Here is a 53,732-nt window from a genome sequence, read left to right as displayed (position 1 = left end):
GCGCGCCGCCTGACCCTGGCACAGCAGTACCGGGAAGCGGCCAGGTGGGGGCCGGGCGGCGACTACCGGCGGGTGGTCACGGCACTGACGGCCGCAGCCGGGGGCAACGTCAGCGGGGGGGCCGCGCAGATGCTGCAGGGGGCGACGGTCAACTACCTGCAGGGACTGGCGGCGGAGAAGGTCAAGGAGATCGCCGACAAGCTGGACAGCGAAACGGCCCGTGCCGCGTTGCAGGGACTGGTGGCCTGCGCAGGAGCCGCCGCTCAGGGTGGCAGTTGTGGCGCAGGAGCCAGCGGCGCCGCGGCCAGCGTGGTGTTGAACAATTTACTGGATGGCCTGAACGGCAAGGCGGTTGGCAGCCTGACGGCGGAAGAAAAAGAAGCCCGATCCAAGCTCATCAGCAGCATTGTGGCCGGCACGGCGGCTGCCACGGGAGGCGAGACGGCTGCCGCCACCATCGCGGCAAAGCTGGAGACGGAAAACAATGCGCTGGCGCCACCGTTTCTCTTGCCGGGGATCCCGGGCAAGCCTCAGGTCACACCGCTACCGGGCTTGCCCGGGTACGACAAAACCGAGCAGGACCTCGGGCTGGAACCAAGAGGGTTTGCTGAGCAGCTTGCCGAGCTGATGGGCAAGGGGCTTGAGGGAATTCCGCTGACGCAAGCAGGATGGGCGCAGTACCTTATTGAAAACCTCGGCGGCGCTGTCAGGGTCTATGATCCGAACAGCTATTCTAATGAAGGGGGAAAAACGGGGTTAGGATCAGTAATAGATCCTAAAAAATTCGATTACTTGTTTGGTAATTCATCCAGTAATGATCACAATGCGAATCGCTCTAAGCAGCTTGCCGCTGAAATGGAGCGGCTAGGCCTCAGCAATAATGCACGCGGGCAGGAGATTCTTGCTGATCATTTCAAAATGGTATCTCAGGGGAAAGGCAATATTATAAATTCATTTACTAATAAGTATGGCAGTTTTGAAGTTAGGGATTCATTGCTTATTGGCTCTTCTGGCAAGGCCGTAAAATTAGAGACAACTTTTCAGAAAATGCCAGATGGGTCGAGGCGTTTTATTACAACGATTCCGCGTAGGTGAGAGAGCAGATAATGTTTATTGAAAATTATCCAGATGAAATTGACATGTTGTCATTTTTTGAGGGGGAAGCTATTATCTTCGATAAAGACGATCAAAATTACGTATATGAATTTACCGGAGAAAATGGAGTTGGTTTGATGTTTTCATTTAGTGTCTCTGAAGGGTGGATCCAAACTAAATTAAAATTAAATGGAATTGAAGTTTCTAGAAGCATAAGCGAGGGGTTTAAAGAATTTAAAATTAAGCATGATAAATTGAGTGAATATTTGTATGCTGAGGCAGTTTTCTCTGATTTGGTAACGACAGTTGAGATTTATTTAAAGCCATCTATAGTCGTAACATGGGGCTCGTTAATTAGATGATTTTATTGGCTAAGTAAGCTGCCGGTATAGGTGAACTGATTTTCACTCGAATTTTTACCCCACGGTAAACTGGAATTTCTAACCTGTCGCGAGCACTTACCCACAGAAGCGGCAGCATGAAGAAGTCACGGTTCACGGAAGAGCAGATCGCGTTTGCCTTGCGCCAGGCAGAGACTGGCACGAGGGTTGAAGAGATCTGCCGGAAGATGGGGATTTCTGATGCCACGTACTATACGTGGCGCAAGAAGTTCGGCGGATTTGGGGTCTCCGAACTCCGCCGGCTGCGGCAGTTGCGAGCGGCGGGCCTGCTCATTGATTCAATTGAATCGAAAGACCTATCGTTATCGACCTGGTAGCGACCGCAATGGGCCGTTGAGGCAACGCATTCGGGAGATTGCGGAGGTCCGTGTACGGTACGGCTACCGGCGCATTCAGGTGCGACTGCGACTGGAAGGTTGGCAGGTCAATCACAAACGTACCCACCGACTGTACGGAACTGAACCTGCGCAACTGGCGACCTCGGCGTAGCAAAAGTGCACGACATCGAGAGCACAGCCCTGTGCCCACAGCGCCGAACCAAGTCTGGTGCATGGATTTCGTAGCAGATCAGTTGTTCAACGGGAGCCGGTTGCGCTTTCTGACGATAGTTGATGTGTACACACGCGAGTGCCTGGCAATCCGCGCTGGTAGCTGAATTGAAGGCGGTCATCGTTGATCTGCCCAGTTACGGCTATCGCCGCACCTGGAGTGTGCTGCGGCGCCAGCGCGATCAGCAAGCCTTGCCAAGGGTGAACCGGAAGCGGGTCTACCGGGTCATGCGCGAGCATGGCCTGTTGCTGGTGCGGCGGATCAAGCAGCCCGGGCAGACACGCCGGCACGAAGGCCGTGTGGCCGTGACAGCCAGCGACACGCGCTGGTGTTCGGAGGGCTTCGAGTTCAATGCCGACAACGGCGAGAAACTGCGGGTCACGTTTGCACTGGACTGCTGTGATCGGGAAGCACTGAGCTGGGTCGCCAGTCGGCGTGGATATAGTGGTGACGACGTACGCGACGTGATGCTGGCAGCCGTCGAGCACCGTTTCAGCCTGGAACGACCTCCGTATGCCGTGCAATGGCTGAGTGACAACGGCAGTGCCTACACGGCGGAAGAGACCCGCCGCTTTGCCCGGGAGATCGGACTGGAGCCGGTGACGACCCCGGTATGCAGTCCGCAGAGCAACGGGATGGCGGAGAGCTTCGTCCGGACGATGAAGCGTGATTACATCGCCTTCATGCCAAAGCCGGACTGGAAAACCGCACTGGCGAACCTGGCACAGGCCTTCGAGCACTACAACGAGTACCACCCGCACAGTGCGCTGGGCTACCGGTCCCCCCGGGAGTTCCGACGGCTGGCGATTCCTTCAACCTGAGGCGGGAACGGGTGTCCTGAGGTACGGGGGCAAGTCCATGAAATATGATTTCAGAAGAACGGTATAAATTTATTGTCACCCATGCACGCGGTATGGCACTGGATGTGATCTGGTTGTATTTAGAGGACGATAGTTGCTCTTATTCTGATAGGCAAAATAAATTTTTGTGGATTTTGAAAAGAATGCTTGACGCCAGAATAATTTCTTTGGCTAAGAATGGATCTATCTTAGATAAGCCTGCAGATGCAATCATTAATGATTTTAAAAAATCTTTTCCAGAACAAGATGAAGATGTAAATAATGGCATGTGGTTTTTTCTAGATAGTTGCCCAACCGGCATTGGCTGGAACATGCCAGATGGTTCGATAGATTGGGCTTAATTGAGCATCTTTCGAGCAAAAACCAGCATTTAATTAATGGAAGAATGCGCTGGCGTTACGGTCTCTCTTGTCGGGATACGACAAGACCGAGCGGGAGTTCGGGCTGGGGCCAAGGGGGCTGAGCAGCTTGTCGAGCTGGGCAAGGGGCTTGAGGGGATTCCGCTGACGCCTGCAGGATGGGTGCAGTACCTTATTGAAAACCTCGGCGGCGCTGTCAGGGCCTATGACCCGAATAGCTATTCCAAATAACCTATTTCAGGTGAATCAACAAGCATTTCTCAGCAGCAGCTAGACAGAAAATTCAAACATGCTGCTGATTTTGGTGTGGTAACTACAAAGAAAAATCCTAGCACACTTGGTCAATTTGGAGCAGCTATCGAATCTCATTTAAATTCTAAACACACGGAGCCTCATGGGATTTATGGATTTTTAAAATACTCAAAGGTATTTTTTAATCCAAAAACAAATAATGTTGTAGTGCTGGACAGTACAGGTAAATTTGTTACAGGATTCAAATTGGATCCTAATGCGCCACAATTTGAAAATTATATGAAAAATGGAATTCTACGATGAGTGCTACCCTTTTAGATTTAGCTAAGTCTTTTGTTGATGGGGAAATATCTGCCTCTGACTTCTCTGATATATATATTAATTTATGGAGGATTGAGAGAGATAGTGGAATCATTCTGAATGATGAACCTCACCTAAGTGAGTGCTTATCTAGCATATTTTGCGCTGCTGATATGTACTGCGCAGATGATGAAACCCGTGAGGTATACGAATTTAACGATGGCCAACTAAAAAATGAAATTTTGTCAATCATTGACAGATGCTTGTGACTCTTTGTCCCCTTCCTGACCTGATCTTCATCCGGATTATTATCCCACGGTAGACTGGAATTTCTAACCTGTCGCGAGCACTTATCCACAGGAGCGATTTCATAAAGCAGTTGAGTATGGGGAATCGCAAAGTGTAAAAATTGTCTTTACAATGGTGAGGTAATATGGAAAAGAAAAAATGGGCCAATGCACTTTGGAACGGTGATTTTTTTTGTATTGAGACATATTCGGGGCTGGGCTTGCTAGGAAGAGATTATGCAGGCGCGCAATGTTTGCTTTCGGCAGAGGCTACTGATAAAGAATTGGGCATTGCGCTACTTGTGGCACTTTCAAAAAGCCGTGAATTGACGCTAGAGGAATATGGAATTTTTTTGATTATAAAAAACGGAAAATTGAACACGAAAAGTGGGTAATGTTGTTAAAAGAAAAATATAAATATAAAACGAAAAAAACCTTATTCAGAATTATGCGAACTTGTGTGGTTGAGAATGATGAAATGACCATAAAAATAAATCCTACATGGCATGCACAGCTAGAGGCGTGGAGCGGAACCGGAATAAAAGAAAGCGACAAAGTCATTATCCCGTCAAACAGCTCTGAGGCAGAAATTGGCGCTGCACTCCGGCTGGCATTCAGTCGCTGTAGATAAGGGGGACAGCCATAAGCTACATGCCCTCTGTGAAAAAGGACTTCGCACGTGCTTCCCTGAACGACTGCTCAAGCCCCGGCAGGCTGGTCGCGACGTGTGCCTGTCGGTGGATGAGCCAATCTGGATTGGCCGGGTCCGGCCCGATTGCCATCGGCCAGTGCGCCGGGACTGCCACCGGCCTGGCACTACCAGCAGGCCAGTAACCTGAGTCAGTCGCTACCGATGGTGGTGGTCGCAGCAGGTCCGGAAGTACTGGCCGGCATGCCCGGTAATCGCCCGCCGTACCACCGTCGCAGGGATGAGTCAGCCTCCTTTGCGCGGCTTTTGACCCCGATCAAGCCTTTCTGTCTTACCCGTGTCATGGACAAAAAATCAACATATAGTGCAAACCTGACTTAAAACACTAGATGTTGTGATGACTGACACGACGCTTATCAATCCGTTGAGTACGCTCGACGAATACCTCAGCCGCGCCGACTGGCGCGTCTCCGCCAACGCGAACCAGGGCTACAGCCTCGGCGGCATGATCCTGAACGCGGCCGGCAAGCTGACTGCCAACTACTGGCTGGATGGCATCTACACGGCGGAGATTGCCCGGGCGCACCGCGACGCGGACTTCCACCTGCACGATCTTGACGTGCTGGCCGGCTATTGCGCCGGGTGGTCGTTGCGCCAGTTGCTGCATGAAGGGTTCAACGGCGTACCGGGACGGATCGAGGCAGGGGCGCCGAAGCACCTGTCGTCGGCGCTCGGTCAGATGGTGAACTTCCTTGGCACGCTGCAGAACGAATGGGCCGGTGCGCAGGCGTTCTCCAGTGTCGACACCTATCTGGCGCCGTTCGTTCGCCGCGACGGGCTCGACGACCGTGCCATCGAGCAGGCGATGCAGGAGTTCGTCTACAACCTCAATGTGCCGTCGCGCTGGGGCACGCAGACGCCGTTTACCAACCTGACCTTCGACTGGACCTGCCCAGTGGACCTGCGCGAGCAGATTCCGGTCATCGCCGGCGAGGAAATGCCTTTCAGCTATGGCGACTGTCAGCCGGAAATGGACCGCATCAATCGCGTGTTCCTCGATGTGATGTCGCAGGGTGACGTGCATGGCCGCGCGTTCACTTTTCCGATTCCGACCTACAACATCACTCCGGACTTCGACTGGGATAGCGACAACGCCGACCGCTTGTTCGCGATGACCGCCAAGTATGGCCTGCCGTACTTCCAGAACTTCCTGAACTCGGATCTGGAACCGCAGATGGTGCGTTCGATGTGCTGCCGGCTGCAGCTCGACCTGCGCGAACTGCTGAAGCGCGGCAATGGTCTGTTCGGCAGCGCCGAGCAGACCGGTTCGCTCGGCGTGGTGACGCTGAACTGCGCCCGGCTCGGTTATCGCTTCGCCGGTGATCGCGATGCCCTGTTCGCTGCCACCGACCGGCTGCTGGAACTGGCGCGCGACAGCCTGGAGATCAAGCGCGAGAAAGTTCAGGGCTGGATGGATGCCGGGCTGTACCCGTATTCGCGTCGCTACCTCGGCACGCTGCGCAATCACTTCTCGACGGTGGGGGTGAACGGCATCAACGAGATGGTGCGCAACTTCAGCGGCGGCGCCTGGGATATCGCCAGCGAGGACGGACTGCAGCTGGCAGTGGATCTGCTCGACCATATTCGTGCTGCCATGGTCCGCTTCCAGGAAGAAACCGGCCATCTGTACAACCTCGAAGCCACGCCGGCGGAAGGCACGACCTACCGCTTTGCCCGCGAGGACCGCAAGCGCTTCCCGGACATCCTGCAGGCCGGCACGGCCGACAAGCCGTACTACACCAATTCCAGCCAGTTGCCGGCCGGTTATACCGACGATCCGTTCGCGGCACTGGCGCATCAGGAGCCGCTGCAGCGCCGCTATACCGGCGGCACGGTCCTGCACCTGTACATGACCGAGGCGATCAGCTCGGCTGATGCATGCAAGCGGCTGGTGCGGCGTTCGCTGGAGCGCTTCCGCCTGCCGTACCTGACGGTCACGCCGACCTTCTCGGTCTGCCCGGTGCACGGCTACCTCAGCGGCCATCACGAATACTGCCCCAAGTGCGACGCCGAGAAGCTGGCCAGCCGCGCGGCGGGCCAATGCGGGTGTGCGGCCTGAACGCCGCCATTCCGTCCACTTCCATCCGAGGAGAGAAATCCATGACTCAGCACGACCAACAATCGACCCGTTCCACGCTGGCGCCGGAAGAGCGCACCCGCTGCGAAGTGTGGACCCGGGTAATGGGCTATTTCCGCCCGGTGTCGGCGTTCAATGTCGGCAAGCAGGGCGAGTTCGAAGAACGTGTCCACTTCGATGAATCCCGTACCCGTCATTGAGCGGCAGGCGACAGCGGTGACCGGCGGCCTGCCGGTCGCCGGTGTCGAACCGTTTTCCACTTGCGACTGGCCCGGGCGGCTGGTCGCGACCGTATTCGTCGCCGGTTGCCCGTGGCGCTGCGGCTATTGCCACAATGCCGGCATCCAGTCGCGCGATGCCGGTACGCTGGACTGGGACACGGTGCGCCGGCGGCTGGCGCCACGCGCCGGTTTTCTTGATGGTGTGGTGTTCTCCGGTGGCGAACCGACGCTGGCGCCGCAGCTGCCGGACTGGATGGACGAGATGCGGGCGCTGGGTTTCGGCATTGGCCTGCATACGGCCGGCATTTATCCGGACCGGCTGGCGCAGGTGGCGAAACGGGCCGACTGGATCGGTCTGGACGTCAAGGCGGCGCCGGGTGGCATCGACGCCGTGACCCGGGTGCCAGGCAGTGAAGCGCGGGTGTGGCGTGCGCTGGACATTGTCCAGGCCAGCGGCACCCCGTTCGAGTGCCGGACCACGCTCGACCCGGGCTGCATGAATGCCGAAGATCTGTACCGGCTGGCCGACACGCTGGCGGCACGCGGCATCCGGCAAGTAGCCCTGCAACTGGGCCGGCAGGCCGACGGACTGCCGCTGTCCGATCCTGCGCGCTGGCCCGGTGCCGCAGTGCTCGACTACTGGCGCGAGCGCTTTGTGTCTTTCAGTTGGCGCGAGGCATGAGCGGCAGGCCGAGTGCTGCCCGCGCATTGGCGCTGGTGGCCTCGGCCACCTGTTCGCTGTCGAGCTGGCGCAGGCTGGCGAGTTCGCTGGCGTAGCGGGCGACATCGGCTGGTTCGCTGCGGGCGGCCCAGGCTGGCGGGATGTCCGGTGCATCGGTTTCCAGTACCAGCGCGTCGAGTGGCAGCGTGGCCGCCAGCCGGCGGATGCGCAGGGAACCGGAATAGGTCATCGCGCCGCCAAAGCCGAGTTTCAGTCCCTGACGCAGATAGGCGCGTGCCTGCTCCTCACTGCCATTGAAAGCGTGGGCGATGCCGCGCTCGATGCCAAAGCGGCGCAGATACTTCAATACCCGGTCGGCGGAGCGTCGCACATGCAGCAGCACCGGCAGGTCGTGTTTTTTCGCCAGCCGCAATTGCTCGGCAAACAGGCGTTCCTGTCGCGTCGGGTCGATCTGCTCCAGATAGAAATCCAGGCCGATTTCGCCGACCGCTACCGGTTTCTCGCGCGTCAGCCACTCGTCCAGCTGTTCCAGGTCGCTGTCCAGATGCTGATCGGTGTAGATCGGATGCAGACCGAACGCCGGCAGACAGCCGTAGCGGTCGCGCATGTCGCGGGTGGTGGCGAAGTTGGCAACCGTGACGGCCGGCACCACGATATCGGTCACGCCGGTCCTGCGCGCGGCGTCGACCAGTGCGTCCCGCTCGCGGTCGAATTCGGGCGCGTCGAGATGGCAGTGGGTATCGATCAGCATCATGGGCACAGTGTAGGGCTGCAGGGCGGCTGCCGCGATGATTTCCGCTGCCGGATCAGGGGCGGGACGCGATTTGCAGCAGGGTGACGGCGGTATTGTCGGCGCTGGCGCGGCGGTCCGCCGTCGGTGCAGCGCTCTGCACGGCGATCAGGCGCGGGCCGTCGGCAGTCTCGAGCCAGATGGGCGAGCCGCTGTCGCCGGACAGGGTGTCGCAGCGATGGGACAGGGTATTGTCGTCGTTCAGTGCAGTGACCCGGCAGTCGCGGTGGGTGTACAGCTGTTCGCGGTGGTCGTAGGCATAGCCGGCCTGCTCGACGCGGTTGTCACGGCGGGTCAGCGCATCGCGCAGTGCGTCACGATCGCCGTCGAAAGCCGGCATGGGGGCGATGTCGGCGCGGCCCCGCAATCTGGTGACGCGGACCAGCGCAATATCGAAGGGTGCTGCCCGGGTGCGGATGAACAGGCGTTCGCCGACCTGATGCACGCCGTGGCGAAAGCCCGGTGGCACCTGCATGCCGGTGGCGCGGTAGATGGCCTGGCCACGGCCGTCGCGGTAGCCGGCCATAAAGCTGACCGGCCGGTCGACGCGGCCGGGCTCGGTCGCAAAGCAGTGGGCGGCCGTGGCGACCAGGTCCGGCGCGATCAGCGTGGCCGAGCAGCGGGCGCCGCTCTGCATCTCCAGTTTGCCGATGGCCGCGTACGGCGCGACGCTGTTGTCGTCGACGGCCACGCGGTCGTCGTGGCCGAACAGCAACTGGCGCCGCTGTGCCGCGCTGTCCGCACCGGCGACCATGGGCAGCAGGGCCAGGCAGAGCGCGAGTACGCGCAACAGCACGGACATCAGTGCAGGATCTTGGGGCTGGAGTGGGCGACCGGGCCGGCCACGCGGTTCTGCGCGCTGTGGTCGGCCTTGATGTCGGGACGCTTGCTCATGTACGGAATGGCGGAGGACGACGGGACCGGCTTGCGCGAGCCGGGCTTCTTCAGGGTTTTCTTTTCCACCTTGACGTCGGCGACCTGGACGAACGGGTCCGGCGCAGACGCGGCGGCCAGCGCGACGGCACCGGCGCTACAGCAGGCCGCCAGCAGGAGGACACACAGTTTGTTCATGAACGTCTCCCGTCAAAGGCCGCCGGCCGGCGACATGCCGGCAGGATCAGAGCGTTCATTATTTTTTTTATGTCATCCGCTGTACAGAAGGTGATTTTTTTGGTTTGTAACGCGGTGTAGATAAACGCTTTTTACATCATTGGGTTAGCGGTGTCGGCCAGACCAGCGTCAGCCGGGCGCCGCCCAGCGGCGCATCGCCGACCCGGACTTCGCCGCGATGCCAGCGCATGATCCGCTGCACGATGGCCAGGCCCAGCCCGTAGCCGCCGGTCTTGCGACTGCGCGACACGTCGAGGCGGGTAAACGGCTGCAGTACCTGGTCGCGGCTTTCGGCCGGGATGCCGGGGCCGTCGTCATCGACGTGGATGGTCATCTGCTGGTCGCGCCACAGTGCGCTGATGGCGACCTGGCCGCCGCCATGCCGGCGGGCGTTGACGATCAGGTTGGCGACGGCGCGGCCAAGGTAGTACGGGTCGCCGAGCACCGCCTGGTCGTCCTGCAGGTTGCAGCTCAGCGTCGGCGGCGTGTCGCCCCAGTCGAAGCCGGCCAGCATCTCGTCCAGCCACGGGCGGATGACGATCGGCTGGGTGTTCAGCTCCAGCTCCGGCCGTTCCAGATTGCCGAGCAGCAGCAGTTCTTCGGTCATGTCGGTCAGATTGTCGAGGTCGCGACCGATCTGCTCGATGACCTTCTCGGCGCCGGTGGCCTCGGCGGTGACGCCCCGCAGCATTTCCAGCCGGTAGCGCAGACGGGCGATCGGCGTGCGCAGGTCGTGCGATACGGCATTGATCATCACCTTGCGGCCGGCGATCAGCTCCTCGATATTGCTTGCCATGCCGTTGACGGTATTGCCGAGATCGGCCAGCGCCGAGGTGTCCGGCAGCACCGCGCGCGCGGCGAAGTCGCCGCTGCCGAGACGGCGCGACACCTGGGTCAGCTCACGCGCATGCCGCCACAGCGGCCTGATCCACAGGAAGGTCGGCACGCCGAGTGTCAGGCACAGGCTGAGAATGGCGAACACGTCGATCCACTGCAGGGTGCCGACATAGTGCAGGTAGCTGACCGGTCCCATCGCCACCAGGTATTCGCTGTGCGGGATGCGCTGCAGGAACAGATTGCTGTCCTCGAGCCGGATGATGCTGCCTTCACGCAGCGCCTTCTGGTTTTCCGGCGACAGCACGTAGGCATCCAGCGCCTCGATCTCGACCGGTAGCGGGATGCGGTTGCGGATATTGTTCAGCGCATCCTCCCACTCCGATTCCGGGTAGTCGGACAGCTCGCGCTCGATCAGGTACAGCGAGGTCTCGAAGATGTCGATCAGGTAGCGCTGGGTCGTGCCGCGCACCTCGTTCTTGTAGATCGCGCCGATGACCAGCACCGAAATCAGGAAACTGACGACAACCGTAATGTAGAAGCGGAAGAACAGCTTGCGCATGGCGGGGGCTTCAGCGCCAGACGTCGTTGGCGAACAGATAGCCCTTGTGGCGGATGGTCTTGATCTTGCGCGGATCGGCCGTGTCGTCGCCAAGCTTCTTGCGCAGCCGCGAAATGGCCACGTCGATCGAACGGTCCAGACCGTCGTAGCGCACGCCGCGCAGCGTCATCAGCAGGTCGTCGCGGGTCAGCACCTCGCCGGCATGGCTGGCCAGCTCCCACAGCAGGTCGAAGTCGCCGGTCGACAGCGGGATCGGTTCGTTCAGGAAACGCACGCTGCGGTTCATGTGGTCGATCTGCAGCGTGCCGAAGTCGAGAATCTTGTCGGCCTTCTTGCCGGCCGGGCCCGGTTCCGGCGCCGCGTGCGACTGGCGCAGGTGGGCACGGATGCGGGCCAGCAGCACCGAAGGCGGCGTGGTCTTCAGCACATAGTCGTTGGCACCGAGCTCGAAGCCGAGAATCTGGTTCATGTCGCTGTTCAGCGAAGTCAGCATCACGATCGGACCCTGATAGTCGACCCGCAGCTCGCGACACAACGTCAGCCCGTCCTTGCCCGGCAGCATGATGTCGAGCAGCACCAGGTCCGGCGGGTCGGCCAGAATGGCCTCCAGCGCAGTGTCGCCACGGTCGATGACCGCGATGTCGAATCCGTAACTTCTGAGGTAGTCGCCGATCAGTTCGGCGAGTTCGGCGTCGTCTTCAACAAAAGTGATGCGAGGGTTCACGGCGAGGTCCCTGATTTTGTCTGTCAGCATGGGGGGAATTGTAACGGGTTGGCCCGTCCGGCGCGCAGACGGCGACAAACTCCGTGGAGATTCCGTCGCCGCCGGCAGCGGACGCCGCCGAGGTGGCCGCCGTTACAGCAGGGTAATGGCCATCGCCGTGGCCTCGCCGCCGCCGATGCACAGGCTGGCGATGCCGCGCTTCAGTCCGCGCTGGCGCAGCGCATGGATCAGGGTGACGACAATACGGGCACCGGAGGCGCCGACCGGGTGGCCGAGTGCGCAGGCGCCGCCATTGACGTTGACCTTGTCGGCCGGCAGGTCCAGCTCGGTGATGGCCGCCAGTGTGACCACGGCAAAGGCTTCATTGATCTCGTACAGATCGACATCGGCCTGACGCCAGCCGGTGCGTTCGAACAGCGCGCGCATCGCACCGACCGGGGCGGTGGTGAACCACGACGGTGCGTGGGCGAAACTGGTGTGGCCGTCGATGCGGGCGATCGGCTTCAGCCCGCGACGGGCGGCTTCGCTTTCACGCATCAGCACCAGCGCGGCGGCGCCATCGGAAATCGAGCTGGCATTGGCGGCCGTGACCGTACCGTCCGCGGCAAAGGCCGGTTTCAGCGTCGGAATGCGGTCGAGGCGGGCGGCCAGCGGCTGCTCGTCGGTGTCGATTACCTGGTTGCCGCCGCGCTGCGGCACGTCGACCGGCACGATCTCGTCGCGGAAGGCACCTTCGCGGATGGCTTCCTGCGCCCGCAGCAGCGAGCGGATGGCAAAGGTGTCCTGCTGCTCGCGGGTAAAGCCGTAATGCGCGGCGCAGCGTTCGGCGAACACTCCCATCAGCGTGCCTTTCTCGTACACGTCTTCCAGCCCGTCCAGGAACATGTGGTCCTTGACCTCGCCATGCCCCATGCGCAGGCCGGTGCGTGCTTTCGGCAGCAGATACGGCGCATTGGACATGCTTTCCATGCCGCCGGCGGCCACGACCCGGGCACTGCCGGCGAGCAGGGCATCGTGCGCCTGCATCAGGGTTTTCATGCCGGAGCCGCACATCTTGTTCACCGTGGTGCACGGCGTGTGCTCGGACAGCCCGGCGCCGAGCGCGGCCTGGCGGGCCGGTGCCTGGCCGAGCCCGGCCGGCAGCACGCAGCCCATCAGCAACTCGTCGACGTCATCGGCACCGATGCCGGCACGGGTGATGGCCGCGCGCAGGGCGGCGGCACCGAGGGTCGGGGCAGCGACCGGGGCCAGGTGGCCCTGAAAGCCGCCGATCGGGGTACGGACGGCGGAAACGATGACGACAGGATCCTGTTGCTGCATTTTGCTGCTCCTTTGCATTGTTGTCTTTTACGTTAACGTAATATAACGGCGGGAAAAAAGGCGCGCCAGCGCCGCGCGCGGGCACCCGTATCCGTCACGGCTGTGGCGAATCGGCATCAGCGGATTTTTTTTCCAGCAGGCGTTCGCACTGCGCCTTCAGTCCCTGGACTTCGCGCATGACGACGTTGATATCCTCGATCTGCTGCATCAGGCGCTGCTCGCGCAGGTCGAGAATGCGCATGAATTCGAGCAGTTGCGGTGCATCGTCACGTGCGGCGTCATACAGCTCGAACAGCTCGCGGACTTCGTTCAGGGTCAGCCCGATGCGCTTTCCGCGCAGGGTCAGCAGCAAACGGATGCGGTCGCGACGCGAGTAGATCCGGTGCTGGCCGCGTCGTTCCGGCGCAATCAGTCCCTGTTCTTCGTAATGGCGAATGGTGCGGGTGGTGACGTCGAATTCCCGTGCCAGTTCGCTGATGGTGTAAGTTTTATCGTTGCCGCTCATTCAGGCGCTCCTGGCTATCGGGGCATTTTATCGCGATGACGCCATCCATGCTGTGCTGCAACGTAAGCGTCGGCTGGTGGCGGGCTCGTCAGTCCATGGCAGGACGGAAACCGGGTCAACGTTTCTGCTGCCATGTTGACGTTAACGTAAACTGGATATTAGTGTGTGCGCTCGAGCGGAGGGAAGCAAACAATGGAAATTCGACAGGTTGGCGTGATTGGTGCCGGGCAGATGGGCGGCGGCATCGCCCAGGTGTGTGCGCAGGCCGGACTGGCGGTACGGCTGTGCGATATCGATCCTGCGCAGCAGGCGCGTGCGATGGCGCAGATGCGCCGTTCGCTGGACAAGCTGGCGGCCGGTCAGGCCGGTCTGGAGCCGGACGCGGTGCTGGCGCGGGTGGCGACGGTGTCCGGTCCCGGGGCGCTGGCCGGCTGCGAGCTGGTCGTGGAGGCGGCCAGCGAACAACTGGCGCTGAAACTGCGGCTGCTGGGCGAGGCGGCCGCGGCGGTCGGGCCCGATGCCATCATCGCCTCCAATACCTCGTCGATTTCGCTGACCCGGCTGGCGGCGGCGGTGCCCTCACCGCAGCGGGTGATCGGCATGCATTTCATGAACCCGGTGCCGCTGATGCCACTGGTGGAAATCATCCGCGCCGAGCAGACCGATGACGCGACCCATCGGGCGATCGAGGCGCTGACGACCCGGCTCGGCAAGACGCCGGTGACGGTCGGCGATGCACCGGGGTTCGTCTCCAACCGGGTGCTGATGCCGATGATCAACGAGGCGGCGTTCTGCGTGCATGACGGCGTGGCCGACCCGGCGGCGGTCGATGCGGTGATGACGCTGGGCATGCGTCATCCGCTGGGACCGCTGGCGCTGGCCGACCTGATCGGCCTGGATACCTGCGTGGCGATTCTCGATGTGCTGTACAGCGAATTCCGCGACAGCAAATACCGGGTCTGCCCGCTGCTGGCGCGCTATGTCGCCGCCGGCCGCCTCGGCCGCAAGAGCGGTCGCGGTTTCTACGACTACACCGACCGGTCCTGAGCCGGTCCTGACCGCAAGGGCGCGCCAAAGACGCCCGCACCAAGGAGAGACAGATGGATTTTGCCCTGAGCGATGAGCAGCGCGCGTTCCAGGCTGCAGCCCGTGACTTTGCCCGTGCCGAACTGGCCCCGCATGCCGCACGCTGGGATGCCGACGCACATTTCCCGCTCGACGTGATCCGCAAGGCCGGCGAACTCGGCTTCTGCGGTCTGTACACGCCGGTCGAATACGGTGGCCTCGGCGCCGGCCGGCTGGACGCGGCGATCGTGTTCGAGGAACTGGCATGGGGCTGCACGTCGACGGCCGCCTACCTGACCATCCACAACATGGTGAGCTGGATGATCGCCAGTTTTGCCCGCCCCGAAGTCGCCGCGCGCTGGGCGCCGCGCATGACCAGTGGCGAGCTGCTCGGCAGCTACTGCCTGACCGAGCCGAATGCGGGTTCCGATGCGGCCTCGCTGACGACCCGTGCCGAACGCACGGCGGACGGCTATCGGCTCAGCGGCAGCAAGATGTTCATTTCCGGCGCCGGCAGCACCGATGTGCTGGTGGTGATGGCCCGCACCGGCGGCGCCGGCGCGCGCGGCGTTTCGGCGTTCCTGGTGCCGGCCGACAGCCCGGGCATCGGCTACGGCAAGCTGGAGCACAAGATGGGCTGGAACAGCCAGCCGACCCGTGCCGTGACCTTCGACGCGGTCGACATCCCGCTTGAGTACCGGCTCGGCGACGAAGGCGAGGGCTTCCGCTTTGCCATGAAGGGGCTGGATGGCGGCCGGGTCAATATCGCCACCTGCTCGGTCGGCACTGCCCAGGCCGCGCTGGACCGGGCGCGCGAGTATGTGCAGGCGCGGCGGCAGTTCGGCCAGCCGCTGGCCACCTTCCAGGCGCTGCAGTTCAAACTGGCCGACATGCAGACCGGACTGGTGGCCGCGCGGCAGATGGTGCGGCTGGCGGCGTGGAAACTGGACAGCGCGGCGGCGGATGCCGGCGTGTATTGCGCCATGGCCAAACGCTACGCGACAGATGCCTGCTTCCAGGTGGCCGACGAGGCGCTGCAGCTGCATGGCGGCTATGGTTATCTGCGCGAGTTCCCGCTGGAGCGCCATGTGCGTGACCTGCGTGTGCACCGCATTCTCGAAGGCAGCAACGAAGTCATGCGCGTGATCGTGTCGCGCGCGCTGCTCAATGATCCGACCGGGGAGATCCGTTGATGAATTACACCCATCTGCAGCTGGAAAAACGCGGCCATGTCGCCATCGTCCGCATGAGCAATCCGCCGGCCAATACCTGGACCCGTGACAGTCTGGCGGCGCTGGAAACGCTGGTGGCCGACCTGAATGCCGATCCCGACGTCCGCGCGCTGGTGCTGACCGGCGACGGAGAGCGGTTCTTTTCCGCCGGTGCCGACCTGAAGCTGTTCGCCGACGGCGACCTTGGCACCGCCGCCGACATGGCGCTGCGCTTTGGCCGCGCCTTCACCGCCCTCGCGCATTTCCGTGGTGTCAGCATCGCCGCCATCAACGGCTACGCCATGGGCGGCGGGCTGGAGGTCGCGCTGGCCTGTGACCTGCGCGTGGCCGAAAGCCAGGCGGTCATGGCACTGCCGGAAGCCAGCGTCGGCCTGCTGCCGTGCGCTGGCGGCACCCAGTTGCTGCCGCATCTGGTCGGCGAGGGCTGGGCCAAGCGCATGGTGCTGCTCGGCGAGCGGGTCGATGCGGCACAGGCCGAGCGCATCGGTCTGGTCGAGGCGGTGGTGCCGACCGGGCAGGCGCTGGGCACGGCGCTGGAGATGGCCGGGCGGGTCGAACGCCAGAGCCCGTCCAGCGTCGCCGCCTGCAAGACCCTGCTGCAGGCGGCGCGAACCGCGCCGCCGGAAACCAATCTGCCGCTGGAGCGCGAGCTGTTCATCCATCTGTTCTCGACCGAGGATCAGCGCGAAGGCGTTCGCGCGTTTCTGGACAAACGCGATCCGGTATGGAAAAACCGCTGACTGAAGGAGAAACCATGACCACAAAAACCGATCCTGATTCCTGCGTGATTTTCCATGAACACCGCGCGGCCAACGGCCGGGTGATCGCCCAGGCGACGCTGAACAGCGAACGCACGCTGAATGCGCTGACGCTGGACATGATCCGGCTGCTGCACGCGCAGCTGACGCGCTGGCGCGACGATCCTGCGGTGGTGCTGGTGCTGCTGACCGGCAGCGGCGAGCGCGCGTTCTGCGCTGGCGGTGACGTGCGTGCGCTGGCGCAGGCCCTGTCCCGCGACCCGGCGTCGGCCGGTCCGTTTGCGACGACCTATTTTCATGACGAGTACGCACTCGACTATGCAATACACGGCTATCCAAAACCGATTCTGGTCTGGGGCAGCGGCATCGTCATGGGCGGCGGTCTGGGGCTGATGGCCGGCGCCAGCCATCGCGTCGTAACGGAAACCTCGCGCATCGCCATGCCGGAAATCAGTATCGGCCTGTTCCCGGATGTCGGCGGCAGCTGGTTCCTGAACCGCATGCCTGGCCGCATCGGGCTGTTCCTCGGCCTGACCGGGGCGCCGCTGAATGCCGCCGACGCGCAGTTCGTCGGCCTGGCCGATTTTGCCCTGCGTTCGACCGAGCTGCCGGCGCTGAGCGATGCCCTGCTGTCGACGGACTGGAGCGGCGAGACCGGGCAGGATGGCGCCCGGCTGTCGGCCTTGCTGCGCGAGCGGGCTGCCCTCGCCGCCGAGGCCATGCCGGCCGGTCGGGTCCACGCCCATTATGACCGCATCCAGGAACTGACCGATGCCGACAGCCTGAGTGATGTGGCGGCCCGCTTCCGGACGGCTTCCGATGACATCGACCCGTGGATCCGGGATGCGGTGCGTACCTTTGCCGCCGGCTGCCCGACCACGGCCGGGCTGGTGTGGGAGATCCGCCGGCGCGCCCGGCATCTGGGCCTGGCCGATGTGTTCCGGCTGGAACTGATCCTTGCGGTGCAGTGCTGCCTGCGCGGCGAGTTCGTCGAAGGAGTGCGGGCGCGGCTGATCGACAAGGACAATGCACCGCGCTGGAAACCGGCCGATCTCGCCGGCCTGGATGCGGACTGGATCGACGGCTTCTTTGTGCCGCCGTGGCAGGTGCATCCGCTGGCGTCGCTCTAGCACCTGCTGCTGTCCCGGGCCGGTCAGGCCCGGACCGGCGGCCGGTACCAGGCCGAGGCGGTTTCGAGCAGCGCGGCATTGATGCGCTCGACCTGGCGCAGCAGCTTGATGTTCAGCCACACATAGCCGACCGCCTCGAAACCGGCGTCGCTGGCGCCGGCCGGCAGCGCGGTGACCTCGGCCTGCGGCGCGTAGCCGATGCGCGTCAGCCGGTCGAGCCGGTCGAATTTCAGTGCATGGGCCGTGGTGCGCATCAGCGCCTGGGCCCGGCGCTGGTTATGTTCCACCTGCTTGCGCATCGACGCGAACTCGGCATGGCGGCTCGGGTTGCGGCAGACCTCGACCATCAGTTCCAGCAGGCCGAGCATATTGCGCTGGGTGCGCTGGATGCGGTCCAGCTCGGCAACCGTCAGTGACACTTCGCCGGCCACGGCACTCATCAGCCCGCGCTGGGCGATCAGCCGCTTGTTGAGCCGGTCGAAGGTTTCCTGCACCGTGGCCTCGTCCGGCAGGTCCAGCACGGCGACCCGGCCGTAGAGTGCCGCGCAGTCGCGCAGATTGTCGGCCAGCAGGTATTTCCAGTGATTGACCGCCCGCTGCGGCAGCAGACGGGCGAACATCAGCGCAATCATGCCGCCAAGCTGCACGTTCAGCGCGCGCCACAGCGCGGTCTCGAACGAGTTGTCGCCATGCCCGGCGACGATGGTCAGCGTGACCCCCGCAATCAGCGCGATATAGCCGAGCTTGCCGATGGCCAGGTAGCCGCTGGCGGCCGCGCAGGCACCCATCCACAGATAGCAGGCCAGCGGCGAACGGCCGTACAGATAAATGGCAACGATGCCGGCCAGGGCGCCGCCAACGGTACCGATGCCGCGCTGGCGCGCCTTCTGGTACACGCTGCCTAGATGTGGCAGCGAGCCCATGACAATCAGCAGGGTGACCGACATCCAGGCGCCGTCCGGCACCTTGAACACGACCGACAGGGCGACGGTGACCAGATAGCCGAGCGCGACCCGCAAAGCGTGCAGGGCCGGATAGTGCTGGTGGATCGAATAGGGCGACAGCAGGCGCTGGACGCGGCGGAAGACGGAATGCACGGGATATATATCAGTAAATACTTATGCGTATGGTAGACGGGGTGACGGGGAAAAGGAAAGGCAAGAATCAGACCTGTCCCCGCCCCGGTGTGCCGATATCGGCTATCAAGAAAGCATGGCGGGTGTACATGACGGCCATGCGTGTACTCAATGGGTAAATCATGTTCAGAAATACTGAATCAATGGCGCGGATTATTTCGCTATTTCCGTGACGGCCAGATGGCTACCATTCAATGGTCAACCTTCCGTTGTTATGGGTTTTCACCGGAACGGGGCCGGTAAATATTGCCTCGGTCGATCAAAGGAGCCGAATCATGAATGCTGTCGTCAACCGCAGCCGCGAAGTGGAACGCCTGCAGGCCGGCATGCCGACCTCCGACGGTGCCGGGGTGCGGCTGCTGCGGGTGCTGACCCAGGAACTGCAGCGCCGGCTCGACCCGTTCCTGATGCTGGACGAATTCCGCTCCGACAACCCGGACGACTATATCGCCGGCTTTCCCGACCACCCGCACCGCGGTTTTCAGACCGTGACCTATATGCTCGATGGCCGCATGCGCCATCGCGACAGCCACGGCAACGAAGGCCTGCTCGGCCCGGGCGGCGTGCAGTGGATGAATGCCGGCCGCGGACTGGTGCACTCGGAACTGCCGGAGCAGGCGGACGGGCTGATGCACGGCTTCCAGCTGTGGATCAACCTGCCGGCGGCCCGCAAGATGAGCGAGCCGGGCTACCGTGATATCCCGGCGTCGGCGATCCCGCAGACGACAACGGCCGGCGGCGTGACGATCAAGGTCATTGCCGGCGAGGCCGATGGCCTGCGTGGCGCGGTGCAGGAGGCCGATACCGAGCCGCTGTATCTCGACCTCGAACTGCCGGCCGGCGCGACCCATTCGCTGCCGCTGCCGCCGTCGCACAATGCCTTCGTGTATGTGTACGCCGGTGAAGCGACGATTGGCGGGCGAACCGTCGGCGAACAGCGGCTGGCCGTGCTCGGCAATGACCCCGCCGCCGATGGCGTGACGCTGTCGACGGTCAGTGGCGCCCGCGTGCTGGTGCTGGCCGGCCGGCCACTGGGCGAACCGATCGCGCAGTGGGGCCCGTTCGTGATGAACAGCCGTGGCGAGGTCGAACAGGCCATCGACGATTTCCGCAACGGCCGTTTCTGATCCTTTCAACGCGTTATCCCGCAGGAGTCCAGCATGACCCAGATCCGCTCGCGCATTGCTTCCAGGATCCGCGACATCGGTTTTCCGGTGCGCCGCCTGTTGCCGGCCTTCGAGGCCCGTTCGGTCGGCCCGTTCGTGTTTCTCGACCATATGGGCCCGGCCGGGTTCGCCCGCACCGGCACTGAGGGCGATGTGCGGCCGCACCCGCATATCGGTCTGGCCACGGTCACCTATCTGTTCTCCGGCGCCTTCATGCATCGCGACAGTCTTGGCACGCTGCAGCGCATCGAACCGGGCGCGATCAACTGGATGACCGCCGGTCGCGGCGTGGTGCATTCGGAGCGCATCCCGGCCGATGTCCGCGCCCGGGGCGAAGCGGTAGAAGGCATTCAGATGTGGGTCGCCCTGCCGCAGGCGCATGAGGACGATGCGCCGGGCTTCTGGCATCACCCGGCCGGGACGTTGCCGACGCTGACTTTGCCCGGCGTGGCACTGCGGGTGCTGGTCGGCGATGCGTTCGGGCTGACATCGCCGGTCAGGACCTATGACCGCACGCTGTTCGTGGCGGCCGAGCTTGAGGCCGACGCGACGTTCACGCTGCCGGCCGGGCACCCGGAACGTGCCGTCTACGTGGTCTCCGGCTGTGCGACGGTCGGCGGCGAACGGGTCGAGGCCGGCACGCTGGTGGTGCTGGAACCCGGCACCGACGTGCCGGTCCGGGCCGACACGGCCGCGCGGCTGATGCTGGTCGGCGGCGATCCGCTCGACGGGCCGCGCTATATGTGGTGGAACTTCGTGTCCAGCTCCAGGGCGCGCATCGAACAGGCGAAGGCCGACTGGAAGGCGGACCGCTTCGAACCGGTGCCGGGCGAGAGCGAATGGATACCGCTGCCGGAAAAATAAGCAGCCATCATGCGCGTTTTAAAACCAATAGAATCAGCGATGTAACGCAGAATGACGGCATAGTCTGTCCACATCGGAAAAGTAGAAACATTAAATTGGATTAATCGCCGGTGGCGGTCGACACTGCAGATCTCCGTCGCCCGACCGTCCTTCCCGCAGCCCCGGACGACGTGCACGGCTTTCGCCGGACAGGCTGCTGTTCCGCCAGCGGTCTGCCCATGTTGCAATCTGAGGCCGTTGCCAAGACGGCCAGGAGATCCTCTGATGGCACGACTACCCCTGACAACCGGTGCCGGCGCACCGGTGGCTGACAACAACAATGTGATGACTGCCGGTCCGCGAGGACCGATGTTGCTGCAGGATGTCTGGTTCCTGGAAAAACTGGCCCATTTCGATCGTGAAGTCATCCCCGAGCGACGCATGCACGCCAAGGGGTCGGCTGCCTACGGCACCTTTACCGTCACCCATGACATCAGCCGCTATACCCGGGCCAGGCTGTTCTCGCAGGTCGGCAAGCAGACCGACCTGTTCGTGCGTTTCTCGACCGTGGCCGGCGAGCGCGGTGCGGCGGATGCCGAGCGCGACATTCGCGGTTTCGCGATGAAGTTCTACACCGAGGAAGGCAACTGGGACCTGGTCGGCAACAACACCCCGGTGTTCTACCTGCGCGATCCGCTGAAGTTCCCCGACCTCAATCATGTGGTCAAGCGCGACCCGCGCACCAATCTGCGCAATGCGACTTTCAAGTGGGATTTCTTCTCGCTGCTGCCGGAATCGCTGCACCAGCTGACGATCGACTTCAGCGACCGCGGCCTGCCGCGTTCGTACCGGCACATGCATGGCTTCGGCAGCCATACCTTCAGCTTCATCAACGCGCAGAACGAGCGCTTCTGGGTCAAGTTCCACTTCAAGACCCAGCAGGGTATCGCCTGTCTGGGCAGCGCCGAGGCCGAGGCGATCATTGCCCGCGACCGTGAAAGCTCGCAGCGCGACCTGTACGACGCGATCGAACGCGGCGACTTTCCGCGCTGGAAACTGTTCGTGCAGATCATGCCGGAGCAGGAAGCGGGCTCGTACCGGATCAATCCGTTCGACCTGACCAAGGTCTGGCCGCATGGCGACTACCCGCTGATCGAGGTCGGCGAGTTCGAACTGAACCGCAACCCGGACAACTACTTCGCCGAAGTCGAGCAGTCGGCATTCAACCCGGGCCATGTCGTGCCGGGCATCGGCTTCTCGCCGGACAAGATGCTGCAGGGCCGGCTGTTCTCGTATGGCGATGCCCACCGCTACCGGCTCGGCGTCAATCACCAGCAGATCCCGGTCAACGCGCCGCGCTGTCCGTTCCATACCTACCACCGCGACGGCGCGATGCGCGTCGATGGCAACAATGGCGACAGGCGCGTCAGCTATGAGCCGAACAGCTTCGACCAATGGCAGGAACAGCCGGACTTCGCCGAACCGCCGTTGACGCTGGAAGGCGCGGCCGACCACTGGAACCATCGCGTCGACGAGGACTACTACTCGCAGCCGGGCGCGCTGTTCCGGCTGCTCGATGCGGCCCAGCAGCAACGGCTGTTCGACAATATCGCTGACGACATGCGCGAGGTGCCGGAAGCGATCCAGCGCCGCCAGATCGCCCATTTCTCCAAAGCCGACCCGGCCTATGGCGCCGGCGTGGCGAAGGCGCTGGGGCTGACGCTGTAACGCTATCCGCCATGCCGGGACCAGAAACCGCCGCGCCTTGCGCGGCGGTTTCTGTCGTCCGGCTGGCCGGACTGATAGGCTGGCGTCTTTAGATCTCGGGGATGGCCGGGTGGAAAGCCTGTACGTTGCGCTGGTGCTGTTCTCGGCCCTGCTGCATGCCAGCTGGAATGCGCTGCTGCACCAGAGTCGGGACAAGCTGTGGCAGACCGGCATGATGGCGGTGCCGTGCGGGCTGGCCGGGCTGGCCGGCGTGCTGCTGCTGCCGGCGCCGGCAGCGGCCAGCTGGCCGTATATCGGTGCGTCGGCGCTGCTGGAGCTCGGTTATTCGCTGGCGCTGATCCGTGCCTACCGCAGCGGCGACTTCGGCCGGGTGTATCCGGTAGCGCGCGGCATGTCGCCGCTGCTGGTCACGCTCGGCGCCTGGGCCTTTGGCGGCGAGCGGCCGGGGCTGGTCGTGGCTGGCGGCATCCTGATGGTGTCGGCCGGCATCGTGTCGCTGGCCTATCGCCGCCGTGGGCTGGCCGCCAGCGGCGGGATGGGCGCGGCGGTGCTGACCGGCTGCTTTATCGCCTCCTATACCGTGGTTGACGGCATCGGCGTGCGGCTGGCCGGCGATCCGTTCGCGTATATCGCCTGGGTCTACCTGCTGTTCAACCTGCCGCTGCTGGCGCTGGTGCTTCGCGCCGGCGGCGATCCGCGCCCGCGTCTGGCCGACCGTCGCGCCGTGCTGACCGGCATGCTCGGCGGCGTGGTGTCGCTGTGTGCGTACGGGCTGGTGATTTCGGCGCTGCGCGTGCTGCCGATGGGCCAGGTGTCGGCGCTGCGCGAACTGAGCAGCCTGTTCGGCGTGCTGCTTGGCTGGCTGTGGCTGGGCGAGAAGCCGACGCCGCTGCGTGTCGCCGCCTGCGTGCTGATGGTGGGCGGGGTGCTGATGTTGCGGATGTAGTTGCCCGCCGGCCCCGGCTCGCGGCACAGTGGGCGATCTTTTCCCGGAGTGATTCACCGATGACATCGAGCCTGGTCAGTGACTACCTGCGGCGCAATGCGCTGGATCTGTCCGTCGACGCGATCGTCGCCAGTATCGGCACCCTGCGCGCCGCGCTGGCGGTACCGGTGGTGGTCGACGACGAAGACGCGCTGTACCGTTACCGGGTACCGGAAGTGTCGGCCGATGGTGCCTGTTCGCTGTTCGACCAGCTGGCGGCACAGCCGTACGACCTGGCTGGCGTGCTCGGCGGCCGTGATGCGGCCAGAACCCGCTTGCTGCAACGCCTGAACCGGCTGGTGCAGACCGTCAACGCGCAGGTGGGTGCCGACTGGCTTGGCATCTATCGCCGGCTGCCGGTCGCCGCTGGCGAGGCGCTGGTCAAACTGGCCTGTGTCGGGCTGCCGAGCCGGGCCGAGTTCCCGCTCGACGCGGCATTTGCCGCCCACAGCAACAACAGCACGGTCGGCCTGTCCGGACGGGGCATGGTCATCGATGACGTGGCCATCCACGCGGCCGGCGGCGGCAGCTACTACGTGTGCGATCCGAAGGTGCGCGCCGAAGCCTGCCTGCCGGTGTATGCCGCTGACGGTACGGTGGCCGGCATTATCGACGCCGAGGCGGCGCCGGCCGGTTTCTTTACCCCGGCGCGGCAGGTCGTGCTGGTGGCACTGTGCGTGCTGCTGTCGGCCGAGTTCGCCTGAACCGCCTCAGCAACAGGCCAGCGAGTCGCCGGTGGCGTGCGCCAGCGGCAGCGCGAACGCGGCCGGTTGCGGGTGGCGGGCGTGGGCGAGCACGCCGCCGACCAGGATGATGGCCGGGCTGGCCAGCCCGGCGTCGAGCGCATCGGTCAGCGTCGCCAGCGAGCCACACCATTGCCGCTCGTCGACGCGGCTGGCGTTCATCACTACGGCGGCCGGCGTGTCGGCCGGCTTGCCGGCGCGGCACAGGGCATCGCGGATGTCGGCCAGCCGGCTCATGCCCATGTAGATCACCAGCGTGGTGCCGCTGGCACACAGCGCCGGCCAGTCCGGGCCACCGTCGTCGGCGGTGTGCGCGGTGACAAATGTCACGCCATGACCGAAATCGCGGTGGGTCAGACCGACGCCGAGCGATTGTGCCGCCGCCATGCCGCTGGTCAGCCCGTTGACGATCTCGACCTCGATGCCGTGCGCGGCCAGATAGGCGAGCTCCTCGCCGCCACGGCCGAACAGGGTCGGGTCGCCGCCCTTGACCCGGGCGACCGAGCGGCCGGCCAGCGCATGGGCCAGCGCGCGTTCGTTGATGTCGGCCTGGCGCATCGAACAGCGCCCGCCGCGCTTGCCGACGTATTCGAGCACGGCGTCGGGACGCGCATGCTGGTGGATCTCCTCGCCGACCAGATCATCGATCAGCCAGACATCGACCTGGCCCAGCACGCGGGCGGCGCGCAGGGTCAGCAGATCGGCGCTGCCGGGGCCGGCGCCGACCAGCCAGACCTTGCCCGGTTGGGTTGCTCTTTCCATGTGCGGACTCCTCAGTGACTGGTTCCCGACGAACGGGTGGTCTTGTTGAATACATTGTATTTGCCGATCGGCTTGTCCATCGGCAAGCGCTTGATCTCTCGGAAAGTCGCCGCATCGTAAACCACCAGCGCGCCATCGCGCTCCATCACGCTGACCAGCGCGTATTTGCCGTCACGGGTGAACTCCACATGCGCGGCCGTACGGCCGGGGCTCGGTGTCACGCTGCCGACCACGGCCAGGCTCTGCTTGTCGATGATCTGCAGGGTATCGCGGCGCGGACTCATCATCGCGTCGGTCCACGCATACGGCGTGCGTTCGTGGCTGCGGATAAAGAACCCCGGACCATTGGTGGCGATTTCGCCGACCGTCTGCCAGTTCTGCATGTCGATCACGCTGATGCGGCCGTCCTTCAGGTTTGGCGACGCCATCACGTCATGGCCGTCGCGCTGCCAGGTAATGCCGCTGCCGAGGTGCGGCATGCCGCTCAGCGCGAGATCGGCGACCTTGCGGCCGGCGTCGAGGTCGATGACCTGGCCGCGTCCGCTGCGCGAGGCGCCGAGGATGTGGCGGTAGGACTGGTCGAAGAAAAAGTCGTCGAGCACGTCGTCGAAGGCGATCCGGCGCGGCGCAAGCTGCGGGGCGGTGCCGGCCCGTCCGTTGCGGTACGGTATTTCCCAGACCTCGGCCAGATCCTTCAGCGCCACGATGAAGCTGCCGCGCGGCGCGGCGTCATAGACCGCCGATACCCGCGACGGCGCACCGTCAGTGCCGCGCACCGTCAGGCTGCGGCGCAGTTCCAGCGTTCTGGCGTCGAGCAGGACCAGCGTGTTCGGCAGATAGTTGCCGACCAGCACCCAGCGTCCGTCGTCACTGACCGCCAGATTGCGGGTGTTGAGACCGGCGCGGATCTCGGCCACGGTCTTCAGGTTCCACAGGTCGTACTTGCTGATCCAGCCGTCGCGGCTGGCAAAGTACACATAGCGGCCGTCGCGGCTGTACTTGGGACCGCCATGCAGGGCGAAGCGGCTCTGGAAGCGATGGATCGGCTCCAGCGTGTCGCCGTCGAGCACGGTGACGTGATGGCTGCCGGCCTCGACCACCAGGAACAGATTGGCTGGATCGGCGCGGAATTGCGGCCGGTCCGGCAGGCTGCCGGGCCGGACATGGACGATACGCGACGCGCGGATGTCGCTGTCGCGCCAGTGCGGCGGCGACGGCGGATCGCTGCGCAGGAAGGTGGCCAGCGCATCGATATCGGCCGCCGACAGCGTGGCGGCGAAGCCGGCCATCTGCGTGGCCGGGCGGCCGTCACGGATGGTGGCCAGCAGCTCGGCCGGTTTCAGCCGTTCCAGGCTTTGCGGCAACAGCGCCGGCCCCATGGCGCCGAGGCGATCGGTGCCGTGGCAGCTTGCGCACTGCTGCCGGTACAGGGCCGGCGCATCGGGCGGGGCGGCCGTCGCCAGGGTGGCGACGGCCAGCGAACAGCAGGCGAGCAGCAGGCGCAGTGTCATGCCGTCACCTCGCATCGCAGCGGCCGGGTTTCGGCATCGCTCAGATAGCAGCCGGGATCCTCCGCCCACGGGTTGCCACTGACGGCGAAGGCGCGCACCCGGGTATTGCCATTGCAGATCTCGCGGTGCGCACAGCCCGCGCAGCGGCCCTCCAGCGGTCGCGGCCGCGATTTCAGCCCGTCCATCAGCGGATGGCTGCGGTCGGCCCAGATCTCGCCGAACGGCCGTTCGCGCACATTGCCCAGCCCGACCTGCCACCACATGGTGTCCGGATGGACGTTGCCGAGATTGTCGATATTGGCGACGCCGATGCCGGTGGCGTTGCCGCCCCACTGCAGCAGCCGGGCGCGCAGGTCGTCGACGCGGTGCGGGAAGCGCCGGGCGACCCAGTGCAGCAGGTAGACGCCGTCGGCATCGTTGTTGCCGGTCACGAAATCGCCGGCGCGTTCCTGCCGCGCGCGCGACCAGACATGGGCGAACAGCCAGTCCATCGCCTGACGGGTGGCGACGTGGCGGGCATCCTGGCGCTGGTGCTTGCGACCGCGTCCGGCGTAGTTGAAGTGGGACAGGTAGAACTTGTCCAGCCCCTCGTCCTCGGTCAGGGCGACCAGCGCCGGCAGATCGGCGGCATTGGATTCGGTCAGGGTCATGCGCACGCCGACGCGCAGGCCGGCGTCGCGGGCGATGCGGATACCGGCCAGGGCGTCGTCGAAGGCACCGGCACGCTGGCGGAACACGTCGTGCACCGGCTTCAGTCCGTCGAGGCTGACGCCGTAGTAGTCGACGCCGCAATCGGCCAGTTCGCGGGCGATGGCAGGGTCGAGCAGGGTACCGTTGCTGGACACCGACACATGCAGGCCGAGCGCCTTGGCCCGGCGGGCGATAGCGAACAGGTCCGGCCGCAGCAGCGGCTCGCCGCCGGACAGGATCACCGCCGGCACGCCGGCGGCATGCAACTGGTCGAGGACGGTGAATACCTCGGCCGTGGACAGCTCACCGGCAAAGTCGGTGTCGGCCGAGGTCGAATAGCAGTGCTTGCAGGTCAGGTTGCAGCGGCGGATCAGGTTCCAGATCACCACCGGGCCGCGCGGCCGCCGCGGGGTGGCAATGGGACCGTTGTCGCGCAGTGCTTCCATGAATCGGGACAGACGGAACATGACATTACTCCCCGGTCAGGCGCAGGCCGGTTTTTTTCAGGATTCGGGTCGAATAGAGCACATCGCGTCCATGGCAGGCGGCGCCGAGTACGGCGGCGATGCGATCGCCGAGGGCCGCCGCTTCGACGCGGTCGTGGGCATGGACCATGGCGAACAGGTTGTACGGCCAGTCCGGCAGACGGCGCGGGCGCAGGTAGCAGTGGCTGACGAAGGGCAGCCGGGCCACTTCCGCGCCGAGTGCATCGGCCTCTGCGTCGTCGACGTTCCAGACCGTCATGCCATTGGCGAGATAGCCGAGCGCATAGTGGTTCGGTACCGCGGCGATGCGCCGCAGCAGGCCGTCTTCGCGCATGGCTGCCAGCCGGGCGATGATATCGGCCTCGGTGGTGCCGAGCGCGCTGGCGAGGGCAAGGTAGGGTTCCGGCACCAGCGGCAACCCCGACTGCGTGGCGCGTATCAGCGCCCGGTCCAGCGGGTCGAGCATGTCGTTTCCCTTGCGTGGCATTGTGCTGACAGCATAAAAATGACCGGGGGGCCGGCGCCTTAACGCAGATCAATGGCGGCGGTCGGGCCCGGTCCGGATCTCAGGCTTCCAGCCGCAGATGGACGATGAATTCGCGCTGTTTCGGGAACGGCAGCACCGGCACGCCGGCCGCGGCAGCGATCCGGGCCAGGGTATCGTCCAGTGTGCCGGCGAACTCGATGGCAACCACGAACCACAGGTTCAGGTGGTGTTCGCGCGCGTAATTGTGCGCAACTTCCGGGAACGCGTTGATGGCGTCGACAATGGCGTCGAACCGTTCTGCCGGTGCATGACACGCGCACAGCACGAAACGGCCGCCGGCGCGCTCGATCTGGAACAGCGGGCCGAAGCGGGTCAGCACGCCGCGCGCCAGCAGCGCATCGAGCCGCGCCAGCAGCGTGTCTTCGTCCAGCCCCAGTGCGGCTGCCGCTGCCGCATACGGGCGTGAAACCAGCGGAAAACCGTCCTGCAGCCGGTTGATGATCAGGCGGTCGGTGTCGTCGAGCGGCATCAGGCTGGCGTCGTTGTGTCGCATGGGGACTCCTCGCAGGCATAGCGTGCGCCGCGCTGGCGGTAGCAGGTGGTGCTGGGCAGCACCAACCGGGGATGGGGGGCCAGACCGGCATGGCGGACCACGCCGGCGATATCGTCCGCCATTGCCTGGCTGGAACGGGCGTGGATCATGGCGAACAGGTTGTACGGCCAGCCGGGCCGGCGCGGTCGCCGGTAGCACAGGTTTACCGCCGGGTGGGCGGCGAGGCGCTTGCCGATGGCGTCGACGTCGGTGTCCGGTACGTCCCAGACGCACATGGCATTGCTGCGGTAGCCGAATTCGCGGTGGCGCAGCACCACGCCGAAGCGACGGATCACGCCGCTGTCGCACCAGGTGCGCAGCCGTTCGCCAACCTGCCCGGGACTCAGGCCGGCCATGGCCGCCAGTGCCTCGTATGGCTGCGCCACCAGTGGCAGGCCGCGCTCCAGCGCGGCGATCAGCCGCCAGTCCGCTGCATCGAGTACCGGTCGCGCCACCGGTGTCCGGGGCGTTCGCTGCCGTTGCGGGCCGTCGAGGGCGAAACCGAGATCGATGTGGTACTCGCGCTCCAGCGGCAGGTCGAGCGGCGGGAGACCGGTCGCGATGGCAATATCGTCCAGCGCGGCATCGAGCTGCCCCCGGTCGCGGCCGGTCAGCACGAACCACAGGTTGCAGGCATGACCATGGCGGGCATAGTTGTGGTTGACCAGCGGACAGGCATTGACCCGCGCGGCCATCTCGTCCAGTGCATCGGGCGGCACGGCCAGCGCGGCCAGTGTGCTGGCGCCGATCACGTTCGGCGCGAATACCGCGCCGATGCGGCTGATGCGGCCGGACTGCAGCCCGGCCGCCAGCCGGGCCAGCAGGTCCGCCTCGTCGAGACCACAGGCCGCGGCGGCGACATGATACGGGCGGGACTGCAGCGGAAAATCGCGCTGCAGCGTGTCGAACAGGGCGCGATCATCGGACATGGGCGCTACATGCCGAAGCGGTAGGCGCGCGGGGTGAAGAACACGCCGCTCGGGTTGTCGGCCGGCAGCGAGGCGACCGGGGTCAGCGTGTCGGTACGGTAGACCTCGACCCGATTGTCGTCGCGGCACGAGAACCAGATTTCCTCGCCCTTCGGCGTGAACTCCATGTGCAGCACGCCCCGGCACGGTTTCAGCGTGCGGACCACACGCCGGCTCCGGGTATCGATGACCTGCAGGGTGTCATTGTCGGGGAAGGCGAAATTGACCCAGACCTGGCGGCCGTCCGGACGCGCCATGACGAAGACCGGCTGGCCGGCGACCGCGACGCGGGCGTTTTCCTTCCAGCCGTCGCGGGTGTCGGCGACCAGCACTTCATGGCGGCCGATGGCCGGCAGCCAGGCTTCGCCCTGGGCGATGGCCCAGCCGCGCAGGTGCGGCATCTTGTACACCGGCAGCGGCGTTTCTCCCCGGCCATAGCCGGACATGACCTTGCGTACCGCCGGCGGGTCCTGCCACAGATCGACCCGGGCCAGCCCGTCCTCGCCGTACAGGCCGGCCAGATAATGGCGCCCGTCCGGCGTGACCAGTGCATCGTACGGCTGCTTGCCGGCGGCGAGTTTGTCCACTTTCGGGTGCGCGGGGTCGCTGGCGTCGATCAGCCAGATCTCTCCCGACTCGAACAGGCTGGCGGCGAAGCGCTGGCCGGGCAGGTCGACCAGACCGACCACCTTCGAGCGGCGGCCGTCCGCGCCGATGGCCGGGATGTCCGCCAGCGGCTTCAGCGTGGCGGCATCGAACAGGCGGATGCCGCCCGGTTCGTAGTTCTGCGCGGCCACGATGCGGCCATCCTGGCTGATGGCGCCGCCAATGGAATTGCCGGCCTGCACCACGCGATGGGTGATGCGGGCCGACAGCAGATCGATGCGCGTCAGACCGCCATCACGGCCGAACACATACGCATAGCGGGTGTCGCGCGAGAACACTACCGACGCGTGCGACAGGTCGCCCAGCCCGCTGACGGTGGCCAGGCGCTGATGCTGCGTGGTATCGACAATCTGGGCGCGGCCGGTCGCCCGTTCGATGATCAGGCCCAGGTCGCCGGTACCGCGTGCGGCCGGGGCGGTGCTGCAACCGGCCAGTGCGCTCAGGCAGGCCAGCGCAAGCGCGGGAATCAGGGCACGGCGAGAGGATCGCCGCGCTGCAATCGTTCGATCAGCCATACGGCCTCGTCTTCAGTCAGAAACGGTCGCCACGGCGGCATTGCCGTGCCGGGACGCCCGTCAAGCAGCGTGGCCACCAGACCCGACGCCGGCTTGTCCGCCAGGGCGGCGGCGGTCAGCGGCGAGCCGAGCCCGCCCTGGCGCGTCATGCCGTGGCAGGCGCCGCAGTCGTCGCGCAGCCAGTGCGCGAGCTGGCGCTGGCGCTGTGGCGAGGGCGGGTCGGTGGCGAAGGCCGGTGCCGAGACCAGCATGGCGAACAGCGCCATGCCGGCGAGCCGGCACCGGTTTACAGCGACAGGATCCATTTGGCCAGCGTCCTGGCATCGCCTTCGGACACATTGTTGGCCGGCATCGGGATCGGACCCCACTTGCCGCTGCTGCCCTTGATGATCGACTGCACCATCTGGGCTTCCATGTTCTTGCCCTTGTATTTTGTGGCGATGTCCTTGTACGCCGGACCGACCAGTTTCTTGTCGACGGTGTGGCAAGACATGCAGTTCTTGCTCTTGGCCAGGGCTTCGTTGGCCTGGGCGGCGCCGCTGACGAGCAGGGCGCCGAAGGCGAAAGCGGTCACGATAAGGTTGTGCATGGTGGAACTCCGGTTGGCGGACAAAAACAGGCGGGCAGGGAAGGGCTCCCTGCCCGCCATCGGATCAATACACGTCGTGCTGGGTATTGTGGACGTTGAACTTGCCGGTCGGCGTGATCAGCTTCGGATCCTTGATCACGGCCTTCAGCTTGCGGGTCTTGTCATCGACCACGACCAGTGCGGACTCCTGGTCCTTGGTGCCCCAGACCGAGAACCACACTTCGTCGCCGGCCTGGTTGTACTCGGCCTGCACCACGCGCTTGGCACCGGCGCCCTTCAACTGGGCCCACTCGACGATCGGCAGTACTTCATAGCCGCTCTGCAGCTTGCTGATATCGAACACGGCCACCGACTGGTTCAGCTTCGCGTCCGGGTTCAGCGGGGTGTCGACCCACAGGTTCTTCGACTTCGGATTGGTCTTGATGAACAGCGAACCGCCACCCTGGCCCTTCAGCGTCTCGACCACCTTCCAGGCACTGGCCTTGTGCTTGACCGGATCGGTACCGATCAGGCTGATCGTGTCGTCGCCGAGATGGCTGGTGGCCCAGACCGGACCGAATTTCGGATGGACGAAGTTCGCGCCGCGACCCGGGTGCGGCGTCTTGCCGACGTCGACCAGTGCGGCCAGCTTGTCTTCCTTGGTATCGACCACGGCGACCTTGTTCGACGCGTTGGCGGCAACCAGGAAGTAGCGGCCGGTGGAGTCGAAACCGCCGTCATGCAGGAACTTGGCCGAGTCGATGGTGGTGGTTTTCAGGTTCTTCAGGTCGGTGTAGTCGACCATCATGATCTTGCCGGTTTCCTTGGCATTGACCACGAACTCGGGGCGGTAGTGGCTGGCGGCGATGGAGGCCACGCGCGGCTCGGGGTGATATTCGCCATCGACCGTCATCCCGCGGGTCGACACGATTTTCAGCGGCTTCAGCGTGCTGCCTTCCATGATGACGTACTGCGGCGGCCAGTAGGTGCCGGCGATCGCGTACTTGTCTTCGTAGCCCTTGAACTTGGAGGTTTCGACCGAACGCGCTTCCAGGCCGACCTTGACTTCCGCAACCCGGTCAGGCACCGGCATCCACAGGTCGATCAGGTCGATCTTGGCGTCGCGGCCGATCACGAACAGGTAGCGTCCCGAGGCCGACATGCGCGAAATGTGGACGGCGTAGCCGGTCTTGATGATGTTGATGATCTTCTTGCTGTCGCCGTCGATCAGCGCAACCTCACCCGCGTCGCGCAGGGTGACCGAGAACAGGTTGTCGAGGTTCAGCTTGTTCATCTTCCGGGTCGGACGCTTGCTGACCGGAACGAGTTCCTTGTAGCTCTTCTCCATGTCCGCCAGCGAGTACTCCGGCGGTGTCGGCGGTTCCTGCTGGACGTAGCGCGCCATCAGGTCGACTTCCTCGTCGGTGAAGTCGCCGGACGTGCCCCAGTTCGGCATGCCGGCCGGGCTGCCGTACTTGATGAAGGTCTTCAGATACTCGCTGCCGCGCTCCAGGGTGATGTCCGGTGTCAGCGGCTTGCCGGTAGCGCCCTTGCGCAGCACGCCGTGACAGCCGGCGCAGCGTTCGAAATAGATCTGCCTGGCCTTGGTGAATTCGGCCTCGGTCATCTTCGGTGCTTTGGGATTGGCATTCTTGTGCAGGCCGTCGTCGGCGGCGTAAGCCTGCCCGACCACCAGTGGCAGCAGCGCCAGCGCCGGGAGAATCCAGCGGGGGAACCGTCTCGCTTTCATGGTTCTTCTTTCTGTTGCAGGTTGGAGAAAGAGGGGAAAACCGTGACCTGGAATGGCGCCGGCCGGGCTGGCGTCATGTCCATGGGGTGCGAGGGCATGACAGTCATTCCATTGACGATGACATGCTGATGGACAAGCGGAAAATGCTCATTGATTCGCGTCAAGGTGCCGGCATGACGCCGGGCGGGCAGTGACGGAAGGCGGGAAGGCGGATTGCCGCCGGCCGGGTGGCCGGCGGCAGGAGGAATCAGGCGTCCGGGGCGGCCTTGTGGGTGACCACCGTGCACTGGTACACGCCGCCGAAGAAGGTGCGCTTGTTCCAGTCGAAACGGTCGGCATGGGTCGCGTAATGGCTGAGTTCGTGCTTCCACACCGCGTTGGCGAACGGTTCCAGCCAGGCGTTGACCACCTTCAGGATCCAGCGGATCGGCTGCCACATCGACGGCCGGTGGTAGTCGACGAACACCGCCTTGCCACCGACCGGCACCCGCGCCAGCATGTGGTCGACGATTTCGCGCTTCTTGTCTTCCGGCACTTCATGCAGCAAAAAGAAGCTGCAGATCAGGTCATATTCACCATGTCCGTCGAAATGGGCGGCGTCGGCACGATACACTTGCGCCCATGGCCGGCCGGCCAGCTTGCGTTCGGCGTGCTCGACCTGTGCCGGCGTGATGTCGGTCAGGTGGAAGCTGCCCTGCGGACCGACCTTGTCGGCGACGCGGGTCACCAGATCGCCGTAGACATGGGCGACCTGCCAGACGCGCATGCCGGGGCGGATCTCGTTCAGATAGGCCCGCATCAGGCGCTGGTCGTTGCCGAACAGCAGGACGCGAACCACAAGGTTGTGGTCGAGCCGATCGACCTGGACCGGATTGACATAGGCCCAGTCATAGACGTCGACCATGTAATCGGGCACACCTTCGTAATAGGGGTCGACCACGTCATTGGTCAGTGGGGCGGCGCTAGTCTGAGTGTCCATCCTGATGTAATGCCTCGTGGAAAATCTTAGGCTAGTTGAGGCGATCCGGAATTTTATTGAGATGGATCATGTAAATCAGCAATCACTTATGCAGTATATCGACGAAAGATATTCGATTTCCCGATGCGCGCTGGCCAGCGATGCGGCACAGTGACGCGTTTTCAACATTGACGAGTGGTGAGCGAACGAATTATGGACATCCGCTGGATCGAGGATTTCCTGAGTGTGGCGTCTTCCCGCAGCTTTTCACGCGCGGCGGAGGAACGGCACATCTCGCAGCCGTCGCTCAGTCGTCACATTCAGGCGCTGGAACACTGGGTCGGCGTACCGCTGATCGAGCGTCGCGGCCTGCCACTGACGCTGACGCCGGAAGGCGTGCTGTTCCGTGACAATGCCGAGCACTTCCTGCGCCGGCTGCTGGAGACGCGCAGCATGCTGCGCGGCGAGGTCAATCCGGACGCACATTCATTGAGGGTCATTGCCGGGCATTCACTGTCGGTGAATTTCGTGCCGTCGTGGCTGCAGACGGTACGGCAGGACTACAGCGACATCAGCGTGCGGGCGGTGACCGCCAGCATCAACAAGGCGATCAAGGCCCTGTCGGACGGCTCGGCCGACCTGCTGCTGTGCTATCACCATACCGAGCTGCCGGTGCTGCTGGACGAGACGCGCTACGCGTTCCTGCCGCTGGGCGACACCGTACTGTTGCCGGTGTCGGCGCCGGGCCTCGACGGTCGGCCGCGTTACGCGCTGCCGGGGACCCGTCAGGTGCCGGTACCGCTGATCTCGTTTGCGACCGGCGCCTACCTGCGTCGCGCCGTGCAGTACCTGCTGGACCACGCCGGCCAGCCGTATGCCCTGCTGCGACGCTATGAGTCGGACATGTCCGACCAGGCCAAGGAGCTGGTGCTGCAGGGGCTGGGCATGGCCTGGCTGCCGGAAATGGTGGTCAGCCAGGAACTGGCCGAGGGCCGGCTGGTCCGCGCTGGCGGCCAGCGCTGGCAATTGCCGCTCGGCATCCGCCTGTATTGCGACCTGAACAATCGCAAGCCGGCGCTGGTGCGGCTGTGGCAGCACCTGAGCGGTCGCGACCTGCCGGACTGAGTCCGCGCCCCCCGTGTGGCCCGACCGGACGCAGGATTCGGGGGCTGCATGGGCACTTATTCATTCCACGCATACCCGGCATCTGAATACGCATCGCCGGACGCGTTTCCGTCTGCATCATGACGCATGACGCCGGATGGGCCGGCGCGCAGCGAGTGAGGGTGGAATGAATTCGGTTGACAAGAGGGTCGGGCAGCGCCGCTTCGGCATCGTCGGCGGGGTCGGTGCGCTGGCAGGCGCCGACGTGCTGTTCAAGCTGGTCCAGCGCGCGGCGCGCCAGGGCGAGGCCCAGCCTGACGTGCTGCTGGAGCAGCAGCCATTGAGCGAAGGCGACGCCGTGGCCCGGGGCGAGGCCGATCCGCGCGAGAGCAAGTTCTACGTATTCAACATCGTCCGGCACTTCGAGAGCCAGGGTGTCGACCGGGTGCTGTTGCCGTCGTTCATCTGCCATACCTTCCTCGACGACATCCAGGCCGAAACCGCGCTGCCGATCGTCAACCTGATGACGGCAGTCACCGACCATCTCGAACGCGAGCTGCCGGCCGGCACGCCGCTTGGCGTGCTGACCTGCGACTACGTGCGCCGTGCCGGCCTGCTCGAAAGCCATCTCGGCGCGCGCCATCCGCTGCATTACCCGTCCGCCGACGCCCAGGCCGGGCTGATGGAGGCGATCTACGGCCCGCGCGGGCTCAAGGCCGGCTACCTCGACGATGCCGCGCTGGAAGCCGTGATGCAGGCCTGCCGCAGTCTGCAGGCTGACGGGGTCGGGGTCATCCTCGCCGCCTCGACCGAAGTGGCGCTGCTGGCCGAACGACTGGCCGCCCGCGGCATCCGGCTGATCGACAGCAACCGGGTCTATGCTGACCATGCGCTGGAGCGCGATGCCGTGCCGGCCGGTGAGCCGGTCAAGGTCGGTATCGTCGGCGGCGTCGGACCGGCGGCGACGGTGGATTTCATGGACAAGCTGGTCAGGCTGACACGGGCGCAGCGCGACCAGGAACACGTGCGGCTGCTGGTCGAACACAATCCGCAGATTCCGGACCGGACCGCGCACATCCTCGGCCGCGGGCCGGACCCGTCGATCGCGCTGTATGCCGCCTGCAAGCGGCTGGAGGCCGGCGGTGCGGCGATGATCGCCATTCCGTGCAATACCGCGCATGCCTACCTTGGCGACCTGCAGCCGCATCTGTCGATCCCGGTCATCAGCATGCCGGACGTGACCATGGCACGGATTGCCGAACGCTACCCGCACTGTCCGCCGGTCGGGCTGCTGGCCACCAGCGGCACGATGAGCAGCGGCGTCTACCGCCGGGCGGCCGAGCGCGCCGGCCTGACGCTGATCGTGCCGGACGACGCCCATCAGGCGCAGGTGATGAATGCCATCTACGGCGACAAGGGGGTCAAGGCCGGCTTTGTCGACGGCGAGTGCCGCGCCGACCTGCTGGCCGCTGCCCGCCATCTGGCCGATCGCGGCGCCGAAGTGCTGATCCTCGGCTGCACCGAACTGCCACTGATCGTGCCGGGCGAGGACGTCCTGAACCTTGGCGGTCGCGAGGTCGGTCTGGTCGACCCGACCCGGGAACTGGCGCGTCGTTGCGTCGAACTGGCGCAGGGGGCGTGACCGGGGAAGACCGACTGTCGCCTTGCCGCAACCGCAAGCCGTCCCCTTTTTGACGGCTTGCCGGGCCGGCTGGTGCCATTGTCGTCGGGCATGACCCGGTTCGGGCAACGCCTGAAGCCATGCCGGCCCGCTATGGACTCAGGAGAAAATGATCATGATGCGCAATGACATGCCCGCCGGGACCGACAAGGTATTGATGGATCCGGGATTCACGGATGCTGAAAAACGGTCCGCAAAAGCCCTGCTGGCGGCCAGGTTCAACAATCTGGTCAATCAGCGTGGTCTGACACAGGCCGTTGTTCACAAGGCGTTGACCGCCGCCGGCATCGGGAAGCGATCCCCCGTTTTCATTTGAAAATGATTCAAATGGCGGCCTGATTATCGGCATGCGGCTCGCCGGGCAGAATGGCACGGCCTCTTCCACCGAGTCCGGAGCCCTGCCGCCATGCCTACCGCTTCCCCGTTGTTCACCCCGACCGTCATTGCCGGTCACGCCGTGCCGCACCGCGTGGTCATGGCACCGATGACCCGCTGCCGCAGCACCCAGCCCGGCGATGTGCCCAATGCGCTGAATGCGCGCTACTACGCCCAGCGCGCATCGGCTGCGCTGATCGTGACCGAGGCGACGCAGATCTCGCCGCAAGGCAAGGGTTACTCGTTCACGCCCGGTATCCACAGTGACGCGCAGGTGGCCGGCTGGCGTCTGGTGACCGATGCCGTCCATGCCGCCGGCGGGCGGATCTTCCTGCAGCTCTGGCATGTGGGACGCATGTCCCACCCGGATTTCCACCATGGTGAATTGCCGGTTGCGCCGTCGGCCGTGCCGTTCGACGGCCAGGTGTGGAGGGCTGATCCGCAGACCGGGATCGGCGCCATGGTCGCCTGCCCGACGCCGCGCGCGCTGGAGCGGGATGAAATCCGCGGCATCGTCGACGACTTTCGCCGCGCGGCGCGACGGGCGCTGGACGCCGGCTTCGACGGTGTCGAGATCCATGGCGCCAACGGCTATCTGCTCGACCAGTTCCTGCGCACGACCTCGAACACCCGCACCGATGAATACGGCGGCTCGCGTGACAAGCGGTTGCGCTTTCTGCGGGAAGTGGTCGATGCCGTGGCCGGGGAAATCGGTGCCGCACGCACTGCCATCCGCCTGGCGCCGTTCCTGACCGCGCGCGGGATGGCCTGCCCGGACATTCTGCCGACCCTGCTGGAGGCGGCCACTTATCTGCAGGCGCGCGGCATTGCCTATCTGCACCTGGTCGAAGCCGACTGGGACGATGCGCCGCCGTTTACCGAGACGTTCCGCCAGGACATTCGTGCCCGCTTCAGCCGGCCGATCATCGTGGCCGGCAAATACGACCGTGCCCGCGCCGAGTGGGTGATCGGCAACGGTTATGCCGACCTGGTCGCCTTCGGCCGCGCCTTTATTGCCAACCCGGACCTGCCGCGCCGGCTGGCCGACGGCCTGCCGCTGGCTTCATTCGACGGCAACACGCTGTTTGGCGGCGATGCCCGTGGCTACAGCGACTACCCGGCCGCCGCCTGACTTTCCCCTTACCCTGCAAAGGACACTGCCATGACCCTGTTCCCTTCCTCTTCCGCACGCTGGCTGCTGCCGCTGCTGTTGTCCGCCGCGACCCTGACTGCCAGCGCACAGGACCTCCCGCTGCTGCTGCCACGCGTCGTCGTTGCCGCCAGCGGGCAGGCGACGGCTGACTCGCCGCAGGCGCTGGCCGCCCGCCGCTACGGCAGCTTCTGGAATACTGGCGATGAAGCGCTGGCCCGCGCCGCGCTGGCGCCTGACTTTACCGACCGCACCCTGCCACCGGGCCGGGCGCAAGGGCTGGCTGGGCCGCTGGCCGCCTCCCGCTTCATGCGCACGGCCATACCGGACATGCGCTGCGAGATCGAACAGATGGTGGTCGCCGGCGACCGGGTGGTGGTCCATCTGCGCTTCCGTGGCCATTTCAGCGGCCAGTTCGGCCAGTTGCAGGGGCGGGGCCAGGCGGTCGACTTCATCGCCACCGACATCTACCGGGTGGCGGACGGACGTATCGCCGAAAACTGGCATATCGAGGACAATCTGACCCTGATGAAACAGCTTGGCGTCGTTGGCGCCTGACCTGACCCCTACCTGGAGAATCCGGCATGAACCTTTCTGATATCGCCAAGACCCGCTACACCACCAAGGCCTTCGATCCGGCACGCCGCATTCCGCAGCCGAAGATCGACGAACTGCTGACCCTGCTGCGTCACAGCCCGTCGTCGGTCAACTCGCAACCGTGGCACTTTGTCGTGGCTGACAGTGCCGAAGGCAAGGCGCGCATCGCCCGCGGCGTGCATGACGATTTCGTCTACAACGAGCCCAAGGTGCTGAACGCGTCGCATGTGATCGTGCTGTGCGCGCGCACGGCCATGACCGACGACCATCTGGCACGCGTGCTGGAACAGGAGGCCGCCGACGGCCGCTTCCCGAGCCCGGAGGCCCGGGAAGGCCAGCGCAACGGTCGCCTCGGCTACGTGAACCTGCACCGCTACGACCAGAAAGACCTGCAGCACTGGATGGAAAAGCAGACCTATCTGGCACTCGGCACCCTGCTGCTCGGTGCCGCCGCGCTCGGCATCGATGCCACGCCGATGGAAGGCTGCGATTTCCGCAAGCTGGACCAGGAACTGGGCCTGCGCGAACACGGTTTTACCAGCGTGGTGCTGGTCAGCCTCGGCTATCACAGCGACAGCGACTTCAATGCCGGACTGCCGAAGTCGCGTCTGCCGCAGGAAGACGTGTTCACCTTCCTGTAAGCGGTTCGCGCCGGTCCCCCCGGCGCGTCCGCCTGCCGGCTGCGTTCAGACCGTGAAGCGCGACACCTGCTGCTGCAGGCCGAGCGACAGCGACTCGAGCTGTCGGGCGGCATCGCGGGTGAAATGCACCGTCGACTGGGTTTCCTCGACCACGCCGACCACCCGTTCGACATCGCCGGCCAGATTGGTGCCGGCCTGGCTCTGCTCGGCCAGGGCTTCGGCCACATTGCGGAAGCGGACCAGCGTCGTTTCCATCCGGTCGTCGATGTCGCCGAGCGACACCGCCAGCTGATTGACTTGCGTGACGCCGGCATCGACCAGCGGATTGATATGGTCCATGACGGCGGACACGCTGACCGTTTCCTTGACCACGGTCTGGATGATGCTGGTGATCTCGCTGGTGGCCTGGGCGGTGCGCTCGGCCAGTTTGCGTACTTCATCGGCGACCACGGCGAAGCCCCGGCCCTGCTCGCCGGCGCGTGCCGCCTCGATGGCGGCATTCAGCGCCAGCAGGTTGGTCTGGTCGGCGATGTCGCGGATGGTGTCGGCAATGCCGCTGATATTGCGCGTGCGCTCGGCCAGCGACACGACCTGGGTCGACGCCGTGCCGATCTCGCCGGAAATGGAACGGATGCCTGCCGAGACTTCCCGGGCGACCGTGCGGCCCTGCCGGGCCAGTTCGGCGACGCCGCGCGAATCGACCTCGGTATCGCGGGCATTGGCCGTCACATGGTCGATGCTGACCGACAACTGCTCGATCGCCGCCGCGGCCGATGAGGTCGACTCGTTGGCGGAGGTGGAGGCCTGGTCCAGCCGCTCCATCTGCCCGGTCAGGCTGTGGGCGGTTTGCGCCAGCTGGCCGGCCGAACGGGAGATCTGTTCGATCATGCCGCGCAGGCTGCCCTGCATGTCACGCATGACGGCCAGCAGACTGCCCGGCTTGCCCCTGGTGTGAATCTCGTCGCCCAGCCTGCCGGCGGCGATGGCCTCGACGACCTGCACCGCATAGGCCGGTTCGCCGCCGAGCGCGCCGATGATCTGCCGCGACATGGCCATGGCCAGCCCGGCCACGACCAGCAGCACGGCCAGGCCGATGCCCAGCAGTACCCGGGCGCTGCTCCAGAACGTATTCTCGATATCGTCCGTGAAAATCCCGGTGCCCACGACCCAGCCCCATGGCTCGAAGCGATAGACCCCGTTGAGCTTCGGCAGTTCTTCCGTGCTGCCCTTGCGCGAGGTCAGAATCACTGTCAGCCCGTAGGTTGTGCCGCCTTTCAGGGCATCGTTGTAAGCATCGACCGTGGTACGGCCATCGGGAAGTTTGCTGCCGGTGTCGACCTTGCCGACCCTTTCGGCCTTGGTATGCACGACAAGAACATTGTCCCGGGTGCGGGCAAAGTAATAGAAGTCCCCGTGTTTCATCATCGCCAGCGCCTGGGCCGCTCTGGCCTGTGCGTCGGCGGTGCTGAGCTTGCCCTGCTTTTCCTGGCCTTCGTAGTATTTGAGGATGCTTTCCGCCGCTTTCAGCTGGCTGATGATGAAGGTTTCTTTTTCTTTTTTCAGTGACGTGTGGATGCTGTACAGCGAGAAGCCCGCCAGTAGCAACAACCCCAGGAAACTCGCGAGAATGATGACGGCAAGCCGAGTGGAGACGCGCATGATGTGCCCTGCCTGGAGTGAAGGGATGGGTAAATTGAACCCACTTACTGTTATCGGAAGGGCAGTTGAAGATATAAGTTGTTTTCCGGACCTATGTGCACAATGAATTCCCGCACCGGGCAAATGGAAAACTGAATGCCGGAATCATGGTTTCAGCAGCCTGCCGGCATCCCGCAGCATGAGGGCCTGCCGGACAAAAGCCAGCGTGGCCGGTGACGACTGGCGTTGATCGAGGACCGCCAGGCCGATCCGGCGGGCGACCTGCGGCGCCAGCGGACGGGACACATAAGCGGTCTGGTCGTGCGCCGGCAGCGCCAGCTCGGCCAGCAGGGTGACCCCGTCGCCGCGGGCCACGGTGTCCAGTGTGCTGAGCAACTGGGAACAGCGGTAACGGATCTGCGGCGTCAGCCCGGCGGCAGTGAACAGGCGCATGACCAGTTCGGCCGACCCGGCGCCGGTCAGGATGAACGGATCGTCGCACAGCTCGCGCAGGCTGAGGGCATCGCGCGCCGCCAGCGGGTGCCGGCGGGGCACGACCGCAACCATCCGGTCTTCCAGCAGCGGCCAGCTATCGAAGCTCTCGTCCGGCAGCACCACAAAGCCGATGTCGATGCGGCGCTCGCGCAGCCACTGGACGACCTGCTGGTCTGGCCCTTCCTCGACATGGATCTCGATGCCCGGATAGCGCTGGCGATAGTCGGCCAGCAGGGCCGGCAACAGCCGCATCGACGCGGTCGGGCCGAAGGAGCCGATGCGCAGCGTGCCCTGTTTCATCCCTTTTGCATCGGCGGCTTCCTGGCGCATGGTCTCGGCCAGTCCGAGCAGGCTGCGCGCGCGCAGCAACAGCCGCTGGCCGATATCAGTCAGCTCGACCCGCGCCTGATGGCGCTGTACCAGCTCGACCCCCAGTTCCTGTTCCAGCGACTTGATCGCATGCGATACCGCCGACTGGGAAATGCCGAGTCGGGCGGCTGCCAGGGTGAAGCCGCGCAAGGCCGCGACCTGCGAGAAAATTTCCAATTGGGTCAATGTCATCGCATCCGGCATCTGTCATGAGTTTTTGCTCATTTTACCATTAGCTGTCATGAGCATAAGAATGGTGCCCCGCTCATGAGCCCCCTGCCGGAAAGCGATGAAACCTGCCGCCGATGCCATCACCTGCCTGAAGCTGTGCCTGGTCTCCATGATCTGGGGCGGTACCTTTGTCGCCGGGCGTTTTCTGTCCGATGAAATGCCGCCCCTGCTGTCGGCCAGCCTGCGCTTCGTCATGGCCAGCCTGGCCCTGCTCGGTTTCCTGCTGCTGAGCCGGATACCGCTGGTCCGGCTGAGCACCCGGCAATTCCTGCAACTGCTGCTGCTCGGCTTCTTCGGGATCTTTCTGTACAACCTGTGCTTTTTTTACGGGCTGCGCGAGATCGGTGCGTCGCGTGCCGCGCTGATCGTTGCGCTGAACCCGGCTGTGATGGCGCTGGTGGCCCGGGTGTTTCTCCGCGACACCCTGTCGATCGGACAGCTGTCCGGCATCGCACTGTGCCTGGCAGGGGCCGGGATGGTGATACTGGGACATGCCGCACCGGCGCTGGCCGGCAATGCGGGCAGCGGGTGGGGGGATGCGCTGATCCTTGGCTGCGTGGCGAGCTGGGTCATCTACAGCGTGTGCGCCAGAGAGCTGTCGGCCACCATCGGCCCGCTGCAGACCGTGACCCTTTCCATCCTGCTGGGCACCGCGATGCTGTGCGCAGCCACACTTGCGCTGGGGCAGATGCAGCTGGTGTCGCTGGCCCGGGTTTCGGGGCCCGGGTGGCTGAGTCTGCTGTATCTGGGCGTGGTCGGTTCGGCGCTGGCCTATATCTGGTACTACGACGGCATTGCCCGGATCGGCGTGACCCGGGCCGGCAGCTTTATCGCGCTGAATCCGCTGACTGCCGTCCTGTCCGGCGCGCTGTTGCTGGGCGAGACGCTGACGTGGCGGAGCTGTGCCGGCGGCGGGCTGATCATTGCCGGCATTCTGCTGTGCAATGCCGGCGCCCGGCTCAGACTGGCCTGGCGTGCTCGGCTGCAAGCATCGCCAGGTAGCCGTTGAGGTCTTCGCCGCCAAGGCCCAGGGTATGCAGGATTTCGGCCATGAAGCTGACCGGGGCGGTGCCGGGTGCAGTGACGACGCGCTGATCGGCAACTGCACAAGGCACGTCCTGATAGCTGGCGGCGCCGCCGTAATCCAGTTCCGACAGGTTCGCTGCCGAATTGGAGGTATGGCGGAGGTGATCGAGCACGCCCGCCTGTGCCAGCACCCGGGTGCCGTCGCAAATGCCGGCGACAACGAGATTTCTGTCATGTGCCGCAGCCAGCAGGGCCGAGAGGTCCGGGGCCTGGTCCGTTTTCCAAATGGTGCCGCCACAGACGATCAGCAGCTCCAGTTCATCGAGGTCAATGGCTTCAACGGCCAGTTGCGGGGTGACGAGCATGCCGCCGGACGAGGTGACCGGGGTACCGCCCGGGGTCGCGAAGCGGGTGTCGAAGCCGTAATAGGCCCGACCCACCGCATTGATCAGCGCGGTTTCCCAATCGGAAAAATTCTCGGTGAGGATGGTGATGGCACGGATCACTGTCGTGTCCTTTCTCTCTGGAGGGTGAGCGATGCCCGAGGACGCGTTGGTCCTGCGGGAACCCCGAGCGTAATGGAGACGACTGCCAGTTTCTGTCAGCAGCGTTGGCCCGCGATGCGTTCGCGCACAACAAAAAACCCGCCAGTCCATCATGGATGCGGGTTTTTGCCGTGCAGATCTGGTGCCAGGGCCGGACCGGATTGTTGTTGTAAGTCTTTTTAAAACAAAGAATTGAAGTTCTGTATTTTAAAATGTACCCCCTCATGTACCCCTTGTAATTTGCTTAAAATATAGACAAGTCGCGGGCGTGATTGGGACTCAAACCTGCGCAGAACGCTTTACTCGGGTACTGCGAGCGACACCCATGTGTTGCTAATTTACCGCATTTCATCGTCCAGATCGGGCACTATGCAGTAAAAAAATCAGTCTGTTTCTTCATGGAAATCCCAATCTGATGAACGGGCCTCACCAGTCTGGTAGAACTGCTTCACCAGCTTAACGTACTCCAGAAAGTCCTTGTTTTCCGTTGCTAGTCGGTTTGCCATATCCCAATCGATTTCGTCTCTTTCACGGGCAGGAATTAAGACCTGGCTGTCGGCGGGATTCTCAGCGTCCAACTTGATGAAACCAATGCCGTGTGCTGCAAACAGCATTCTCAGCTCTTTGAGCGTGTCCTGGCCTTCGATTTCTGCTGCGACCAGATAGCCGAAGTTTGCCCACGAAGAGTTGGATACTGCTTGGAAAAAGCATTCGCGCACGTTCGAACGGTTGATCAGCAGCTTGGCCTCGAACGACCAGAGCTTGGTACTCTTGTCAGAGTACTGCATCACGCAGTCGCGCACTTCGCGGTGCCATTCCGCGCCTAGGTCCTCCATTCCAACCACGTCAGGGTGAAGCCAGCGGTTACCGTTGGGTCCGCGCTTGTTGGATGAGCGCTTCTCGTCGATTCGCTTGGAATAGACCTTGAATTCCTTCCATAGATACTGCGACAGCAGCGGATAGAGCGCTTGTTCGTCAAGTTTTGACTGGCTTGCATAGTCCGTAGAGATGACTCCATCACTTTCCGCCTCAGCTACTTCGGCGCTGTCCGAAAGCAAAGAGAAGTAGAACCTGCGAGGGCGCCCCTCGGTCATCTTCAGTTCGGGCTGCTTACGTTGCAGACGCGGCATCTGCGAACTGATCTCTCGGACGATCTGCTGCACCAGGTCGGCATCCGTATCCAGAGTCTGACTGTTGTCTTTTTTTGCCTGACATTCCTCCGGGTAAGTGGCGAACACCCAGTCGGCAATTTGTCGTGCGGTGAACCTATCGCCTGGCCGTGATTTCAGGTAGTCAACAACTACCTTCACTAAATTCAGCTTCATCTCCTACTCCCTTCCGTTACAGGCCAACGCCAGTCTGTGGCGGAGTCTTCGGCGGAATCGCCCCCGGCTGATAGGTCGCATCGAACACCGTATCCGTCAGCCAGCGCTTGAAGTTGGGGTTGTCGCTGAACTGCTTGAATAGCTCGGTGTGGTCGGACAGCAGCTCCAGAACCACGCGGTTGAGTGCCTTGTCGTGCTCCAGCCTGGCGTTTTGCTTGTCAGAATTCGCTTGCGCGTTCTGGTAGGCTTTGTCCTGCGCCACCCGCGCCGGAATCTCCACGGCGATGACCTTGCGAATCTTGTCCTCGTCCTTCCAATCGATATTGCCGAACAGGTCGTTGAAGGTCTTGATGATTGCGGAGAGCTTGTCGATGTCCGCTTCGCCCTTGCCACCGCCACCGCCCGGTGGCACTGGATCGACCGTTGCATCGGCGTCGTCCATCGCCATCTTCAGCGCCGCTTTGGCCTCCACCCGGTAGCTGTCCATGTCGATGGTCTCTAGTACTCCCTTGGAGAGGTCTTCCTCTTTGGGTGCGGGCAGCTTGGGGATGAGGAAATTCAGGAAGATCGACAGCTTCTCCCACGTCGGGTGGCCATAGCTCAGAATCGCCGCAAGAAAGCCGTAGCTGCGCACGAAGGCCTTAGCCTTGCCCTTGAACTTGACCTGATCGTCCTCGCCGAGCTTGTCCGAGTATTCGGCCACGCACGTATCGAGGATTGGGTCGAGCTTGTCCCGGTCTGCGCCGCTCAAGTACAGCGCCACCAAGTCTTCCACCTGCTGCCAGCTATATACCTGTTGCCCGTCGAGTTCGGCCTTCAGGTCGTGCAGTTTGTTGGCATCGGTTTCGCCGGTCTGAATGGTCGCTCGGTAGTAGTCCTGGAACGCCGCCTTCACCGCCTCGGCGTTGTCGGCAAAGTCGAGCACGAAAGTGTCGTGCTTTTGCGGATGCGCGCGGTTCAGGCGAGAGAGGGTTTGCACCGCCAGCACGCCCGCCAGCGGCTTGTCCACGTACATCGTGTGCAGCAAGGGCTCATCGAAGCCGGTGACGAACTTGTTGGCAACGATCAGGAAGCGATATGGGTCTTGCTTGAGAGTGGCTGGAATATCCTTGCTCGGAAACCCGTTTAGATCGGCCTCTGTCTTCTTCTGGCCGCCAATCTCGAAGTCGCCCGAGTACGCCACGATGGCCTTGTACGGGCTCTTAATTTGCGTGAGGTAATCCGACACCTCGCGCCAGTAGTCGATGGCGCGGGCGATGCCGTTGCACACGATCATCGCCCGCGCTTTGCCGCCAATCTTCTGCTTGCCCGCGACCTGTGCGATGAAGTGATCGACCATGATCTCGGCCTTGCGGCGGATGGCCTTGTCGTGCGACTCGACGTAGTGACGGATCTTCTTCAGCGCCTTCACTTTGTCGAATTCCGGATCGTCCGCCACCGTCTTGGCTACTTGGTAGAAGCTATCGTAGGGGGTGTAGTTCTCCACCACGTCGAGGATGAACTTCTCCTGGATGGCCTGCTTGGTGGTGTAGGTCAGCTCCTCCGGCGAGCGGAACTGCACCTTGTCGCCGACGAGGGTCTTCTCGCCGAACAACTCCAGCGTCTTGTTCTTTGGCGTCGCAGTGAACGCAAAGTAGCTGGCGTTGGCGAGCAGCTTGCGCGAGGCGATGCGCTTCTCGATTTCGGCGTTGACCGCATCCTGCGTGCTGTCCTCCTCGAACTCCTCCTCGGCAACCTTGCCGCCGAGGGCTTCGTGCATCCGCGCCGTGGTCTTGCCGCCTTGGCTGGAATGCGCTTCGTCGATCAACAGCGCGAAGCTCTTGCCGGAGAGGTCGCCCAGCTCATCGAGGATGAACGGGAATTTCTGTACCGTGGTGACGATGATCTTCTTTCCACGGCGCAGGTACTCACGCAGCTCCTGCGCGTTGTCGGAGTGGCCGAAGATCGCCGCCACGTGGTCGTAACCCTTGATGGTACGGGCAATCTGTGTGTCCAGCGCGCGCCGGTCGGTGATGACGATGATGGAGTCGAACTGCGCCGTCATCGGGTCGTCCTTGCGGCGCAGCTCCACCAATTGGTGCGCCAACCAGGCAATCGTGTTGCTCTTGCCGCTTCCTGCCGAATGCTGGATCAGATAGCGCTTGCCCACCCCGTCGCTGTGGGCACGGTGCAGCAGCGCACGCACCGTGCGCAACTGATGGAAGCGCGGGAAGATCTGCTTGCGCTTCTTGCGTTTCTTGCCGCTAGCGTCTGCTTCTTCCTCCACCACTACCTGCGCGTAGCTCTCGATGATGTTGGCCAGCGACTCGCGGGTCAGCACCTGCTTCCACAGATAGTCGGTCTTCAGACCATCCGGATTGGGTGGGTTGCCCGCGCCACTGTTCCAGCCCTGATTGAACGGCAGGAACCACGACGCCTTGCCTTTTAATTCGGTGCAGAACGCGACCTCCGCGTCATCAACCGCAACGTGCGCCACGCAACGCCCCAACTGGAACAGTAGCTCCTGCGGGCTGCGCGTGGTTTGGTACTGGACGATGGCGTCGGCCAGGGTCTGCTTGGTCAGCGAATTCTTCAACTCGACGGTCAGCACCGGCAGGCCGTTGATGAAGATCACCAAGTCCAGTTCGTTGCCGGAATCATTGCTGTAGCGCACCTGCCGGGTGACGCTGAAGATGTTCTTGCCGAAGGCATCCGCCGCAGCGGCATTGCCCGGCGTGGGCAGCAGCTTGTAGAGATCGACGTGTACCGGCCCGTGGCTCACGCCCTTGCGCAACACGTCCACCACGCCGCGCTTGGTGATCTCGCCCTGTAGCCGGTGCAGGAACTGGGTGCGCTTGATGCTGTCCGCCGCCAGTTCCAGCGTTTCCACCGTCTTGGGCTGGGTGGCCTGCAAGAAGGCCAGCAACTGCGCCACATCCAGCGCCACGTCGCGGTTGTAGTCGGTGGGCTTGCCCTGCACGTAGCCGTTGTGGGTGGCGGCAAAGTCCGTGGAAGCCACCTCATGACTGTACTCGGGCTGCGGCACTCCGGTCAGGCCACGCACCACGCGCGCCTCGAACCAGCGCTCGCTGGTGTCAGTCTTCGCCATCGCCATCGCCATCGCCATCGCCATCCTCCTCATCAGTCACGTCTTCCGGGTCATCGCCGAGCGCAGCCAGCGCCGCGTCGTCCACCACGTCCTCAAGGCTGGGCTGCCAGCCCCGCACGTCCACTTGGCCGGTGACCACATCGGCAATCAGGCGGTCGCGGTATTCGCGGATCAGCTTGATCTCTTCTTCGGTGCGGGCGATTGCGTCGTCCAGCGGCGCACTCTCTGTCTTGATGTGCGCAACGATGGCCTGCTGCTCATCCACGGTCGGTGGCAACGCCACAGGAAAGCGTCCCAGCACAGTTTCTGCGATGGCGGGATACGCGATGCCGATGGAGTTGGCCGCCACTCGGTTCACAAAGGCACTGCTCTGGATGACGTAACCGAGGTATTCGGGCTCCACACTTTTGCCAGGCGTGAGCACAGCAAAGCCGGTGGATGCGATCAGGTCATCCGCATCCTCACTGACATACCAGATGGCCTTCAGGTACGTTCGCACAGTCGAGATGATGGTGTCGCCTTGACGTAGAACGCGACGCGCTCGGGACGGCGCCGCCTCGAAACGGATGCGCTCAAGTTCCTTTGCCAAGCGCCCGGTTTGCACCGATCCGATGTCCACGTAGCGGAACTCAAAATCTGGACTGGTCTTCTCGCCCAGCGTGCGGGCATTCAGCCTCACCCAACGTTTAAGCGGCTTCACTTCCCAATGCTCCGGCACATCGCCCAGCCATTCGATGCCGGAAGGCTTCAGCGCGACTGCAGTGTCGAGGCCGTGCGTGACGACGTGGTCGATGATGCGTAGCTTCTGTTCGGTCAGCAGCTTGATGAGTTCGCGCTTAGCCTTGATGAAGCGGGCGATGTGCGCGTCCTGCGCGCGCAAATAGGCGACGATCTGGTCTTGCTCGGGGCGTGGGGGCTGGATCAGAGCAATGTCGAGGAACTGGTTCGGGTAGAGGCGCAGGCGAGAGGATCGGATGCCAGTCGAGCGCCCGATGTATTCGGCCACGTAGGCGCGGGTGCGCAACAAGTAATCGAGATACGCCGGGTTGAAGCTGTCAGCGTGGTGCGGGCGGTACACGCCATAGGCCGGACTGACGATGCCCACGTGCCTGCTCGCACCAAGCGCAGCCATCCACGCCCACAGCGTGTTGATAACGATGTCACCTGGACGGCACAGTTTGGAGCCAACGTAGCTCGCAGCCTTGAACATCGTGACCTTCTTCTGGCTACGCGGAGTAACACCGGTGAGGTGTGACACAGACAACAGTTCCTCCTGTCCGGTCTTCGAGCGCTCATCCACCTCGCGGAAAAAGGTTTTGGCGCGTTGCTCGTTCCAGTGTTCCGGCACAGCGGGCAACCAGCGCATCTTCGGCTGCCGGTAGTTCGGGTACGCGCTCTCCGCCGTCATTACGCGCCCCCCACGATCTTGTGCAGCAGCCCTTCGCTCTGCTGCTCCTGCGCGAGGATGTCGGCACGGATTTCCGCCAGCGTGCGCAGCGGCGCGGGCTTGTAGAAATAGCGAGCGAAGGAAATCTCGTAGCCGATCTGGGTCTTGTCCGTGGCGATCCAGGCGTCCGGTGCGTGAGGCAGCACTTCGCGGCCAAAGAAAGCGTCGATGCCGCCCGGTTCCTTCAGCGGCACCTGCTCGGTGTCGCGCAGCTCGCTGTCGGGCTCGTACTCGACCATGAAACGGTTCTTGCCCACGGTTTCCAGATACGCGCCGTCATAGCCCGGCTCAAAATATACACCCGCACTCAGTTTGGTACGCTTGGCGATAACCGGAGGGGCCGCTTCGTCGCGCCAGCTCACCGCCTTGTAAATGGCCTTTTTCTCCGGCGCGCTGAGTTTATCGCCCTGCACCTTGAGGACAGCATCGAAGCGAGAGCGGAAATCGTTATGATCGTCGAATACGGCGCTACCTAGTGCCTTTTTCGCCCGTTGAGCCACCTCCATCAGCCACTTATCGCGCTGCCACGTTGAGACATCGAGCAGCTTTTTGCGGCGCTTGGCGGGCACGGCCTTGCGGATGGCGGGGGCCTCACCATCATCGCCGCTGTCGCTGTCGCTGTCGCTGTCGCTGTCGCTGTCTTCGTTCTCGTCCTCGCCTTTTAGCCACGCCTCGATGGCCGGTTTGCGCTTGGCGAACTCGGTATAAAGCGCGTCGCCGTGGGTGGCGTAGATCTCGGCGCGCAGCGTCTCGTCGCCGGTGGCAAAACGCAGGGGCTCAATGCGTTCGTCGGAGAGCTGGCTTTTCAGGCGCAGCGGGCGCTCGACGGTGATCTTCCAATAGCCGAAGTCCTGGGTGTCGAACCATTTGGACTGGGCGGTTTCCTGAGCCTCGCCGAGGTAGAGGTCGATGATTCGCTGGATGTCTGCGTCCGAGAGTTCGCAGTTCTTCTTGCCGAGGTTACGGCGCAACGGTTGGGACCAGCCGCTGGCGTCAATCAACTGCACTTTGCCCTTGCGGTGTGCGGCTTTCTGGTTGGCTAGCACCCAGATGTAGGTGGCAATGCCGGTGTTGTAGAAGATGTTGAGCGGCAGGGCGATGATGGCTTCGAGCCAGTCGTTCTCCAGCACCCAGCGTCGGATGTTGCTCTCGCCCTGGCCCGCATCGCCGGTGAACAGTGCCGAGCCGTTATGCACCAGCGCGATGCGGCTGCCCAGTGGCGTGTTGTGCTTCATCTTCTGCAGCTTATTCACTTGGAACATGAGCTGCCCGTCGCTGGAGCGGGTAATGAGTTTGAATTCGGGGCTGCCCGCGTGGCTGACGATAAAGCGCGGGTCGTTGAATTCCTTCTTGCCGCCCATGCGCTCCAGATCGGTTTTCCAACTCTTGCCGTAAGGCGGGTTGGAGATCATGAAATCGAATTCGCGGCTGCGGAACTGGTCCGCGGACAAGGTAGATTTGTCCGCGCCACCGACTATGTTCTCGGCCGCCGCGCCTTCGCCCTTCAAGAGCAGGTCGGCCTTGCAGATGGCGTAGGTTTCGTCACTGATTTCCTGGCCGAACAGGTGAATGGAGACTTCCTTGCCGTACTGCTCGGCCAGTTCGTGAAGTTCTTCCTCGGCCACGGTGAGCATGCCGCCCGTGCCGCAGGAGCCGTCGTAAAGCGAATAGGTGCTGGACTCGATCCGGTCGGCCACCGGCAGGAACAGCAGCTTGGCCATGAGGCTGACCACGTCGCGCGGGGTGAAGTGCTCACCCGCCTCTTCGTTGTTCTCTTCGTTGAAGCGGCGGATCAACTCCTCGAATACCGTGCCCATGCCATGGTTGTCCAGAGCGGGTAGCTTGATGCGGCCGTCAGCATCTTTCACCGGCAGCGGGGCGAGATTGACCTCGGGGTCGAGGAAGTCGTCGATCAGGTAGCCAAGGACGTGCGAATCCACTAGCTTCTGGATCTGGTTGCGGAAGTTGAACTTGGTGAGGATTTCCTGCACGTTGGGCGAGAAACCGTCCAGGTACGCAATGAAGTCATCGCGCAGCCGCTGCTCCGCCGCGCTGGCCTTCAGCTTGGCCAGCGTGAACTCCGAGACGTTGTAGAAGGCCTGGCCTGCCGCCATACGCAGCGCGCCGTCCTGGTCGGCCACTTTGTGGATGTCGAGGAACTTCTTGCGCTCCAGCACCGCGTCCTTCGTGGCTTCGAGCACGGCGTCGAGCCGCCGCAGTACGGTGAAAGGGAGGATGACATCTCGGTACTTGCCGCGCACATAGACGTCGCGCAGGCGGTCGTCAGCGATGTTCCAGATGAAGTCGGAAATCCACTTGATCTGGCTTTGGTCATGTTGCTTGATGGCGTTCATGGTTTTTGAATGTCTCAATGTTTTTTCTGGATCGTTTGCATATCGATCCCCGGCGCTAGCCTTGCGTTCGCTATGCCGTTCAAATTGTGTGAGTTCACCAGCCATAGGCGGTGTTGCACTTCATAAAGCTGATGTCCTGCCGAACAATCCACATCCCACTTCCGCAACGTGTACCCCACTGTCGCGGCACGCAGCGTCAAACGCAGCACGCCGTTCTGCATCCCATAATCCATCTCGGTAATTTCCGGGTGTGGTTGATCGGGATGCGGCACCAGCTCAAGCTCGACTGTCCGATTCCATTCCGCGTCCTGATCACACTGCTCATGCGCTGCGATCGGCTGCCCGACTAATACTTTCGGTTGTTGAATCCGCGTTAGCACAAAATCCCGAAATTCCTGGCTCTTGCGGTCAAATGCACGCACATGCCAGCGCAGGCCAGTGTCGATCAGGGCAAATGGCACGATTTCACATTGGGTTAAACCACTGGACAGAGAGTGGTACTGCATGGAGAGCGGGCAGTCGAGGTACATGGCGCGGGTGACGGCTGACAAGGTGTTCAGATCTGGTTTGGCCAGTAGGGCAGGGCCATCGGAGATGATCCAGGTCTTGGGCTGTGGCTCGGCGTTGTCGCCAATGCCTTGGGTCAGCCAAGCCAGCACGCGCTCGGTGTCGTAGGAAAACAGCGGGCTGAAGTGGTTTCCGATCAGATAGGTCTTGGCCTTGGCGTCGTATTGGATGTTGTTGGCGGCCAGGGTTTTGTACAGACCGATATCCCGTGTGGCCGCGGCCTCTTGCATGCCAAATCGAGTTACCAGATCTTGCCGACGGATGCTGCCCATAAACCGTAGACGCAGCTCGATAAAGGCCAGCCGGTCGCGCTGCGCTTGCGTGAGCGATTCGATCGAAGGGTCCTGCAGCGAGGTATGAGGCATCTGCGTAGTTGTTCTTTATATGCTATTAAGCTGTTTAGTGCCTAGATGCTACGCAAAATGATGACCATCAGCAAGTATTACGTATGGGTAAAATGAATAAATTTGATATGGCTCAGTGGGCAATGGGGTCAACTAACTGGCTGGCATTGAATGAATGCCGAGGGGGGAGGTCATGGCTAGTTTAGGGCCGACGGCGAGATGGCTGAGAGGGGGCGTCCGTGACGAGATGGATCAGCGCGGGTTTACAGGTTCAAATGCGAATAGTGGACTGCCCCGGCTCCAGTAGGCATTCCTGCCCTATGATTTGAGCATAGGAGGATGTCCGTGAGTACGCAGCGTTTTACCCCAGAATTCAAAGA

The 53,732-nt window shown here is 63.5% G+C and carries 51 protein-coding genes and 3 pseudogenes; 27 read left to right on the top strand and 27 right to left on the bottom strand.

The window, feature by feature from the left end:
- The 11 genes and pseudogenes from DFO50_RS19695 to DFO50_RS17020 form a co-directional block, all read left to right on the top strand.
- Window positions 1-1,095: hypothetical protein (locus tag DFO50_RS19695; protein WP_233495296.1), on the top strand; the 1,095-nt coding region annotated here is incomplete at its 5' end.
- Window positions 1,092-1,457, top strand: a complete 366-nt coding sequence (locus DFO50_RS18985) for a hypothetical protein (RefSeq protein WP_146745129.1) — start codon at window positions 1,092-1,094, stop codon at window positions 1,455-1,457. The genes DFO50_RS19695 and DFO50_RS18985, both read left to right, overlap by 4 nt.
- A 116-nt stretch (window positions 1,458-1,573) precedes the next feature.
- Window positions 1,574-2,142, top strand: a pseudogene (locus DFO50_RS19690) (transposase); the annotation flags it as partial.
- A pseudogene (locus DFO50_RS17065) lies at window positions 2,135-2,866 on the top strand (IS3 family transposase); the annotation flags it as partial. The pseudogenes DFO50_RS19690 and DFO50_RS17065, both read left to right, overlap by 8 nt.
- A 44-nt stretch (window positions 2,867-2,910) precedes the next feature.
- Window positions 2,911-3,246, top strand: coding sequence for a DUF596 domain-containing protein (locus DFO50_RS17060; protein WP_112692911.1), 336 nt, complete (start codon window positions 2,911-2,913; stop codon window positions 3,244-3,246).
- 252 nt (window positions 3,247-3,498) lie between these two features.
- Window positions 3,499-3,819: a colicin D domain-containing protein gene (locus tag DFO50_RS17050; RefSeq protein WP_112692909.1), complete on the top strand. Its 321-nt coding sequence runs from the start codon at window positions 3,499-3,501 to the stop codon at window positions 3,817-3,819.
- Window positions 3,816-4,085 carry a colicin immunity domain-containing protein gene (locus tag DFO50_RS17045; RefSeq protein WP_112692908.1) on the top strand — a complete coding sequence of 90 codons (270 nt, stop codon included), beginning with the start codon at window positions 3,816-3,818 and terminating at the stop codon, window positions 4,083-4,085. Before DFO50_RS17050 ends, DFO50_RS17045 begins: the two co-directional genes overlap by 4 nt.
- A 164-nt stretch (window positions 4,086-4,249) precedes the next feature.
- A pseudogene (locus DFO50_RS20015) lies at window positions 4,250-4,734 on the top strand (contact-dependent growth inhibition system immunity protein).
- Window positions 4,735-5,149: 415 nt separating this feature from the next.
- A complete protein-coding gene (locus DFO50_RS17030) occupies window positions 5,150-6,871 on the top strand; it encodes a ribonucleoside triphosphate reductase (protein WP_036385947.1) in 1,722 nt (573 codons plus the stop codon).
- Window positions 6,872-6,912: 41 nt separating this feature from the next.
- A complete protein-coding gene (gene nrdD, locus DFO50_RS19835) occupies window positions 6,913-7,089 on the top strand; it encodes an anaerobic ribonucleoside-triphosphate reductase (RefSeq protein ID WP_107890306.1) in 177 nt (58 codons plus the stop codon).
- A complete protein-coding gene (locus tag DFO50_RS17020; RefSeq protein ID WP_158537493.1) occupies window positions 7,067-7,792 on the top strand; it encodes an anaerobic ribonucleoside-triphosphate reductase activating protein in 726 nt (241 codons plus the stop codon). The genes nrdD and DFO50_RS17020 overlap by 23 nt, the downstream gene beginning before the upstream one ends.
- Here DFO50_RS17020 and DFO50_RS17015 read toward each other — a convergent pair.
- The 7 genes from DFO50_RS17015 to DFO50_RS16985 form a co-directional block, all read right to left on the bottom strand.
- Window positions 7,773-8,546, bottom strand: coding sequence for a TatD family hydrolase (locus tag DFO50_RS17015; protein ID WP_308418261.1), 774 nt, complete (start codon window positions 8,544-8,546; stop codon window positions 7,773-7,775). The two genes, DFO50_RS17020 and DFO50_RS17015, sit on opposite strands and share 20 nt — an antisense overlap.
- 52 nt (window positions 8,547-8,598) lie before the next feature.
- Window positions 8,599-9,384: a serine protease gene (locus DFO50_RS17010; RefSeq protein WP_112692904.1), complete on the bottom strand. Its 786-nt coding sequence runs from the start codon at window positions 9,382-9,384 to the stop codon at window positions 8,599-8,601.
- Window positions 9,384-9,653, bottom strand: coding sequence for a hypothetical protein (locus DFO50_RS17005; RefSeq protein WP_028499204.1), 270 nt, complete (start codon window positions 9,651-9,653; stop codon window positions 9,384-9,386). The genes DFO50_RS17010 and DFO50_RS17005 overlap by 1 nt, the downstream gene beginning before the upstream one ends.
- A gap of 136 nt (window positions 9,654-9,789) precedes the next feature.
- Entirely contained in the window at window positions 9,790-11,088 is a 1,299-nt protein-coding gene (gene rstB / locus DFO50_RS17000) for a two-component system sensor histidine kinase RstB (RefSeq protein ID WP_028499205.1), read from the bottom strand.
- A gap of 10 nt (window positions 11,089-11,098) precedes the next feature.
- Complete coding sequence (gene rstA, locus DFO50_RS16995; protein WP_028499206.1) at window positions 11,099-11,812, bottom strand: two-component system response regulator RstA; 714 nt, start codon at window positions 11,810-11,812, stop codon at window positions 11,099-11,101.
- 132 nt (window positions 11,813-11,944) lie between these two features.
- Entirely contained in the window at window positions 11,945-13,132 is a 1,188-nt protein-coding gene (locus tag DFO50_RS16990; RefSeq protein WP_028499207.1) for an acetyl-CoA C-acyltransferase, read from the bottom strand.
- Window positions 13,133-13,226: 94 nt separating this feature from the next.
- Entirely contained in the window at window positions 13,227-13,637 is a 411-nt protein-coding gene (locus DFO50_RS16985; RefSeq protein WP_028499208.1) for a MerR family DNA-binding transcriptional regulator, read from the bottom strand.
- 192 nt (window positions 13,638-13,829) lie between these two features.
- Here DFO50_RS16985 and DFO50_RS16980 point away from each other — a divergent pair, with 192 nt between their 5' ends.
- The 4 genes from DFO50_RS16980 to DFO50_RS16965 are packed head-to-tail and all read left to right on the top strand — an operon-like array spanning window position 13,830 to window position 17,822.
- Window positions 13,830-14,684 carry a 3-hydroxyacyl-CoA dehydrogenase family protein gene (locus DFO50_RS16980; RefSeq protein WP_028499209.1) on the top strand — a complete coding sequence of 285 codons (855 nt, stop codon included), beginning with the start codon at window positions 13,830-13,832 and terminating at the stop codon, window positions 14,682-14,684.
- A 53-nt stretch (window positions 14,685-14,737) separates the two neighbouring features.
- Window positions 14,738-15,895: an acyl-CoA dehydrogenase family protein gene (locus DFO50_RS16975; protein WP_028499210.1), complete on the top strand. Its 1,158-nt coding sequence runs from the start codon at window positions 14,738-14,740 to the stop codon at window positions 15,893-15,895.
- Window positions 15,895-16,674, top strand: a complete 780-nt coding sequence (locus DFO50_RS16970) for an enoyl-CoA hydratase (RefSeq protein WP_036385950.1) — start codon at window positions 15,895-15,897, stop codon at window positions 16,672-16,674. The genes DFO50_RS16975 and DFO50_RS16970 overlap by 1 nt, the downstream gene beginning before the upstream one ends.
- 14 nt (window positions 16,675-16,688) lie before the next feature.
- Window positions 16,689-17,822 carry an enoyl-CoA hydratase/isomerase family protein gene (locus tag DFO50_RS16965; protein ID WP_028499212.1) on the top strand — a complete coding sequence of 378 codons (1,134 nt, stop codon included), beginning with the start codon at window positions 16,689-16,691 and terminating at the stop codon, window positions 17,820-17,822.
- A 23-nt stretch (window positions 17,823-17,845) separates the two neighbouring features.
- Here DFO50_RS16965 and DFO50_RS16960 read toward each other — a convergent pair whose 3' ends face one another.
- Window positions 17,846-18,919 carry an FUSC family protein gene (locus DFO50_RS16960; protein ID WP_158537492.1) on the bottom strand — a complete coding sequence of 358 codons (1,074 nt, stop codon included), beginning with the start codon at window positions 18,917-18,919 and terminating at the stop codon, window positions 17,846-17,848.
- Window positions 18,920-19,233: 314 nt separating this feature from the next.
- On the opposite strand from DFO50_RS16960, the gene DFO50_RS16955 reads away from it, so the two are divergent.
- The 5 genes from DFO50_RS16955 (at window position 19,234) to DFO50_RS16935 (ending at window position 24,384) form a co-directional block, all read left to right on the top strand.
- Entirely contained in the window at window positions 19,234-20,085 is an 852-nt protein-coding gene (locus DFO50_RS16955) for a pirin family protein (RefSeq protein ID WP_028499214.1), read from the top strand.
- A gap of 33 nt (window positions 20,086-20,118) precedes the next feature.
- Window positions 20,119-20,988, top strand: coding sequence for a pirin family protein (locus DFO50_RS16950; RefSeq protein WP_028499215.1), 870 nt, complete (start codon window positions 20,119-20,121; stop codon window positions 20,986-20,988).
- 264 nt (window positions 20,989-21,252) lie between these two features.
- The gene (katA, locus tag DFO50_RS16945; protein WP_112692903.1) at window positions 21,253-22,695 is read left to right on the top strand and encodes a catalase KatA; all 1,443 of its coding nucleotides are present in this window, start codon (window positions 21,253-21,255) and stop codon (window positions 22,693-22,695) included.
- 109 nt (window positions 22,696-22,804) lie between these two features.
- Window positions 22,805-23,641 (top strand): DMT family transporter, encoded by an 837-nt coding sequence (locus DFO50_RS16940; protein WP_028499217.1) that lies wholly within the window; start codon window positions 22,805-22,807, stop codon window positions 23,639-23,641.
- Between the two features lie 59 nt (window positions 23,642-23,700).
- Entirely contained in the window at window positions 23,701-24,384 is a 684-nt protein-coding gene (locus tag DFO50_RS16935) for a GAF domain-containing protein (RefSeq protein WP_028499218.1), read from the top strand.
- Between the two features lie 6 nt (window positions 24,385-24,390).
- On the opposite strand, the gene cobA is transcribed toward DFO50_RS16935, so the two are convergent.
- The 11 genes from cobA to rquA all read right to left on the bottom strand — a co-directional run bounded on the left by cobA (window position 24,391) and on the right by rquA (window position 34,396).
- Window positions 24,391-25,185 carry a uroporphyrinogen-III C-methyltransferase gene (cobA, locus tag DFO50_RS16930; RefSeq protein ID WP_112692902.1) on the bottom strand — a complete coding sequence of 265 codons (795 nt, stop codon included), beginning with the start codon at window positions 25,183-25,185 and terminating at the stop codon, window positions 24,391-24,393.
- Between the two features lie 11 nt (window positions 25,186-25,196).
- Window positions 25,197-26,696 (bottom strand): nitrite reductase, encoded by a 1,500-nt coding sequence (locus tag DFO50_RS16925; protein ID WP_112692901.1) that lies wholly within the window; start codon window positions 26,694-26,696, stop codon window positions 25,197-25,199.
- The gene (gene nirJ / locus DFO50_RS16920; RefSeq protein WP_107889096.1) at window positions 26,693-27,853 is read right to left on the bottom strand and encodes a heme d1 biosynthesis radical SAM protein NirJ; all 1,161 of its coding nucleotides are present in this window, start codon (window positions 27,851-27,853) and stop codon (window positions 26,693-26,695) included. The genes DFO50_RS16925 and nirJ overlap by 4 nt, the downstream gene beginning before the upstream one ends.
- A gap of 4 nt (window positions 27,854-27,857) precedes the next feature.
- Complete coding sequence (locus DFO50_RS16915) at window positions 27,858-28,337, bottom strand: AsnC family transcriptional regulator (protein ID WP_107889097.1); 480 nt, start codon at window positions 28,335-28,337, stop codon at window positions 27,858-27,860.
- A 100-nt stretch (window positions 28,338-28,437) separates the two neighbouring features.
- Window positions 28,438-28,911: an AsnC family transcriptional regulator gene (locus DFO50_RS16910; RefSeq protein WP_199489881.1), complete on the bottom strand. Its 474-nt coding sequence runs from the start codon at window positions 28,909-28,911 to the stop codon at window positions 28,438-28,440.
- Complete coding sequence (locus DFO50_RS16905) at window positions 28,887-29,879, bottom strand: Lrp/AsnC family transcriptional regulator (RefSeq protein WP_112692900.1); 993 nt, start codon at window positions 29,877-29,879, stop codon at window positions 28,887-28,889. Before DFO50_RS16905 ends, DFO50_RS16910 begins: the two co-directional genes overlap by 25 nt.
- A gap of 5 nt (window positions 29,880-29,884) precedes the next feature.
- Window positions 29,885-31,099 carry a cytochrome D1 domain-containing protein gene (locus DFO50_RS16900; protein WP_107889098.1) on the bottom strand — a complete coding sequence of 405 codons (1,215 nt, stop codon included), beginning with the start codon at window positions 31,097-31,099 and terminating at the stop codon, window positions 29,885-29,887.
- Entirely contained in the window at window positions 31,051-31,404 is a 354-nt protein-coding gene (locus DFO50_RS16895) for a cytochrome c (RefSeq protein ID WP_028499225.1), read from the bottom strand. The genes DFO50_RS16900 and DFO50_RS16895 overlap by 49 nt, the downstream gene beginning before the upstream one ends.
- The gene (locus tag DFO50_RS16890; protein ID WP_028499226.1) at window positions 31,386-31,688 is read right to left on the bottom strand and encodes a c-type cytochrome; all 303 of its coding nucleotides are present in this window, start codon (window positions 31,686-31,688) and stop codon (window positions 31,386-31,388) included. The genes DFO50_RS16895 and DFO50_RS16890 overlap by 19 nt, the downstream gene beginning before the upstream one ends.
- A gap of 64 nt (window positions 31,689-31,752) precedes the next feature.
- Window positions 31,753-33,417 (bottom strand): nitrite reductase, encoded by a 1,665-nt coding sequence (locus DFO50_RS16885; RefSeq protein ID WP_107889100.1) that lies wholly within the window; start codon window positions 33,415-33,417, stop codon window positions 31,753-31,755.
- A gap of 247 nt (window positions 33,418-33,664) precedes the next feature.
- Window positions 33,665-34,396: a rhodoquinone biosynthesis methyltransferase RquA gene (rquA, locus tag DFO50_RS16880; protein ID WP_051528847.1), complete on the bottom strand. Its 732-nt coding sequence runs from the start codon at window positions 34,394-34,396 to the stop codon at window positions 33,665-33,667.
- Window positions 34,397-34,573: 177 nt separating this feature from the next.
- Between rquA and DFO50_RS16875 the strand changes: the two genes are divergently transcribed.
- The 6 genes from DFO50_RS16875 to DFO50_RS16850 all read left to right on the top strand — a co-directional run bounded on the left by DFO50_RS16875 (window position 34,574) and on the right by DFO50_RS16850 (window position 39,923).
- Window positions 34,574-35,500 carry a LysR substrate-binding domain-containing protein gene (locus DFO50_RS16875; RefSeq protein ID WP_146745128.1) on the top strand — a complete coding sequence of 309 codons (927 nt, stop codon included), beginning with the start codon at window positions 34,574-34,576 and terminating at the stop codon, window positions 35,498-35,500.
- A 166-nt stretch (window positions 35,501-35,666) separates the two neighbouring features.
- Entirely contained in the window at window positions 35,667-37,121 is a 1,455-nt protein-coding gene (locus tag DFO50_RS16870) for an aspartate/glutamate racemase family protein (RefSeq protein WP_028499230.1), read from the top strand.
- Window positions 37,122-37,275: 154 nt separating this feature from the next.
- The gene (locus tag DFO50_RS16865; protein WP_146745127.1) at window positions 37,276-37,476 is read left to right on the top strand and encodes a hypothetical protein; all 201 of its coding nucleotides are present in this window, start codon (window positions 37,276-37,278) and stop codon (window positions 37,474-37,476) included.
- A gap of 90 nt (window positions 37,477-37,566) precedes the next feature.
- Window positions 37,567-38,667 (top strand): alkene reductase, encoded by a 1,101-nt coding sequence (locus tag DFO50_RS16860; protein ID WP_028499231.1) that lies wholly within the window; start codon window positions 37,567-37,569, stop codon window positions 38,665-38,667.
- 30 nt (window positions 38,668-38,697) lie between these two features.
- Window positions 38,698-39,243 carry an ester cyclase gene (locus tag DFO50_RS16855; RefSeq protein ID WP_028499232.1) on the top strand — a complete coding sequence of 182 codons (546 nt, stop codon included), beginning with the start codon at window positions 38,698-38,700 and terminating at the stop codon, window positions 39,241-39,243.
- A 26-nt stretch (window positions 39,244-39,269) separates the two neighbouring features.
- Window positions 39,270-39,923 carry an oxygen-insensitive NAD(P)H-dependent nitroreductase NfsB gene (locus DFO50_RS16850; protein ID WP_028499233.1) on the top strand — a complete coding sequence of 218 codons (654 nt, stop codon included), beginning with the start codon at window positions 39,270-39,272 and terminating at the stop codon, window positions 39,921-39,923.
- 45 nt (window positions 39,924-39,968) lie between these two features.
- On the opposite strand, the gene DFO50_RS16845 is transcribed toward DFO50_RS16850, so the two are convergent.
- A complete protein-coding gene (locus DFO50_RS16845) occupies window positions 39,969-41,582 on the bottom strand; it encodes a methyl-accepting chemotaxis protein (protein ID WP_112692899.1) in 1,614 nt (537 codons plus the stop codon).
- Window positions 41,583-41,726: 144 nt separating this feature from the next.
- Window positions 41,727-42,617, bottom strand: a complete 891-nt coding sequence (locus tag DFO50_RS16840) for a LysR substrate-binding domain-containing protein (RefSeq protein WP_107890307.1) — start codon at window positions 42,615-42,617, stop codon at window positions 41,727-41,729.
- Window positions 42,618-42,714: 97 nt separating this feature from the next.
- Here DFO50_RS16840 and DFO50_RS16835 point away from each other — a divergent pair, with 97 nt between their 5' ends.
- A complete protein-coding gene (locus DFO50_RS16835; protein WP_112692898.1) occupies window positions 42,715-43,665 on the top strand; it encodes a DMT family transporter in 951 nt (316 codons plus the stop codon).
- On the opposite strand, the gene DFO50_RS16830 is transcribed toward DFO50_RS16835, so the two are convergent.
- From DFO50_RS16830 to DFO50_RS16805, 6 genes are all read right to left on the bottom strand, one after another.
- Complete coding sequence (locus DFO50_RS16830; RefSeq protein ID WP_112692897.1) at window positions 43,616-44,188, bottom strand: type 1 glutamine amidotransferase family protein; 573 nt, start codon at window positions 44,186-44,188, stop codon at window positions 43,616-43,618. The genes DFO50_RS16835 and DFO50_RS16830 overlap by 50 nt on opposite strands.
- Before the next feature lie 422 nt (window positions 44,189-44,610).
- A complete protein-coding gene (locus tag DFO50_RS16825) occupies window positions 44,611-45,552 on the bottom strand; it encodes a COG2958 family protein (RefSeq protein WP_112692896.1) in 942 nt (313 codons plus the stop codon).
- Between the two features lie 16 nt (window positions 45,553-45,568).
- The gene (locus DFO50_RS16820; protein ID WP_199489880.1) at window positions 45,569-48,658 is read right to left on the bottom strand and encodes a type I restriction endonuclease subunit R; all 3,090 of its coding nucleotides are present in this window, start codon (window positions 48,656-48,658) and stop codon (window positions 45,569-45,571) included.
- Window positions 48,627-50,048, bottom strand: a complete 1,422-nt coding sequence (locus DFO50_RS16815; RefSeq protein ID WP_112692895.1) for a restriction endonuclease subunit S — start codon at window positions 50,046-50,048, stop codon at window positions 48,627-48,629. The genes DFO50_RS16820 and DFO50_RS16815 overlap by 32 nt, the downstream gene beginning before the upstream one ends.
- Window positions 50,048-52,441: an N-6 DNA methylase gene (locus DFO50_RS16810; RefSeq protein WP_112692894.1), complete on the bottom strand. Its 2,394-nt coding sequence runs from the start codon at window positions 52,439-52,441 to the stop codon at window positions 50,048-50,050. The genes DFO50_RS16815 and DFO50_RS16810 overlap by 1 nt, the downstream gene beginning before the upstream one ends.
- Before the next feature lie 14 nt (window positions 52,442-52,455).
- On the bottom strand, window positions 52,456-53,373 hold the full coding sequence (locus DFO50_RS16805; protein ID WP_112692893.1) for a WYL domain-containing protein: 918 nt from the start codon (window positions 53,371-53,373) through the stop codon (window positions 52,456-52,458).
- Between the last annotated feature and the right edge of the window lie 359 nt (window positions 53,374-53,732).

The sequence above is a fragment of the Microvirgula sp. AG722 genome (genome assembly GCF_003269145.1).
Taxonomy (GTDB): domain Bacteria; phylum Pseudomonadota; class Gammaproteobacteria; order Burkholderiales; family Aquaspirillaceae; genus Microvirgula; species Microvirgula aerodenitrificans.
This window is presented reverse-complemented; position numbering and strand designations above follow the sequence as displayed.

What these genes read in the sequence shown, in the direction of transcription:
- DFO50_RS17005 (WP_028499204.1), bottom strand. Translation starts at nt 9,653, where the DNA reads ATGAACAAACTGTGTGTCCTCCTGCTGGCGGCCTGCTGTAGCGCCGGT.
- DFO50_RS16935 (WP_028499218.1), top strand. Translation starts at nt 23,701, where the DNA reads ATGACATCGAGCCTGGTCAGTGACTACCTGCGGCGCAATGCGCTGGAT.
- DFO50_RS16805 (WP_112692893.1), bottom strand. Translation starts at nt 53,373, where the DNA reads ATGCCTCATACCTCGCTGCAGGACCCTTCGATCGAATCGCTCACGCAA.
- DFO50_RS16910 (WP_199489881.1), bottom strand. Translation starts at nt 28,911, where the DNA reads ATGCGACACAACGACGCCAGCCTGATGCCGCTCGACGACACCGACCGC.
- rquA (WP_051528847.1), bottom strand. Translation starts at nt 34,396, where the DNA reads ATGGACACTCAGACTAGCGCCGCCCCACTGACCAATGACGTGGTCGAC.
- DFO50_RS16980 (WP_028499209.1), top strand. Translation starts at nt 13,830, where the DNA reads ATGGAAATTCGACAGGTTGGCGTGATTGGTGCCGGGCAGATGGGCGGC.
- DFO50_RS16840 (WP_107890307.1), bottom strand. Translation starts at nt 42,617, where the DNA reads ATGACATTGACCCAATTGGAAATTTTCTCGCAGGTCGCGGCCTTGCGC.
- DFO50_RS16895 (WP_028499225.1), bottom strand. Translation starts at nt 31,404, where the DNA reads ATGGATCCTGTCGCTGTAAACCGGTGCCGGCTCGCCGGCATGGCGCTG.
- DFO50_RS16845 (WP_112692899.1), bottom strand. Translation starts at nt 41,582, where the DNA reads ATGCGCGTCTCCACTCGGCTTGCCGTCATCATTCTCGCGAGTTTCCTG.
- DFO50_RS17045 (WP_112692908.1), top strand. Translation starts at nt 3,816, where the DNA reads ATGAGTGCTACCCTTTTAGATTTAGCTAAGTCTTTTGTTGATGGGGAA.
- nirJ (WP_107889096.1), bottom strand. Translation starts at nt 27,853, where the DNA reads ATGTTCCGTCTGTCCCGATTCATGGAAGCACTGCGCGACAACGGTCCC.
- DFO50_RS17015 (WP_308418261.1), bottom strand. Translation starts at nt 8,546, where the DNA reads ATGATGCTGATCGATACCCACTGCCATCTCGACGCGCCCGAATTCGAC.
- DFO50_RS16850 (WP_028499233.1), top strand. Translation starts at nt 39,270, where the DNA reads ATGAACCTTTCTGATATCGCCAAGACCCGCTACACCACCAAGGCCTTC.
- DFO50_RS16905 (WP_112692900.1), bottom strand. Translation starts at nt 29,879, where the DNA reads ATGTCCGATGATCGCGCCCTGTTCGACACGCTGCAGCGCGATTTTCCG.
- DFO50_RS16820 (WP_199489880.1), bottom strand. Translation starts at nt 48,658, where the DNA reads ATGGCGATGGCGATGGCGATGGCGAAGACTGACACCAGCGAGCGCTGG.
- DFO50_RS17020 (WP_158537493.1), top strand. Translation starts at nt 7,067, where the DNA reads ATGAATCCCGTACCCGTCATTGAGCGGCAGGCGACAGCGGTGACCGGC.
- DFO50_RS16815 (WP_112692895.1), bottom strand. Translation starts at nt 50,048, where the DNA reads ATGACGGCGGAGAGCGCGTACCCGAACTACCGGCAGCCGAAGATGCGC.
- DFO50_RS16825 (WP_112692896.1), bottom strand. Translation starts at nt 45,552, where the DNA reads ATGAAGCTGAATTTAGTGAAGGTAGTTGTTGACTACCTGAAATCACGG.
- DFO50_RS16975 (WP_028499210.1), top strand. Translation starts at nt 14,738, where the DNA reads ATGGATTTTGCCCTGAGCGATGAGCAGCGCGCGTTCCAGGCTGCAGCC.
- DFO50_RS16990 (WP_028499207.1), bottom strand. Translation starts at nt 13,132, where the DNA reads ATGCAGCAACAGGATCCTGTCGTCATCGTTTCCGCCGTCCGTACCCCG.
- DFO50_RS16985 (WP_028499208.1), bottom strand. Translation starts at nt 13,637, where the DNA reads ATGAGCGGCAACGATAAAACTTACACCATCAGCGAACTGGCACGGGAA.
- DFO50_RS16865 (WP_146745127.1), top strand. Translation starts at nt 37,276, where the DNA reads ATGATGCGCAATGACATGCCCGCCGGGACCGACAAGGTATTGATGGAT.
- DFO50_RS16925 (WP_112692901.1), bottom strand. Translation starts at nt 26,696, where the DNA reads ATGACACTGCGCCTGCTGCTCGCCTGCTGTTCGCTGGCCGTCGCCACC.
- DFO50_RS16965 (WP_028499212.1), top strand. Translation starts at nt 16,689, where the DNA reads ATGACCACAAAAACCGATCCTGATTCCTGCGTGATTTTCCATGAACAC.
- rstB (WP_028499205.1), bottom strand. Translation starts at nt 11,088, where the DNA reads ATGCGCAAGCTGTTCTTCCGCTTCTACATTACGGTTGTCGTCAGTTTC.
- DFO50_RS16810 (WP_112692894.1), bottom strand. Translation starts at nt 52,441, where the DNA reads ATGAACGCCATCAAGCAACATGACCAAAGCCAGATCAAGTGGATTTCC.
- DFO50_RS16950 (WP_028499215.1), top strand. Translation starts at nt 20,119, where the DNA reads ATGACCCAGATCCGCTCGCGCATTGCTTCCAGGATCCGCGACATCGGT.
- DFO50_RS16835 (WP_112692898.1), top strand. Translation starts at nt 42,715, where the DNA reads ATGAAACCTGCCGCCGATGCCATCACCTGCCTGAAGCTGTGCCTGGTC.
- DFO50_RS16860 (WP_028499231.1), top strand. Translation starts at nt 37,567, where the DNA reads ATGCCTACCGCTTCCCCGTTGTTCACCCCGACCGTCATTGCCGGTCAC.
- nrdD (WP_107890306.1), top strand. Translation starts at nt 6,913, where the DNA reads ATGACTCAGCACGACCAACAATCGACCCGTTCCACGCTGGCGCCGGAA.
- DFO50_RS16855 (WP_028499232.1), top strand. Translation starts at nt 38,698, where the DNA reads ATGACCCTGTTCCCTTCCTCTTCCGCACGCTGGCTGCTGCCGCTGCTG.
- DFO50_RS17010 (WP_112692904.1), bottom strand. Translation starts at nt 9,384, where the DNA reads ATGTCCGTGCTGTTGCGCGTACTCGCGCTCTGCCTGGCCCTGCTGCCC.
- DFO50_RS16955 (WP_028499214.1), top strand. Translation starts at nt 19,234, where the DNA reads ATGAATGCTGTCGTCAACCGCAGCCGCGAAGTGGAACGCCTGCAGGCC.
- DFO50_RS16885 (WP_107889100.1), bottom strand. Translation starts at nt 33,417, where the DNA reads ATGAAAGCGAGACGGTTCCCCCGCTGGATTCTCCCGGCGCTGGCGCTG.
- DFO50_RS17030 (WP_036385947.1), top strand. Translation starts at nt 5,150, where the DNA reads ATGACTGACACGACGCTTATCAATCCGTTGAGTACGCTCGACGAATAC.
- DFO50_RS16970 (WP_036385950.1), top strand. Translation starts at nt 15,895, where the DNA reads ATGAATTACACCCATCTGCAGCTGGAAAAACGCGGCCATGTCGCCATC.
- katA (WP_112692903.1), top strand. Translation starts at nt 21,253, where the DNA reads ATGGCACGACTACCCCTGACAACCGGTGCCGGCGCACCGGTGGCTGAC.
- DFO50_RS16915 (WP_107889097.1), bottom strand. Translation starts at nt 28,337, where the DNA reads ATGCTCGACCCGCTGGACCGGGCGCTGATACGCGCCACGCAGTCGGGG.
- DFO50_RS16890 (WP_028499226.1), bottom strand. Translation starts at nt 31,688, where the DNA reads ATGCACAACCTTATCGTGACCGCTTTCGCCTTCGGCGCCCTGCTCGTC.
- DFO50_RS16900 (WP_107889098.1), bottom strand. Translation starts at nt 31,099, where the DNA reads ATGGCTGATCGAACGATTGCAGCGCGGCGATCCTCTCGCCGTGCCCTG.
- DFO50_RS17060 (WP_112692911.1), top strand. Translation starts at nt 2,911, where the DNA reads ATGATTTCAGAAGAACGGTATAAATTTATTGTCACCCATGCACGCGGT.
- cobA (WP_112692902.1), bottom strand. Translation starts at nt 25,185, where the DNA reads ATGGAAAGAGCAACCCAACCGGGCAAGGTCTGGCTGGTCGGCGCCGGC.
- DFO50_RS16870 (WP_028499230.1), top strand. Translation starts at nt 35,667, where the DNA reads ATGAATTCGGTTGACAAGAGGGTCGGGCAGCGCCGCTTCGGCATCGTC.